Genomic DNA, 57,671 nt, shown 5'->3' with positions numbered 1-57,671 from the left:
GTTCGTTTGCGAACGTGTAGCCGTAGAAGGGGCTGCCCGGTCCATCGACCCGTGCACCCGGATAGCGGTTGTACCACCAGGTGCCACCGATGTCGCTCGCGCCGTCGTACACGCGCACCGACAAGCCCGCCTCCCGCAGATGGTGCAGGGCGTACATCCCGCTCACACCCGCTCCGATGACGATGACGTCGTAGTTCTCGATCGATCCGCCCGTTCGCCGAGGCAGGCCTTCGCTCGTCATTCGTGTCTCCTCGCCATGAGGCATGGATGTCAGCGCAAGGCGCTGCTCCGCGGCCGAAGCTCTGCGACCGTACCCCCTCGTCGGCACGGGCGAGACGGCGACCGCGATCGCTGAGAGCTAAGAGATGGCGCTACGTCGAGCGAACCAGATGTCGCCGTGCACCGTGAACGATCTCTGGATGCTGCGCCCGCGGACCGAGTCGAACCCCACGACGACCCGGATCTCCCACACCCCCGGAGAACGCTCACGGACCGAACCGGTACCCCGGCTCGAACGTGTCCTCGGTCGGTCGGCATCCCCATATGTCGTGGTCATCCCTACAGCTACAGGGATTCCTATAGGGATGGCGCCTGATGCTCGCTCGAACTGGGTGTGGCGCGCTCGGAGGGACTCGAACCCCCAACCTTCTGATCCGTAGAGCCTTCATAGGGCTATCCGGGCCTATGCGGGTGTATAGGCTTCAACAGTCTGACCAGGGGAAATGCCCGGTCTCGCGTCGGGTGTCCCGGCCCTTCGCGGGTTGCTGAACCGGCGAGGGTTGCTACCTCTGCTGCTACCTGGCCTGACTCTCTGCCTCAACCAATGTGGATGCTGATGGAGATCGCGGCGCCCCGAAAAGGAGCTGCTCAGCGGGTCGACGGGGACGTTGGACGGCAAGAAGTGGCTCGCCAGCTCGATCCGGGGCCAGGTCACGCCTCGCTCTCCCCGGTCAGTAGTCTTGTCCCACTCAGGTCGGAGTTCTGGACCTCCACCCTGCGCGGGGTGATCTTCGACTGGCTCCGGCCCGGGCGCGGTGCCCTGCGTTCAGCTGCCTGGGGCATTCGACCGCACGCGGATGCGAAGGCCCGAATCAGTTCGGACTCAAGCTGCTCCGGTTCAGTGTCGGCATCGGTAAGTTGCTAGATCCTCCGCCGGCCTTGGTGTCTGACGTTCGGGTTCGCTAAGCGGCTCGGAGGGCTCGCTTCACGGCTGGGTGGCCCAGTCAGGCCAGTCCTTGTGAATCTCCGCGTCATCCCAGTCGGGGAGATCCGCGTTCCAGGGGTGATCGACTGGCAGTCCCACCCGGTCATCTTGGGCCCACGTTCGGAATCGAGGTGGGAGCATCACATCAACTTCGGTGGTCGGCATCTCTAGGAGGTCCCACCGGTGTTCGTAGCGAGCGAAGATCCAAGCCTCGGAGCGGCTTCCGGTGATCGATGTGTTGCGCTGACCCTTGGGAACCGTGGGATTGGTTAGCCATTCCATGTGGCGGATCCACACCCCAGCGGCGACATGGTCACGGGGAACAACGAAGGCTCGAGGGGCATCCCAAGCCACGTCGGCGAGTGCAACGAGCACGTACCACTCGTTGTCCGAACGGGCTGGAACACATCCTTTCGCTCCGGTCATGAACTTCGGGTTTTTGGAGTGGCTGGCGGTCTTGACTTGAACTTCGACCAGGCGCCCGGTCGCCGTGTGGACGGCGAGTATGTCCGTCCGCTCGAGTCCGTCCCGGGTCAGCGCTCCGGCCCATCCAAGTCGTGCGAGCGCGCCACACACCCAGTGCTCTCCTGCCGACTTCACCAGCTTGGAGTCCGTCATCGCCCGATGTTGGCATGCCGGATCCAGGGGACAGTGTTCCGAGTTGGGAGCGGTCGCCGGGGAGGCGTAGGCGCACGTGGTGCGCGCTAGAGCTTGGTTGCGGCAGCTGCTCCGCTGACGAGCTTTGCCCACCGGCGCTGTTTCCTGCCCCATGCCGTCAGAGGCGAGGAAACCAAAGACTCACGGTCTAGAATTCTGCTGTGGCAAAGCGTGGTGATGGCGAAGGAACCGTGTTCAAGATGGGGGACGGGCGCTGGAGGGCTCAGAGTCCCTACTACGAGACGGCGGACGGGAGACGGCGGCGCAAGACGTTCCACGGCCGGACGCGGGCCGAGGCGCAGGCCAAGCTGGCGGCCTTCCTCAAGGCTCAGGCCGATGGCGCCGGGCAGTACGACCCCGACGTCACGGTGGCGCAACTGGCCGAGCCCTATCTGCGACATCGGGTACACAACGCCCGCCTGGCCCCCAAGACGAAGGCGGGCTACGAGGACATCCTGGGTCGCTACGTTCTGCCGTTGTGGGGCCCCCGGAAGCTGGCGTCACTGAAGGCGCGTGACGTCGAGGCCGGACTGATCACCATGGCCGAGAGGGGTCTCGCCAAGGACACGATCCGCCTCGCTAAGGGTTCTCTCGGCCGGCTGTGTGCGTTTGCTGTCGATCAGGAGATCATTCCGCGCAACCCCGTCGAGAGGGCTCACATGCCCGACGCCAAACCTCGGCGTACCCGTCGGGCCATGACGGCTGCTGAGGTGGAGACGCTCCTCGACCATGTACGGGGGACCCGGCTGTATGCCCCCATCATCTTCGGGGCGACGACCGGGGTGCGGCCGGGCGAGCTGTTGGCTCTTCGTTGGGCCGACGTCGTGCTCGATGGGGATCGACCGTCGTTCAGGATCCTGAAGTCGAAGACCGACGCTGGCCGCCGCCAGGTGGGTCTCATCCCCCGAACCGTCGAGGCACTTCGGCAGCATCGAACAGAGCAGGACCTGCGGAGGGGATACCTCGACGAGGCTTGGCAGGACCTCGATCTCGTTTTCCCATCGGAGATCGGCACCCCGTGGTGTCAGGACAACCACCGACGGCTGTTCACCAAGGCGTGTCGAGAGGCTGGCATCGGCCAATGGTCGCCCCACGAGTTGCGGCACACCTGCGCCACGCTGCTCATGGAGGGTGACGTCTCTCTGCAGTTCGTCGCCCAGGTACTGGGCCATTCCAGCGTTGCGATCACCTACGACGTCTACGGCCACCTCCAGTTGCCACCCGTCCAGGTCTTCGAGGCGATGAACAAGCAACTAGGAGGTCGGACATGAACAAGATCGCCTCGCCCGTCTTCGGAGAGCTGCCGTCGCTGCTGACGGTCAAGGAGGTGGCGGAACTCCTCCGAGTCACCGAGGTCACGGTCTACCGGCAGCTCACCGCCGGGAAGCTGGAGAGGATCAAGGTGGGGGGCAGGACATTGATCCGCGCCAAGGACTTAGACGCTCTCGTGGCCGGCGAGGCCAGCGATGGTCGAGGCCATACCTAGGGGGCATGTCGCTGGTCTGCACTCAGGACTGGCCACCGGGCTTCTTCTTCCTCCCGCGCGTGACCGTGCCGGAGAGCAGGTTCTCCAGACGCAAGAGAGCGCGCTTCATCTCCGCGGTGGTGATGCCAGAGAGCTGCCCGAGGTCGTCGAGCTCGATGCCCATGGGGTCCTCTGGCTCCGGTGCGCTGCTGTCCACCACAGCGCGAAGTGACTCGGTGAGGCGCAGAGCTCTCTTCTTGGCGCTCTCGACTCGGTCTTGTTCAGCGGGATCCGCGAGCCACTTCGCTGGCCAGTAGTCGGTGCCTACCTTGAGTCTGCTCCTGACGACGGCTTTGGCCTTGACGCCGAGCGGTCGCTGGCCGTCGGCGAGGTCTCCGTCGCTGCGGTGAAGAGAGAAGACCTCAGCTACGGCGCCGACCGTGTCCGGGGGGAGCCCTCCCGTCGGATCGGCATCCTTGTCAGTACTGCGCATGTCGATGAAGAGCACCTCCTCGACCGGGGTCTCGGTGAGGACCCAAACGGCCAGGGGTTCCCTCGTCTCTTCGCGAACCTCCGGACAGGTGACGACGACTCCAGCGACATGCTCGCCTGCCGCAGCGGCTTCTCGCGGCTTCTCGCGCACGCACTCGTTTCTTGCGTTGTAGCCGAGGGTCGCGAGAGGAAGTGCGATCACAGCGGTGCCCTCGGGCCGGAGCCACTCGATGCTGCGGGACAGCCATCGGCTGGCGAGCCACATCCCCGTTCCTGGTTCGGCGACGACACGGTCGAAGGCTCCGGCGAGGCCGTCGCCGTCACCGAGGGAGTCACCTGCGGGGCCCGGGGTTCCGAGGTCGTGTGGCAGGCCCCGCATTGTGAGTCGTGCACGGCAGATGGTCCAGGCCTGGACGTCGAGGTCACGGCCGACCAGTTCGATCGTCTGCTTGCCCTTGTGCATGGTGCGTTGGGCTGCGGCGATGAGGGTGTTGCCCTGTCCGCACGCAGGGTCGAGGAGGCGCATGCCGGGTTGGATGTCGGCGATCTCGACGAGGAGCTGGGTGAGTTGCTCAGGGGAGGACCTGGATACCTTCAGCGAGGCACCCGACAGCTGGGTGAACGACTGGTCGATCGTCTCTGCGAATGGTTCCCGAGGATCTTGTGGACCGTTCGCCAGGAAACTCCAGACCCCCCAGATCTCTCGGACGACACCGCCGCTCTCGGTGGTGGAGGACAGTCCCTCGACCGCTGCCTGGTCCGGGTCGTCGCGAAGCACCGCTGCGGCCGGGCCGGGATAGCGCCCGGTGAGGAGCGGCTCGACGAACCGGGGCTCGTAGGCCAACGCGGCGTCGGCGCTGACGGGCCGATCCGAGTCCTGGCGAGCGGCCCGGTAGGCGCGTTTGAGGTCGTCTAGCAGTGCGCTGGGCCGATCGGTGCCGACCGTCTCGTCGAAGGTGCGGAGGGCATCGGCGATGGCCCGTTCGCTTCGTACCAGTGCGGTTCCTGCCACGAGTAAACGCGTGGCATCGACGCCGTGGCGACGAGCGCAGAGCTCGACGCTGCGTTCGAGCGCCCACTCATGCATGTAGCGGGCGATGGCCTGGGGGTCCTCGGGCGAGCGGACCTGGTCGAAGACGGGGCGACCGGTGGAGTCGTCGGGTTTGGAGCGAGTTTCCCGGCTCCTGCGCTCGTCTTCGGCCTGCATCTCCGAGCGCAACCACCCCGCCAGGTCGGTCAGCCGGTACAGGGGACTCGACGAGGCCGCATTGGTGGGCTGAGGAAAGTCCCTCGATCGGCGACTTCGGGCCAACAGCAATTTCGGATCCCCCGACACCAGCCGACAGAACGTGGGAAGCGACACACTCTCATCGCCGTAGTGGCGAACGAGGTCGTCGAGTTCGATGCCGGCCATTGCCTCACCCTATGTGCGCGTTCATCGAGCGTCACGCTCTCCGAAATCCCTCTGGCACGTCTGGCGCCGCCAGAACGTGCACCGGTCCAACCCTCCTGCCAACAAGGTCGGCGGGAGGTACAAGCTCGGCACGTTCCCGCACGCGGTGAGTGCCGCCCGTCGATACGACAGCGGCGGCACTTGTACTGCACGGGAGGAGGGCCGAGCCCACTCCCCTTGGACCGAAGGGTGGGGGCACCCGGGTCTGGGGGCGAGGTCAGTTTCGGGGTGTCATCCCGGGGTAGTCAGGGGCGGGCTCCCAGTTGGGCGACACCTTCTGGATCTCTTCGATCTGCTCCTGGCGGGTGAGGTACCCACCGTCGTCTCCTACTCCGAGGGTGAGCCAGGTGCTCACCACAAGGCCGAGCAATCCCCCGACCAACAGGAGCCCTCCGGCCAGCACGAACACCCAGGTGGGGAGTGAGTACTTCAGCCGCACGTTGGCCGGGGCCCTGTGCCAGTTCACCAGGCGGGCGGTGATGATGATGAAGCAGGCCGAGAGGGCCAGCTTCCAGGCGATCCAGGGGAGGCTGGCGGGCCACCAGAGCAGGAAGAGCATCCCCACGGGGAACACAGTGAACCCGTAGAGGAAGAGGGCCGTGGTGAAGTTGACGCCCTTCTTGGCGGCCCACTGGGTGTCGGCGCCTGCGGAGGCTTCCTTCTTGGCGATGCCGTAGCCCACGGCACCCATGACCGCTCCCATCGCCGCCTGGCTCTTGGCGCTGGGGAGGAGCCCTGCTGGTGCTTCTCCACTTGGGTTCCTGCTCATCTCGGCTCTCCTTTGGGTCTGTGGTCTCTCTGTGCTCCCTGACAGACGTGGGCCTCTAGGAGCGCTCCTCCTGTGACGAGGTGTGGTGCTCCGCGCCCTTCATCGCCCCGTAGGCGGCAGCGGCCTCGGAGATGAACGGCGTCACGAACAGCGCCGCCTTGTCTTTGGCGGGGGCGTCGGAGAGGACAGCGAGGGCGACGGCCGAGGCGGTTGAAGCCGCCAGGATGGCGTCGGCGTACGGGTTCTCCCTCTGCGGCAGCACCTCGGTTGGCTTGAACAGTCCGTCGATGAGTTCAGCGATCTTCCTCATGACTCCACGTTAACTCCGGCGGTCAGATCCAGCAAGAAATTTCTGGAGTGCAACGCAATCGAATCCTTGACAAGATACTTGTGCGCACGGATGATGCGGGTGCGGAGTTTCCGTGGAGTCACTCTCAAAGGAGCCGGCGATGGGTGCATGGGATTCGGGGCAGGATCCGGCGGCGGCAGCCGAAGGCGTGGTGCGGGAGATCGCGTTGCGCGAGCAGGCGATCGCCATTCGTCGTCGGCGGTTGCTGCTGGCGCTGTACGACCTGGGGGTGCTGGATCTGGTCGGCCGGGACTGGGTGCAGGTGGTCGACGACGGTGTGGTGTTTGCCACGCTGAGCGACACCCAGGTCGACCGGCTGGTGTGCCGGTTGGAGGACATCGCCGAGGGCCGCCCGGATCCGCTGCCGTGCCCGGGTCCGGGGCAGATGGGCCTCGACTTCAACCCGGTGCCTGGCCCGGTGCAGCTCGGGGTGTCCACCGGCGTGCATCCGGGGGTGTTCCGATGACCGATCTCGACATCCGCGTGGAACGCGAAGAACTACACACCGTGGCCAGCCTGGCCGCCGCCGTGGTGCCCAACGAGATCGACGGTGACGGAGTATTCGTCACCGTCGCAGACGGGCGCCGGGCCTGGTGGGGCGAGTCCGGTGACGTGACCTGGTGCTACCTCGGCGGCCCCGGCGGTGAGTGCGACGACCCGGTGTTGGTCCCGGCTCGCCTGTTGTGGTCCTGCGCCGAGCTGTGCGCGGAGTCCGCCACCGACGAGTGCCGCATTTCTGCGGTGGCCGACGGGGCGGCCCTGGTTGGCGCCGGCGAGGGCTTCACGGTCCTCGTCGACGCCCAGAACGCCTCAGAGGGCGTCTTTCCCACGTTCCCCACCGACTTCGAGGCCACCGTCACGGTGGACAGGCGCCAGTTGGCCCGAATCCTGCGACGGGCGCTCAACGTCCCCGTCGGACTCGACCCGGCGACGGCCCGCCCCGCAGTGGCGATCGTGGTCGAACCGGGCTCGCTGGCCTGCACGGTGGACTGGGGCGACACTCGCACCCTGCGGGCCACGTTCAACGTGCCCGTCAACACCGACGACGCGGTCGCTTTCGAGGTCGCCGCTGAGGAACTCCACGATCTGTTGTCCGCCGTCGACGGCGACGACGACGTCCTTCTCGGGGTGCGGCCTGGGGCGCAGGGGCCGCTGACGGTGGCCGTTGGCGACCTCACCGCCTGGGTCCCGGTCCGGCCGACGGCCGTGCAGCGTTTCCGCGACGGGCTCGGGCAGTGCCTCGCCGACGCCACCCGTTCACGTTGCTACGTGCTCGACGAGGGGATCTTCGTGGTCGAGCTCGACGGGCGCGAGGTGCGCGTCGAGTTGCACGACGACGGACTGCCGGTCCTGCGGGCCACCACATTGGTGGTCCGCGACGTGGCCGCGACCAAAGAGCTGCTCGCGCAGTTGAACGACACCAACGCCGGGCTCTGCGGAATCCGGTTGTGGTGGAGCGACGGTGACGTGATCGCCGGGGTCGACATCCCGCAGTCCCAGCTCGACGAGCTCGCCGAGACGCTGTGGCGGTTCCGCACTCAGCTGACGGGCTTCGAAGTGTTCCTCTCGGCTCTCGGGGAGGTGGCGTGATGGTCATCAACGCTGCCATCGATCGTCTCTGGGGTGCCGGTGACATCGACGCCGTGTTCGGTCATCACGACCGCACCGTGGTGCCGTGGCCCACCGCCCCCCGCAAGAAGCACGACCCCCGAGTCGACCCGGATCTGGTGCACCGGGTGCTCGCCGGGCCGCCCACCCTCGCCGACATCGACCCCCGGGATCTCTACGCCTCCCAGCCATGGGTGGTGCGCCAACACGTCGCCTACTACCTGACCGGCCGCTGGGAACGCACCGGCACCACCTCGGCCGACGTGTGGTCGGCGTTCAACCGCTACCCGGTCGTGCACATCGACGCCCAGGGCCGCCACATCCTCTTCGGTGGCCACCACCGTTCCATGGCCGCTCTGCTCGAAGGCCGACCGCTGCGGGCCCGGGTCCGCCGCCTCAGTCCCGACCAGCCCCTCGCCGTATTGCCTCACCTGCTCGTCGGCTCGACCACACCGTTCCTGGCGTTGCACACCGCCGACCACCGCACCGCGGCCGCCGCCGTCAGCGCTGGCAGCACCGTGCTCGTCCCCACCGTGACAACAGCCCGCCGCGTACTGCGAGCCCTCGAACTGGCCCCCGCCCTGGTCGCCGACCGGCTCCGCCACATCGCCCCATCGCCGAAGGTGGCGGCATGAACAGCCCCGCGGAGCAGACCCCGAGCTGTGAGTCGTTCCGGGCCGGCCATCGGGTCCACTGGGTCCAGGGCATGAGGACATTCCGTGACCCCGACGCCCGATGGCTCCCCGCCCGGATCCTCGGGATCGACCACGACGGCTGGTTCGACCTGGAGATCGACGGCGAGGTGACCAGGTGGTGGACCCACGACCCGCAACGCCTCGCCGACCAAGCAGCGAAACACAATGGTCAGTGCGAGGCCCAAGCCCGCTACAGCATCATCCGGTGCTTCGGGCCCTACATCAGCGTCGCCCGCACCCCGACCCCCTGTGTGTTCGAACCGCCCACCGGTGACCCCATGACGGATCTGGAGACCCACGGAGGCTTCAGCATCTCGGGCGCGGATCTCGCCCGCTCCTCGACGACCACCACGCAGCCACCAGCCGAACACGACGCCGAGGAGGCCCCATGAGCGATGACCACGTCCCGATGCCTTCTCCCACATCGGCGCCCGAGGGCATCACCCCTGGTTTCACGATCCGGATCGTGTGGGCCGACGAGGACCTCGACCCGCTCGACGTCACAGCCGGCGAGCTCGACGCCGTGGCCCATCGCATCCGACAAGAGGACCTGGTCGTCGAGGAACTGCTCACCGACCATCGCGTTCCCGGCGAGGTCCTCACCGCCATCGCTGTGTTCGCCAGCGCCGATGCCGAGGACTGGGTCACCCTCAACGGCTGCCCCCTCGACGCGAGACCGGCGATCGGTGGGGCCTGGGCCTATGTGCCGGAGAACCCCGACGACCTCGACGCCGTGGAGGTCGCCTCTGCATCGGCGGCGTGGCTTCCGGGCGGACCGTGCGAGTTCAGCCAACGCGAGACGATCTACCGGGTCGACGGCTACTACTGGGTGCGCACCCGCGGTGACATGGACAACGGCACGACCGTCATCGGTGACCTCGGATCCGAACAAGCCAGCGTCGCGGCCGCCGTCGAAGCCTCGGCCTACTTCAGCTTCGACGACGACGGCCGCATCGGCAGTTCGCTCGACGACATCCCCGACCCCTATGACGACGATCTCCCGTGGGAAACCGGCGCAGGGCGGTTACCGACCGCCCTCATGGTCGATGCCGCCGTGAACGTCTATGACCAGCAACGACTCGCCGACGCGGTGGAACGCCTGATCCCCGAAGAGTCTGGGTTTCGGCGCCGGACCACGAGCCTGGCGGCCGATGACGCGATCGCCGGTCCTGAGGGTGAGATGTGGCCCACCACCAGTCCAGCAGCGATGCTCGAACTGGCGGTTCGCTTCCTCCCCCAGGTGGCCGGGATCGACGTGTCGACGTGGCAGCCCGTCGTTCGCCTACAGGAGGTCGAGGGCTGGGTGGGTGTCCATGACATCCGCATGACCATCGACGGCCTCGAACCCGAAACGGTCACCGCCCTGTCCGTCGGCGACGACCCGGCCAGCTCGCCACTCGCCACCCACCTGGCGGCCCTCGACGGCGTCGGCCTGCTCCGGATCACCAGCCACTCGGTATGACGAACCGGGGCCGTTCCCTGCTCCACTACTCAGGGGTGAACCGGCGAGCTGCGCACCTGAGAGCGCTACCCCCGCCCCATGTGAACGGGCAACTAAAGGGTGGGGGGTGCGCTGGGGGGAGGTTCGGTGATCGCCCAGGGTGAGCCCATATGCCCGGTGGCGACGAAGCCTCCGCATCTTCGTGGTGCTTGCAGCTGCGGTGAAGTACTCGGAAGCCTTGCCGCTGCTACCTGCGTTGCTACCTGTGGACCGGACCGGTGCGGACCGGCGGGATGTGCAGTGCGTTGACCTGGTGGTTTGTCGCCGCTACCGGTGGGCGTGGCGCTCGAACCTTCTGACTTGCCATCAGATGCCGGCCTGGGTCGGTGGGCTCGCAGGCGCCAACGACGACCGAAGAGGAAGTGTCGGTCACGGTCCGGTGGCGCCCGAATCGGTAGCTTTGTGTTGCGGCAACTAGGGGGAAGCGTGAGGAAGGCGGAGCATTGAACACGGCGGTGTGCCACAGCTGCGGGGCAGTGCTCGACGGGCAGTTCTGCGGGGAGTGCGGAGCGGACAACACCAGCGTCCGGCGCTCTGCTTTGCCGGCAGCGCCGGCCCCCCCTGTCGCCGGGACTCCGGTGGCCGGAACTGACGACGTCGGTTCTGCGCCTAGAGCAGCGGTTCAGGCGCCGGACGCCCAGCCCGTCGTCGCACCACCCACGGAGGACCTCGCCGACGTCGGGGGCGTGTTCGCGTTCGGCTGGGCTTCGCTGGTCCGCCGCTTGAACGATTGGGTCGTCACCATCCTCCTGGCGGCGCTGTTGGTCGGCGCTCTGGTAGCGGCGTCGTCGGTCTACAACGCGGCGATTACCCGCACGGAGGGATCCGGCTTCTTCGATGTGGAGGTCAAGGACCGTATACCGGTGATCGAGGTGCTCCTCATCGTTGCGGCAGTCGTGATCGGCATCTGGATCCGGTACGCGTTCGTGCGCACGGCGCTGTTCGTCGCACGAGGAGAGGACGCTTCTGTGGTCCGGGTGTGGAACCCGACACGGATCGGTCCTTTCGCCGTCCTCGACATCGTGTTGAGCGCCGTCTGGATCGGAAGCTGGCTGCTTCCCTTCGCCGGTCCGCTGCTGTGGGTTGCCGTCACCCTCTACGCCCCGTTCTTGGTCATGGACCGCCGAGGCTCCGGGATCACGTCGCTGTGGACGTCGATGACGTTGACCAGCCGGCACCGGTGGTTCATCCCGCAACTGGTCCTGACGACGATCGGAGCGTTCATTCTCGCCGGGGCGTTCGGTGCGGCAACCCTGGTGTGGAACCTCGGAGGAGGATCGCTCAGCGAGGACCTCCGCAACTTGGCCAGCAATAGTGCGGTCGTCGCTGCTCTGGCGTTCTTGGCTGTAGCCGCTGCGGTCATCATGACCGCAGCGGCAGGTGCCTACCGCTCGATCGCCGACGCCAGTTCGAGCCGTTCGTGACCACACGAACCTGTCCGGCCTGCGGCACCGACGTCGACCGGCGGTTCTGCCCGCAGTGCGGCACCGAGGTGCAACCCGACGCTGCGGCCACCTCAGCAGGCACGTCCCAGCCGCCACGACGCCGGCTTCTTTTCATCGCTCTGGGCGCCGTGGTACTCGTCGCTGCGGTTGTCGCCGTCGCTGTCGTCGTGGCGGCCGGTTCGGACGGCCGCCAGGACTCCGTCGCTGCTCCCACCCCGGAGGCACCCACGACGGGGCCGCCAACGGCCTCGACGGCACCCTCGACCGCCACCGACGATCTCATGGCCGAGGCGATCGCCGCTTGGCCGGCAACGGCCGCTGGTCTCAGCGGTCCCATCGTCGAAGGGGAGATCTTCACCGCCGACGGTGTACCGACCCAAGTCACCGGCGAAGGCCAGACACAGACCCCCGACGGGTTGCCCGGCGAGGGACTCATCACCATATGGACTTACACCGAAGGCGAGTGGCAGCAGGCGGTTTCGTATGCCTCGCAGAACCGGACCACCAAGATCCGCAGCCTCGACGTCACGGGTGACGAAATTCCGGATGTCATCGTCGAAGGGGTCGTCAACGAGTTCAGGTCGTTCGTGTTCTCCAACCACCCCGGGTCGTGGCAACTCATCCCCTTCGCTGACGAACCGGGCTTCATGGTGTCCATCGGTCCAGCAGAGGCAGGCAACGGGCTCGTTCTGAGCTATCGCGGCTGCGATCCCGACTGTGCGAGCGGCGGGCGGATCGAGGAGACGTGGACCTACGACCCGCCCAGCGCCACCTTCGTTGCGCCCTCGACCTCGGCATCCCCCTCGGAGGCGGGGGGCGAGGTGCCCCGGGTTGAGGGTGACGTCGTGGACCGCGATGGCTATCGGTGGCACTACGAGGTCTACCTCGACGAGCCGAAAGTCTACGGATTCACCCCACCGGGCTGCCCCACAACCCACCCCGGACCAGGGCGGGTCAACTACCCCTTTGCCCTTCTCTGGACCAACACCGGCGACCGGGTCGGCAGCCCACCTGGCTTGATCATTTCGACGAACATCTCCCCCGACGGCAGCACGGTGTACCCGGTCACCGACGACTGGCCGTCGATGGGCTATGCGCGTCTTGGCAGCGTGGAGACCTCGGCAAGGGGCTACTGCGTGGTCATTGACGGGGTGCCCGTCGGCGGCGACGAAGTGCGGCCCGGCATGCAGACGGGATTCCTGGGTGGCCTGGTCAACGCCCCCGAACAGCTCCCGCCCGGTGTGCAGCTCATCTTCGAGTTCGGCATGCGCGACGCACCCACATTCACCGTCCCACTCAGCTAGCAGAGACCCTCGACATGGTGATGTTCTCGAACCGATCCGGGTCGTGGCACTTCGTCCCCTTCGTCGAACCGGGCTTCATGGTGTTTCAGGGTTCAGCAGAGGCAGGCAACGGGGCTCGTACTGAGCAACTGCGGTCACGAGCCTCAATGCGCGACCGGCGGTCGCATCGAGGGACCTGGACCAACCACCCGCCCTCCGGCACCTTTGTGGCCCCGAACTGAGAAAGGTCTCACGTGAACGAACCTCGGAACTGCCCGAACTGCCAGTCGCGAGTCACCAGCCGCTTCTGCCCGAACTGCGGAACGGACACCAACCTGGGCCAGAAGACCGAGCCACTGACCCAAGAGGCTGCAGGCCCTGAGACCGGACCAAGTGGATCGACTCGAAAGGCGCTCTTGGTGGGCGCGCTCGGGACCTTGGCGGTGGTGGTGGTGGTGGTCGCAGCGGTGCTTGTCACCCGGGACGGCGACCGCGCAGCAGAGCAAAACCTCGCGACCGTCGAACGAGAGAGCACCACGACCGATCCTTCGACAACGACCAGCACCAGCACCACGCTCGCATCGACGACCACAACCACCGTGGCACCAACCACGTCGCTGCCGCCCGCACCCGAGATCCTTGGGTCACCAGGCGAATGGGGCATGGACTACCCAAGTCCGCTGACATGCGCCGACGTCGGTGCCTTCATGGAGACGCTCAACACCGAAGGATTCGCCGACGCGTCCGCAGCCGTAACCGGCCAAGGTATTTGGCTGGCCATCGACCGCCCATCGCTCTCCGCCGACGTCTGGTTGCCGTACGGGCCGAACCGGTCGCTCGTCTACATCAGAGGCGGGATGGTGATCAGCCGGGGGGAACCGTCGAGTGACAAGTTCCCGGCACTCAGCGGCTTCGACGACTACGCAACCGCTGATGTTGTCGCCGGTGACGTCACTTCATGCCAGGTCGGGAGGGTTGTTGGCTGACCTGCTCTTCCGCAGTGGCCGCTTGGGGAAGTCCGGCGGCGACCCGCCGAAATGTCGATGGAACCCGACAACACTGAACCGCCATGGCATCTCGTCAACCGCTTCTCGGCCACCTCGCCTCCCACGCCGCTCTGGCCAGCCAAGGTGAACGTCTCTGCACCGTCGGTCTCGCCCACGTTCTCGGTGACCCGCTTGTTCAGGAGCGGTTCGCCCGATGGATTGTCGACGAGGGGGATGTCCCCCCGCTCGGCGCCCTGACCTGGCGTGCCGAGGCGTTTCACGCGTCTGCAGGATTCGTGGATGTCGAAGGCCGACGTGACCGGACCCCCGTCGTGATGATCGAGGGGAAGCTTTCGGCGCCCTTCGGGGACGGCCAGCTCGCCGCCTACGCCCGAGTACTCGCCGCTGTCGGCGATCACGACCGGGCTCTTCTCGCCCTCGTCCCGCACCGGTCGGCACCGGCCGCCAGGGAGATTCTCGCCGCTGCGGTGCCCGACCCGCCGGCGAAGATGGCCGTCAGCGTCGTCACGTGGGAGTCGTTGTTTGCGGCCCTAGACGGCGAGGGGCGCACCGCCGACGTCGATCAGCTGCAGGCCTTGTACGAGGCACTCCGTGGTAAGTACCTCCAACCGCTGAGCGGCGCCGAGCTCGCCGAGTGGAGACAAATTCGGGTGACACTCGAAGCAATCGCCGACCAGGTGACGTTGCAGCTGCGCCCCGGACAGCGTCCGAACCCGTCGGGGCGTGAGGACGGCGAGGATGACGAGGTCGGCTTCTGGTACCGATACATCTCTAGAGACACCCCCGAAAAGGGCGTGTCTCTCGCAGTTGTCGTGCGACCGACAGCCGGTTCCAGGTCCGCCCCTATGTGGGTCAGATACTCGACGCGCACCCCGTCCTACCCGTCGATCGTCGCCAACTTGGAGGCGTCAGATTGCTACGGACCCCAACTCGCCCGCTGGGCTGGTGCCCTCTGGGTGCCGCTCGAGGTACCGGCCGAGACAGAGGCGGCCGAGATGATCTCCACTGTGGCCGAGCAGGTCGCCGCCATCGATGCCGCCGCACAAGGCATCTGAGGCTTTCGCGATGGTCAGTCATAAGCACCGGGTCGTCTCCCGGAGGGCCGTCAGGCCCGCAGCCTCGCAGCAGGTGTGACACAGCAGCGGCGCCCGGGCTCAGCGGCTCTGATGGCGGGGTCGTTCTCGGGCCGGCTGGCCTTCTCCGACGCACCCGTCGAAGGCGGGGGGCTCGTAGCGCCTCTATGGCCTGCGGCGTCCGGACGGTGGCAGGGCTGGGTCGCCGCCTGCTGCTACCCGGGAGGCGCCGGCCATTAGAGCAGCCCAGGGCTCCTGGGAGCGCTTGGTGATCGTTGCCAGCGACGGCGCACCATCCAGGCCCTTCGCCCATCCCCCGTAGGCATGCATCGTAGGTCGGTGACCCTCACGTTCACACGCGGCCACGAACTGCCTGAGGACTCTCCCTATGTCCTCGTCGGTTAAACGGCGCTCGCGGCGGGGTGTCGTCGCCGGACTACCACCTGCCGCCACCCGGGCAGTACCCCACGACCCGAACCGCACTACCAGCAGCTCGGAGGACGGGGGCCGGCTGGCTCGCCACCGGTCGTAGGCGACCATCGACACTTCCGTCCCCAGCTCAGCAATGGCCTCACGGAGCCGGTCAAGGAGTTCGCCTCGGCCCAGGCGACCTCGATAGTGACGCCCGAGCAACTGATCATGGCGTCGCTCCCACACGGCAAGATCACCCCACACCGATCTGAACCAGTTCGTGGACCTCAGCGTCTCGGGTGCTGTGAGCCCACGCAGGCGGACGTCCTCTTCGGTGATCTGACCGGCGACGAGCTGTTGGACCCTCTGGTAGCTCACACCGAGATGAACACCGATGCGGGATAGCGGCAAGCCGGTTCGGTAGAGGCGCACGGCGCGGCGCCGAGGTTCATCAGCGCTCGCTCGCGGACGGCCATGCTCCGGTCCCGAAGAGATCACGCAGCCATCATCGGTCAGGAAGAGCAGATCGGCCCGTCGCAGCGTTTTGGCCCACAACCTTTTGCCCGGGACAGGACCACTTGGCCAGCTGTGGTCGGAGGGTCCGACAGGAGGGTGCCTTCAGCGCCGGCGGTGCTGTACGCGATGGCGGGTGAAAGTAATTTATGGACCATCACGATCGCAATTTCATGCATCAGCGGTACAGTACGTCTCCCCGGCGGGAAGGGAACCGCGTCCGTGGATGTGGCGGATCTCCTTCTTGATCGTCGCCCAGGCCGGGTGGACCACTCGTAGTAGCTCGACCTCGGGACATTCACGAGCTCGCACAGCCGCTTCACCGGGAACTCACCCGCATGCTCGGAGACGAACCTGCGGCTCAACTGTTCGTCTCCCGAGCGAAATAGACGGCTGCCTTCCGCAGGGTCTCGCGGTCCATCCGCAGGTCCTTGTTCTCCTTGCGCAGCCGCTCGAGCTCGGCCCGCTCATCTGGGTCGAGCGCACCAGGTTCTTCTTCGGCCTCGACCGCATTCACCGACGCGGCCAACGACCTGTCGCTGATGCCAAGCGAGCTACCTCGACCCGAGGCCGGTCCGAGGTGCGGTACAGCTCGACCGCTTCACGTCGGAACTCCTCGGGGTACTTCGCTGGACGACCCATCCGGGTCTCCTTCCCTGGGACAACTCCCAGGACCAGGTGTCCAGAAAACCGGGTCAACTCCACCGAGCTGTTCTCATCCGGCCAGGCCCCCTAGTACCGCTGCTTGATCCAGCCGTTCTCGCACCTAGGGGTGGGTCGCGAACGCAATAGCGGCGTGAGCACGGCACCCAAATATCCACCCCGCGCTTAACCCCACAATTGCGGAGCGAGCGGCTCACCGCCGTGTGCACATCGACTGATATCGCAGCCCTTACCCTGGGACTTCAAGCTGGCCTTCGCGGCAGATTATGGTTGTCATCGACTGTCCGAGCGCATCTCTGTACCTCTCGGCATCACGCGGTGGAATCGGCGCGACGTAGCAGGTGACGGTGTCTCCGAGTTCGAATCCACCGGCGGCACCGAGCCCACGCACCAGCTTGACGACGAGCGCCGGGATAGGCCCCGTCGAGACGGTGTCGTAACGCGAGTCAGCTTCGCGTTCGGCGATGTCGAGCGCGTCATCGATCAGCACGCGACCGTCGAACCACGCACGAATCTCCTGCCCGGCTTTGAGGGCCCGTGCCAGCTCGTCCGTGCCATCCGACTTGCCGGCCACAAAGAGGTACTCGCCGGGTCCGTCGTGGTGAGAGATGCGCAGTTCGGCCGCCGCTCGCACCGCCGGCTGGTAGAGCTCTCCAAGCTCGTCCACCAATCCCATGGCCGCTGTCCACCAGTCATCGGTCGCACCTGCGAAGTATGAACTCGTGTACTCCATGCGCGATCTCCTTTGTCCGATCCCTCTTGCGATGCCGCGCTGAGGAGAATACGTGGTTAAGGGGGCTCGTCTGTCAATGGCCAGTGGGACCTGCCCGTTGGCGGACAGTGGTTCTGCCCGGTGGTGGCCAATAGAGCTGCCCGGGTCATCGGGCGAGGGGCTTCACCCCCTTGCCGGTGGTGGCATGGGTGAGGCGGATCGAGAGTCGCCGGTGGTCATGACGACGTGGGCGTGGTGAAAGAGCCGGTCGACGGTGGCGTTGGCGATGGTTTTGGGCATGAGCTCGTCGAACCCGGCGGGGTGCAGGTTGGATAACAGGGCGATGACGCGCCGTTCGTAGGCGGCGTCGACGACGCGGTAGAGCGCTTCGGCGGTTTCGGTCGTGACGGGCAGCAGGCCGATGTCGTCGATGTAGATGAGGTCGGCGCGCATGATCTTGCGGATGACTCGGTCGGTGGTGTCGTCGGCGCGGTGGCGGCGGAACAGCGCGCCGAACGACTCGAGGGAGAACCATGCGACGTGGGCGCCGGCGTCGACGGCTGCGTGGCCGAGCGCTTCGACGAGGTGGGACCTGCCGGTGCCCGAGGGGCCGCACACGACGAGGTTCTCGTGGTTCCCGATCCACTCGAGCGTCGCCTGGGATCTGGTCCGTGACATCCGGCTGCTCGACGAACGTCTCACCACGATCGCCGAGCGGATGACCGCTGCTCTTGAGGAGCACCAGAGCTCCCTGGTCGAGGTCGATGGCATCGGTCCGGTTCTCGGGGTGCGCATCATCGGCCGTACCGGCCGGCCGTCGCGGTTTCGCAGCGCGGACGCGTTCGCCAGCTATGCCGGCGTGGCCCCGATCGAAGTGACCAGCGGCGAACGCGTTACCCGTCGGCTCTCTCGCAGCGGAGACCGCCAACTCAACTCCGCGCTCCACCTCGTGGCCGTGACCCAGGTGAGGACGCGCACGAGCGTCGGTCGCCCGTTCTTCGACCGCAAGATCGCCGAGGGCAAGACGCGCAACGAGGCAATGCGATGTCTGAAGCGGCGCCTCGCCGCCCACGTGTGGCGACGATGCACGCCGACGAACGCGCTCGACGATCAGGACCGAGAGAACCGGCGATCGCTGCTTGACAGCAACACAGAGGCACCCCGGATTCTTGGGGACTCGTCGCTGCGTTAGTGGCGGTTGTCCCGACGTCCGTCGTGGCGAAGAACCGCGAGGGCAAGTGAGTACGTTGGAGCACATGGGGTTGCGGCGCCAGGATCGGGAGCTTGCAGCTCACAGCCTGCGGCGGATCCTCGACGCTGTCGGTGATCGGCAGCTGTGACCGCCGACACGCCACAGGAGAAGCGGCTGGTGCGGCGGATCGAGGGAGCGCTCGCCGCCCTTGACGCATCGCTCGGGAAGAACGTCAGTCGGGGGCCGTAGTCGGACGGCGCACCGGGTCGTCGTCGATGGGAAGTGGCCCGTCGTCCGACGCGTCGGGCCCTTCCGCTTGCTGGATGTGCCGTTGGATTGCCTCTGAGAGGACCTTGGCGGCCTCCCCGGATGCATCTTCTCCGTGAGATGGACGGACTAGTGCGAGCGGGCGCCTAGCCATGGTCAGCACCTCCCCATGTGTCTGAACGTTGGTGTGTCGGCGGCAGATTCGTCTTGCCTCTAGTGAGAGGCAACGCCGAGGCTCGGAGTTGGTAGTCCTCTAGGTCGGCGTGGTCGTACATCTGGATTACTTCGGGCCGCATCTCGACCATGGAGTAGATCGGTGATCGCGTCGGGCTCGACTGCCGCCTGCCAACGACCATCAAAGCGCACTTGCACGGAGTCGCGGCCGAACATCAGGAGAGTGAAGACCTCATCTTCGTTGTCGACCAGCGCATATGTCGCCGGCATTCGCTGTAGGGCCCCGTCGAGGAGTTCACGGTGAGGGGCAGCGGCCCCGAGTAGGCGAGCAGTGGGCCGTCGCCTTCCTCGATCGAGCGCAGACTCACCAAGCTCGTGGTTCCTCTCACAACGCCATCGAGGCGACCAGCGTTAACCATCGGACTGTCGAGAGGGATGCGTCGCATGAAGTAGCCGTCCGATACAAGGAGCATCGGCGACTCGTCGAGGTAGCTCGGCTCGAACTCGGCGAACTGGAACACCCGGGAGTCCGGGTCCTCCCCAGCTCGCACGATCGTGACGACTGGGTATTCGAACCTCACGGCCTCTCTTTCGGGGCGGCTCATCACGAGGGGGCCCTTCGTTCCTGTTCCTCGTTCCGAAGGCAGATCTTGCGGACCGTTGCTGGGTACCACCGCCTACCGCCTTGGGCTGTGGGAACGCCCCGATCGTTCAGCGCCTCAGCGATCGCTCGATAGCTGAGGCCCTGCGAGCGGAGGCTGAGAATTTCAGCGGTGACCTCGGGCGCGAGGGTCACGGGCCGCCCGAGCTTTACGCCCTCCGAGCGCCTCACGGCCAGAGCGCCCTTTGTGCGCTGGCCGATCAGCTTCCGCTCGAACTGGGCGAAGTTCGCCATGATGTTGATGATCAGGTCGCCAGACTGCGTCGACGTATCGACTCCAATATCAAGAGGCCCTATAAGTCTTTGGATGAAATGTTCGCCCCTTTTGATGAAAGACATACGTCTCATCCGAGAGATCTGAAAGCGCAGCTAGACCTTGAATACTCGTTCCGCCCAGGCTGATGCCTACGACTGATCGGATGTAGACGCCCTGTTTGCGGAGCGATTGCAGGGGCCCCATTAAGGCTCTCGGTCCAGACCGCTTCACCCAGGCCGAGACTATGTCTAGCTCGGCAAAGCTGTCGGTCTCCAGGGAGAGTATGTAGTCCCGCAGATCGAAGCCCGTCGGATACGGCTGATGGACGAATTCGAACCCCGCGGCTGGAGCCTGCCATCTGTGCCCCGACTAGCGGGGGATACTCCACCGGCGGCCAAGGCCGCTGCGCCTTAAACAGGGCCAGGCGAAGGTAGCGGATCGGTGTCGATGGCCCTCGGGGAATGACTTGGACTCGGACACGAACTCACCGGGCTGGTCTTGTACGAGCTTGTCGAGTGCGGTGAGGTGCTCGTCCCAGAGATCGGCCAGGCCGTCGGGTGGTCGGGTCGGGCACCTGAATACCTGACCCCGGAGGGGATTCACGTGCGAAGGGCCTGCACCTACTTCGGAAAATTGTGGCGCGTATGGCCCCTGCTGTTGGACGCCGGCCACCTCGTCGGGCGGCGGCCGGCGAAACTCGATCGCTTTGGCGGAGATGAGCACGGGCTCACGCGGCCGCCTCCGTGCCGACCTCGACGCTGTCGACGAGCCGATCGAGCGCTAGTCGCCAAGCGGGATATGCGGGTTCGAGACTCTCGAGCGTTCGCTCATTCTCATCGTGAGCGACGACCCATCCCGACTCCGCCAGGGCGTTGTAGAACGCAACGCCGCCGGGCCACTTCAGCCGGTAGAAACTGAGGTCGACCGCTCCCATCCAGGAGACGAATGCGCCGTCGATGCCATCTGCGAGCACCGGTGCCTGGATCTCCATCTGGTCGACCAATCGCCGGTCGCTGCGCCCATCGACGATGACCTCGACGTTGCTTGCGGCAACGTCCCCGGCCAGGCAGCCCGTAGCGTGGGCGACGGCTCTTCTTGCTTCGATCTCGAAGTGCGGCGCGCAGGCCGCCTCCCAGAGGCGCGCGCCGATTTCCACGGCGTTGATCGGCTCGATCGTCGAGGGGCGCTTGTTGGTGAGGACCGCTGCGGACTCGAGGTGCGGTGCGGTCATTTGCCAGCACGGACTGCAGACTGCGCTCCGAACAACGTCCCGAAGCCGTTGGTAGAGGGGACTGGTGACGGTTGGGATGCTCGTCCACACGTCGGTAATACTTGCGGCGACCACCGGCTCGAACTGCTGGGCGTCGAATCGTTCTACGACGAGGGCCTGGTGCTCGTCGTCGAGCCTGTCGAGGTAGCCATCGATTTCGTTGTGGCCCCACAGGAGCTCCCAGAGCCGTAGTCGCTCCTCGATCAGGTCGGGGCCGTGATCCTCGTCCTTGGTGGCGATCCACCAGCAGACCCAGTTAAGGATGATGAGGTTGGGAACGACGATGCCGGGACCAGCGCCGTCTCGGAACCCGGGTTGTTCGAGCACAGTGAGGTTCCTGCGGACGAAGTTCCGAACGAGACGACGGTTTCTGGCCGCTGGGGACTGTCGCCTGACTTCCACCTGGTCCTCGTCGCCGTCATCCTCCTCGTCGGGGTCTGCGCCCTCGACTCCGGAGGCGACGTCGTGTGCTCCCTCTTCGTCGTCTGCGTCAGTCGGCTCTCGGTCATCCGAGTCGCCGACTTCTGCATCCTCTTCGTCGAGGAGCTTGCGAACGAGCTGTGACAACGCAGCGAGGTAATCGGCGAGGGCTGTTCCCGGAATCCCGAAGCCGGCAAGCCCTCCGTAGGCCTGGTATCGGGGATGGCGCTTGACGGCGGACCAGTCGATGTTCTCCCAGGCGATTGGCTCAGCCTGGTCTGCGTCTGACGATGGACGCCTGTCCTTCCCCCATCGGGCGACATTGTCTCCAACGAGGATCTCCTCCAATGCGGCCAAGGCTCGATCGAGATCGGGATCGTCGAGTTCGAGCAGCGCTGCGTGGCGTAGTCGGTCGGTGTCGACGCGGCGGTGGTCCTGCTCTCGAAGCCGGTCTACCTGGTATGGCACGGCGTGGGTCGGGGCGCCGTCGCCGATCCGCACGGTGACAACAGCGACGCTATTGATGGCTGCGATGTCCTCCTCCTCGAACAGGCGAGCGGTGAAGGCCCACCGGTCACCGCCTGTTGGCGAGACGGAGAGGTCGACCGATGCTGACCGCCCGTTGATCTCTACGACTACGTCCTCAGCGGCTACACATGGCGTCGCCATCGTCCAGGTGAGCGTGTCCCTGTCGAAGATGAGGTTGTGGACGGTTGGAGTGGCGCCTTCTTCTTGGCTGTTGTCTTCGGTGTCGTCGCGGATTTCGAGGTCGAGGTCGCCGGGATCGAGTGGGCCGCTCACGGTGACCACGTCGGCGGCGAGCAGGTGGTCGAAAGCCGATGGTGGCCCGGTGAGCAGTGATGCGATCTCGGTGTTGGCGCCTGGTTGATCGATCCAGAGAGCGACCTGGGAGCAGTTCGCCGAGCCGACGAGGCAGATGGACCGCGTCGCGGTCTTGGCCAGAAAGATCTTGGCGTGGAGGTAGGTGAGTTCGTGGTCTCCCTCGGCCGTGATGCTGTGCACTGAGCCTGACCTTCTGTCCATGACTCGTCGTAGCTGTGTCGGGTCGACCGAGCAGCGCCCGGGTTGTACGAGCACCCGCAGGCGTGAAGGGTGGAGCTCCGAGACCAGACGTTCGAGGGCGGAACAACGTTCGTCGTGGAAGGGAGCGACGACTGTGAGCTCTTCGACCGGTTCGCCAGCGATCGCTTCGACGAACTGCGTTCCGATAGGAACGTCGAGGTTGTGTCGAACCGGGCCAGCCGGGTTCGGCGGCGCATGCCACCAGTCGTAAGCGGACCAATACACCCCAACGCGATCGGCGATTACGCGATCGACTAGGGCCCGCTCGACGAGCGCATCCGTGAGTGAGCGGACCGCCGTGAACGCATCCAAGTCATCAGGCTGGTCTGGGGTCCACCGGTAGGGGACGAAGCACTCGCCTGCGCCTGCGTAGCCCTGGAGACTGAGGTTCCCCGAGCCGACGAGTAGGAGGCCGGCTTCGGGTCCTGCGAGAAGGATCGCCTTGGCGTGTGCGGCGTGGCGCAGGCGGATCGGTCCGGCCACCCAGGAGCGATTGAGGTGCCGAAGGGCTCCCGCGGTGGCCAGACCGCTCAGATGGTGGTCGAGCTGAGTTCCATCAGCGAGCACGATCTGGTTTCGGAAGCTACCGAAGTGTCGCCGAAGGACGCGCTCGTAGAACTCGAGGTCGGCCCCGAACGTCAGGATCAGCGCTTGTTCGTACGGGCCGGGAGCGAAGAGCTCCGGAATGCCGAGTCGGGGCGACGGGGAAGCAGCCGAGCGCCGTGCCATCTGGCTACACGTTCTCGCTCGGGAAAGCGGGCAGGTCTCCGTTGGTCACGAACCGGCGACCTGTTCGGGTGAGGCCGTGGTTCGACTCCTTCAGAGGCCGAGTCCAGCCGAGCTCGGCGGCGCAGGTCGATAGCGCCCTGAATCGGGAGTCATTCATCTCGACGGCCACGGGCTCATCGACGAACTGCACCCGCCCGGCGTCGAGCCGTAGGCGGAACGTGTCGTCGGGGAGCTTTCCGAGAGCGACCCGATGGTGCTGGCGGATCACGTAGTGCTCGAGAATCCACCGAGACGCCTCGCCGATCGTTGCACCGTCTCGGTCGAGCCGGCGCAGATCTTCAACGAGCTTGACGACGCTCAGCCGGCGCACACCGCCAGCGGTGACGAGCGGCCAGTCAGGCGCGTAGCGCAACGCGTGCTCCCTCGGCCAGAGTCTTAGGGCGCAGGACGTCATTAGCACGACGATTCCGGCGGTGATGTCGTCTCCGACGAGGTCGAGGTCCCAGATGTGGTCGAGCACGCGGTCTTCGGAGCCGGGCGCGGTGAGCGCCCAAGGCTCGTCGAGGTCGTGGGAGATCTCGCCGATCGTGTTCACCCAATTGATGAGCGCTCCTAGGTCGCTTGATGTGTTCAGCTCAGGGTCGTCGACGCCCAGGGCCGTCGCAAGCGCACCGAAGTCGGCGCAATCGACGCTGGCGAGGATGTCGCCGAGCGGGATCGAGGTTCGATCGCCGCCAGCGTCAAGCCCGCGACGGCAGATGAGCCGGAGCCAACGGTTGCAGGCCCACCCTTGGAACTCGCGGAGCTGATAGAGCCGCCAACGCCGCAGTGTGGTGATCAGCTCATCGTTTCCGGGTGCGTATGTACGCCCGTGATCGTCGTTCCAGTAGTAGATCAGCTGACGGAAGTCCCACCCCTCGACAGGGTCCGGTGCAGTTTCCGCAGACATGTCGCAGACGAGGCGCAGCGAGCTGCGTCGACGGGTTGCTTCGTCGATCTTTCCTCCATGGAGGAAGGCACCTTGTACGTGGGGATGGTCGGGCCCGTCGACCAAGCGACAGAGGCAGATCTTCTCCGAGTACTCCGCAACGACATCTGCCGGCACTGGTTCATCGGCGGTATCGAAGTACTGCTGGTAGTACGCCGTCGGTTCCACCCACGCCCGCAGCGCTTGGGCGACGGCTCGGCCGGCGTCGTTGGGCGCATCACAGTGGAACTGCGCGGTGTCACGGTCGAGGATCGTGAGCCCGACCTGGGAGATCGCACTCGCGTAGATCGGATAGCCGCCGCGCGCGTTCTTCAGGTACGGCGCCGTCGGGTCGAACTCTGACGCCGCGTCTACGACCTCGGCGCCGACTCGACGCTTGCCAGCCACCTCTGGGATGTCGAGGCTGTGCTGCGGGCATGAAAGCACCGCGGCGACGAAGATCCGCTCGCGCGGTTTGAGGAAGCGCCCCCAAGCGGCGTGAGTTCTGGGCAGCTCCCGATCCCAGAACTCCGTCAGTAGCCAGCAGTACACGGACCAGTACCGAGGATGCACCGTCAACACGTTGATCCCGGGGGACAGAGCAGGCAGTATCCGATCCTGAGAGACCGATGCGAGCCCGAGATGGTCCATGCCGGTGCTCGGCTGGTACATGGGCAAGGTCCACGCTGGCTGTCCCCACCGGCGCGTCGACTTAGTTGCCATGACCTCTGCCTGCGGTCCGCAGGTTCGCGGCGATGTCATAGTGCCGAGGGGGCTGTGTCTCACCGCTGCTGCAGTCGAGCACCTCGATCAGGTCGGGGCGGATGCGCAACATGGAAAGCTGCCCGTACCCGATATCGACCGAGGCTTCGGTGTCGATGTCTGGGACTGTCACGCTCGCCTCTGGCGGCCATGCGTCGTCCAGGCCTCGCCCGGCTGCAGGAACGACGAGCCGTCCCTCCTTGCGGAGCTGACGGAGCAGCTGGGGGTGTCGGCGGTCGTTCTCGTCGGTCCCTCCGGCGGTGTTCGAGTCAGCCACCGTCGGCACACTCAGAGCTTGTCGCCGAGCGGCAATTCACCGAGTTGTTCGATGAGGCCAGCGGGCCCGTTGGGAGTGATCGCCATCCAGCACAGCAGGTGGATGTCGTCTTCGTTGACCGGCGGGAGAGGCTGCGGTCGGGTGCTGGGGGTGAAGCCCAGTTGATCGGCAAGCTCAGCGAGTGCGGCAACCTGGTCCTTGGGACTTCCTTCGTTCAACACCTTGCGCACCGGGCGAAGAAGTCGTTCCGGGTAGGGCGCCCGAAGCCGCTCGACGAGTGCGTCAGCTTCTTCGACGGTGAGAACACCTTCGTAGTCGTCCTCAACGACGGCAATGGCTCGGTCCATGACCGCCGGGATCTTGGGGTCAAGGTTCTTGGTGTCGGTGGCGAACTCCCAAGATTCGAGAATGTGGTCCCGGGCGGTATCCCACGCCTTGAACGTTGCTTCGTACATCTCAGGGCTAAGCGTACGGGTCGTGTTTGCCTCGTCGTCAGGACGTGCTTCGAGCAAGGACCGCAGCTGATTGCCGTCCACGACGTACCCGTCGGGTCCGAGCGTGACGTACGCGAATCGGGCCTCGGGGTGGTCGCCGACCTGAGCGCAGAACACCCACGCTGGCTGGGTGCCGGCTCGAACGAAGCCTGAGCCCGCCCCCCAGGGCAGGTCGTGCAGCCGTTCCTTGGTGCCCGGTCGTTCAAGTTCACGACGGAGGAACTGGCGGAACTCTTCACCGAGGACTGTGCCGCCGCCGGTAGTGAACAGGCTGTTGTCGCCGGCGCGGAGCTTGTCGAGAACGTCCTTAGTGTCGTCCGTGTAGGAGACGTCTACGTCGTCGTACCCAGGTAGGGGCGCTGTGCCGCCGAAGGTGACCATCGCCTGGCGGAGCTTGCGGTGAAGACGGGCCTCGAGCTCCAGCAGCTTGTCCAGTTGTTTGTCCGGGTACACGCAGCGGAGAAACACCTCCTCGTGCAGGCTGCCCAGGCGGTCGATGCGGCCGTGACGTTGCACGAGGCGCATCGGGTTCCACGGCAGGTCGTAGTTGATGATGTGGCGCGCCTGTTGGAGGTTCACGCCTTCGGCGAGGACATCGGTCGCGATGACGATGTCGAAGAGGTCATTGTCGGCGCCGGCAGGCGGGTCGGTGGTCTTCGGCGCGAAGCCGAACATCGCCTTGCTCGAGTCGGCATCGTTGCCGTACACGGCCACGATGCGGTCCTTGTAGGCAGCGAGGCGGGGGTCTGACTGGGTGGCGATGACGAGGTGGTCATGCACCCACTTCACGGTGTCGGCGAAGTAGCTGAAGATCAGAACCTTGCGCTGGTCGCGCTCCTGGTCTTCGCCGACACTCTCCTTGGCGGCTTGGGCGGCGATGATCGCGAGTTCCTCAACGATGGCGTCGAGTTTCGGATCGTCCTTGGCGGCGACCTTCTCGGCTTCTGCGGCGAAGCTGCGGAGCAGGTCGCGGTCTCGCTCGAGATCTCGTTTGAGGGCCTCGGCGTCGTAGTTCTCGGCGGGTTCGAGTTCGAAGCCATCCTTGTCGGTAATGAGCTCCTCGAAAGCCTCGATGTCATCGGCGTCGGTCTTCATCCACTCGGTGAGAGCGCGCCCGGTGGGCACCTTGCCGGCGAGGAGGAGCTCGATCATGCCGTCGTGGCTGTCGGCCATCTTGCGCGCCGTCTTGGCGAACGCGAGCGCCGAGGACTCGAAGCGCTTGAGCAACGCTGATCGGAGCAAACCACCGAGCTGGATCTCGAACTGCTCACCCTTGCGAAACTTGATGTTCTCGAGCCTGTAAAGCGACGGCATGTAGCGAGCCATCGCCAAGACTCCGTCAGGGCAGGGCGCCCCGTAGGTGTACGCCTCGATGGCCTTCGCGAAGCGTTCGAGCAGCCCGGGGTAGGCCTCCTCCAGGTCGTAGTCGACCTGGATAGGGCGTGGGGTTGGGAAGTTGACGGTCTGCCACTGGCCGTTGATGATCAGCCTGTCGTTCGGGTGGTACTTCCGCACAAACGACCGGGTGCGGCGGACGACTGAGTAGTCGAGGATCTCGAATAGGTCGTCGGCGGAGAGTTCCTCAGGGTCCTTGGCCATCGCATCGTCGAAACGAGCCTTCATCGAGGTGATGCCCCGGTCTGCGAAAGCCGCGTCATCGAGGACGAAGAACCGGAGCAGGTGGTACACGTCCATCAGACTGTTGTTCACCGGCGTCGCCGTCAGCAGGACAATCTTCTTGCGCGGAGTACCGGCGAGCAGCCTTCGGAGTGCCTCTGAGCGCTGGGCGGCAGGGTTCCGGAGGTTGTGTGCCTCGTCGACGACAACGAGTGAGTAGTCGTCGACATCGAGCTTGAGGTGGGCCTGGAGGCGGGCGCGTTCATCCTCGGTGTGCAGAGCAGATTCGCTGGCAAGTTGCTCGTACGACAGCACCTCGACGTTCAGGTTGTTCTCGAACAAGAACCGCTTCCACGGCCCGTCGCGCAGCACCGCAGGGGCGATGACCAGGGCACGCTGGCGGTTGTCACGAACGAACCGCATCAAGATCTCACCCGCAACGAACGTCTTCCCGAGGCCGACGTCATCGGCCACGATCACGCCGTGGCGTTCCTCGAGATAGCGCATCGCCCGTACGACACCCGCGACCTGGAACGGGGCAAGCATCAGCTCGGAAGCCCGGCGGCGCTCTTCTTCTGCCAGGTCAGCGCCGTACACGGCGTAGAGCATTCGCAGGTAGATCGTCCAGGGGTGGTGTTCGAGGAAGCGGGCCTCGTAGATGCGCGCCAGGTCGTAGTCCTCGGCCGCGTCCCACATCTCATCGAACCAGTTGGTGACCAGTTCGACGGCGTCGTCGTAGCGGCCAAGGTTGAGCTCGGCGTTCGTCGACAGCCCGGCGTACGTGAAGTTGGACGACCCCACCATCGCCATGTCCTTGCCTGTGGGGATGATGAACGCCTTGCCGTGCAGGAAACGGTCGGTGAGCCGGCGCACCTCAACATGGTCGGATTTCAACCACTTGACGAGTCGCTTGGCGTTGGCGTCGGCGTCGATGCTGAAGCCGAGCAGATTGCGCTCCTCAATGATCCACCCCTCGGCTTCCGACAGGGCGTCGGCGAGTCGAAGACGCTCCGCCCTGGCACGATTGGACGGCTCTGCAAGAGACCGGACCCGACGCTCCGGCAGCTCAGGCTCTACGCCGAGGAGGAGCCGCACCTTCGCTGCGTTGTCGAGCTGGTCAGCGAGGAGTGAGTAGCCACCGGGGTTGAAGTAGGCGGTCGAAATGCGCACCTCTGGTGCGTTGACCATCTCCGATTCCCAGTAGGCGAGCCGAGCGTTGATCGCCTCTGCAACGCCCTCCCCGGGACGATTCGTCGCGATGACGGGTTTCGGGTCGGTGGTCATGCCAGGTCCTCCAACAACTGTGACCTCAGATCCTCAGGGCAGCCAGTGTCGCTGAAGTCCTCAAGGACTGATGCGAGATCTGTGGTCGAGAGCCCGAAGCCAAGGAGAACCTCCTTCTCGATCGCAACAACGAGTTCGTCCCTGTCAGTGATGCGAATTACACCCTCGAGTTTGCGACCCCCCGCGAGCGTCTTGGTTCCACCCATGCTCAGCAATGCGGCGACCCACCTCGCCACTCTCTCAATCGACTCTTCGTCCCACTCGGGCAGCGGGAGGTTCTCAATGGTCTGCTTCGTCACGTGCCGGTCGACGAAGCGCCGCGCCCACCAGTCACAGGTGTAGCTGTTCATCAGCCCGAGAAGCGCAAGGATGTGCGACGTCGAGGTTGACGGATCGACCATCACTCCATGGACGTAACCCTTGGAGAACAGGAAGCCTTCGTCCGGAAGGGCAGTGGCAAGTACTGTGCGGCTGTTGTCGTTCATGCTCGGGTAGCGGTAGATGATCACTGGATGATCCGCTCCAACGTGAACGCGACCTCGCTTGTCCACCACGACACCTAGATGCAGCGGGGCGAGTTCTGCGGGGCTGACGATGAAGCGCCGGAACTCATCCTCCATGGCGATGCGGTACTGATCGACATGACGCGTCATCAGGACTCGCCAACTCGCCTTTGAGCCGGCATCGGTGATGAAGGCTCGGTGTGGGCCGGACCCGCTGAAGTCCCACCGGGAGGAGTCAGCACGACCGGTGATCCAGCCGCTCGGCTCCCCGAGCCTGCGGGCCTTGCGAAGCTGATCGAAAATGGGCCGGTCCTCTCCGCTGGAGAACCATGGAATAACGCTCTTGTCCGTGAGCGACTCAATCTCGTCCCGGCCGACGCTGATTCCCGGCGTCGCACCGGCGTTTCGCAGTGACTCTTCGCTAGTGATGGACGGCCAGATGAGCACCTCGCCGCTGCCCGGGGTGCGGGAGCAAAGGACCATCATGAGTCGCTGATCGACGTCGTCGAAAAGGAACCCTCGCTTGTTTCGAGCCTGAAGTAGCGAAAGTTCCGCGCCATCCATCATTGCCCGCCTCAGGTCAGTCCACCCTGCGAGAACCAACGATGTCCGCGGCAGCACGTATCCGAGGCTTCCGTGTTGCCCGAGGAGCCGCAGCGCCCGCTCAACGAACAACTTGGCGTAATCGTGGTGTCCATGCTGCCCCCGACCTTGCCAGAGGAAGGCGTTGTCGATGAGTCCTTGCAGTTGCTCTCGGGACTCGCGTTCGCGCACTTCCGCCATGGCCTCGGCGGGTCGCTCAGAGCGGAGACGTTCCATCATCCGCTTCTGCTGCGGCTCCGAGAGGGACCTGAGCCCAGGAGCTCGAACTACCCAGAACTGCTGCGGCTCAAACCGAACCTTGTCCCACGGCGGGTTGCCCAAGATGCAGTCGAAGCCTGGACGCTCACGGAGGAACACCTCGGGGAAGGCCGTCGGGTAGTGAAGCGGGTTGAGCTCAGACAGAGCATCGGCAACTGCGACATCAGCGTGCAGTTGTGCGACGGAGTCCTGGTCCGTGCTGAAAAGGCTGATGCCAGCAAGATCGGCTCGGTTCAACACAAGGAGGTCGAACAGGCGCTCGGCGTCCGCGATCGCGTTCTTGGCCTCCTCGTGTGCCGAGCGTGCTGCCTTCACATCGGCAACCGTCGCATCAGTGACAGTACCGAGCCGTTCGAGGGCGGGGCGGGCCTTGCCGATCATGTCCTCGAGCGACGCGGCGACGAACGAGTTCTGGTCGACGGCACCCGCAGCTTCGTCGAGTGTCCCGATGCCGGTGAGGGAGTTGCCCGCGACGAGGTTGTGGTCGAGGAACGACAACGGAAGGCCCGGCACGAAGGTGTGAATCCAGATCGCGAGCCGCGCTAGCTCGACCGACACCAGGTTTAGGTCGACGCCGTAGACGCAGCGTCGGGCGATCTGACGACGCAGCAGCGCTGCATTCTCGATAAGCGCATCGTCCGCGCAGTGGCGGAGCTCGTTGAGCGCGGCCTCACGCAGTGTCTCGAGTTCCCGGGTCACCCCAGGGATGGGGTGCTCATCCAAGAACTCGGAGAACCGCGCCTCGAGCCGGTCAACCGCGGCCACCAGGAAGTGCCCTGAGCCCATCGAGATGTCGACGCAGCGGAAGTCGAAGAACCGGCGTGCTGCCGCTGCGTCGTCGCCCCGGTCGAGGTCTGCGACGACACGGCCGAAATGATCGGCGATGGCGGGTTCGAGCGCGTGGTCGAGCAGGTGCTCGACAGCGAACGGTTTAGTGAAGTACGAGCCGCTCGACTTTCGGGCGCCTGAGGCATTGTGAAAGTAGACCTCGCCTGCTGCAACGACGACTTTGTCCTTCTTCCGGGAGGGAAGGTAGAGGCCCTTCTTGTCGGTGGTGAGGTCAGTTTCGGCGACGGCGAGCTCGCTTTCGAGCAGCCCCTCGTAGATGGAGCCGAACTCCCGCACCGACAGCGACCGGAAGTCAACCGGCCCCTCAACACCGTCCGGGTCGATGTCGACGAGCAGGCGTGCCAGCGCTGGGCCGAAATCAAGGTCGCTGAGTTCGAGCTTGTCGAGTGCCGCACCGGTGGCGCCGGCGGTTGAGAAGAGGCCACCGTTGTAGGCCGGGATGCCCCAGTCGGTCTTGCCCTTGTCGACGGCTCGCCACAGGTTGACGACGCGTCTCCAGAACACTGCGGAGTCGGGCGAGAACTCCTGCTCGCCCTGGACGTAGGGGATGAGTTCCCGGGCAATCGTCTTCAGCGAGGCGTTCGTGTACGGGATGTTGCGTTCGTACGGGAGAAGGCCCTTGTCCTCGGCGTATGCGACGAACAGCATCCGGAACAGGACCACCATGGTGCGGTGGTAGGCCTCGGTGAGCCAACCGTCTTCAGTGTCTTCGGCGAGCTGACGGCCGAGTGCGGTCGCGAGGTCTGGGACGACCTCGTTGTAGACACGCTCCCGGAGTCGGGACCCGAGATCATTTGCGAACCGCTCCGATGCGGCGAGGATCTCGTCGACGGTGCCCCCGTCAGTGAGCGCCTCAGAGCTGAACAGCAGCCATAGAAAGGCCGAGCGGTCCTCGGGCAGCATGTCGAGGTTGATTTCGACGTAGGTGGTGGTGCGACCTCGCCGACCCACGCCGAGGTCAGGGCTCACCGGATGCAGACGAATGCTGCGCTTACGGGTGAGCACAACCCACCGAACCCGATGCCGGCGTGCGACGGCGAGTGCATGGGTGACAGGGGAGATGGCCCCGTACTGGGCGCTCGGCTCGTCGAATGAGCCCGCACCCTCGAGGAACAGCGCCGAGGCAGTCGGGGCGCCATCGATGGTGAGCAACACCGCATTGGGCTCACTCGACTCGTCGATGTGAAAGCCGAGTGCCTTTACGAGGTCACGGCCGGCGGTGTCGCGGGCCTTCGTGGCCTTCTCGGACGCGGGCGGCCAGTCGGGGCGTTCTGGCACGTAGTTGAGCAGCGCGTGCCGGGCGAAGAGTCCGTCGTTCTTGAGGCCAGGCATCTCGGTGGCGCGCTCGTCCATCCATCGCGCCACCAGACGATTCGCTGAGTGCGGCGTCTCTTCGCTGAGGATGATCTGACAAAACTTCCGGGCCTCGACGACGGGCACCTTCTGCACGACCAGCGGACGAGGACGCGCACCCTTGGGTGCGTTAGCCGGCAACTTCCGGCGGCCACCCACCAGGTCGACCACCTCGGAGCCCTTGGAGACGTAGCGGACCGCAAGCACCAGAACCAGTGTCTGCGCCATCGACTGCCAGAGCCTCTCCAGGTCGCCCCGGGCTGGAGGGCGCTCAGCATCGACGACGCGCACGACGATGTCGCGGCCCTTGTTTGGATCAACACCCAGGTAGAACTCCACAGGCTTGAGATAGGCGGGGGACCCGTCGGGAAGATCCTTCCACCGGCGAGGATCGACGTCCTCCAAGAACTCACTCATTCATGCCCACCTTCAACGTCACCTCGACAAGTCCCCGCCCAAAGATCCGCCGCGAAGGCTTTCGGTCGGGGACATCCTGACAGATGGGTGAGACGACTGATCGAGGACGTGGGCCGTCGCCTTTGCGTTCCGGGAGCAGAGTCAGACGGCGAGCAGGATGTGGTGGCGAGTCTGGTTGCGCTCGTCGGGAGTGATCAGACCCGTCTTTGCTAGCGACTCGACGACCTCCAGCCGCCGGGCGATTTCGGTGACCGTGCCGTCGAAGACGGCCGCCGGTGCCAGGTCGATGTCTGACACCTCAGTGCCGGGATTCATGGGGCGCACGGCGTCGACATCGACTGACGGCACGAAGCGGTACCCGTCGTCGACGATGGGCTTCTCATCGTTCGGCGGTGCTGACCGATCCGTATTGGCCGCGTCCGGGTCCGCCTCGTCGGCCACCTGGTCGGCGGCCACCACCGCAACGAGGCGTTGGGCACGCCTCCTGGGCCGGCGCCGCCCCGGCTGGCACGGAGTGGGTGCCGCCTCGGTCTCGTTCTCGCTTTGGGCGAGGGCCCGCAACTGCTCGAGCGCCGCCTTTTCGATCTGGCGGATGCGTTCACGGGTGAGGCCCATCGACCGCCCGATCGCATCGAGTGTCTCCGCCTCACCAGTGTCGAGACCGAAGCGGCGCCGCAGGATCGTCTGCTCTCGTTCGTTCAACCTCGCCAAGAACCAGTCGGCAGCGGCCCGGTCATCGACGGCGATGGTCGGATCGATCTGCAGATGCTCGCCGGTCTCAAGGGTTCGGAGGTACCCGTCGTCGACATCGGGCAGATGCACCGGCACCGGCCGGCAGGCCAAGGCCCGCAACTGACGGCAGGCTTCCAGATCGATGCCGAGCCGCTCGGCGAGCTCGGGGTCGGTGGGCGCCCGATGGAAGAACCGTTCGAACGCCCGCTCCTCGGCGATGGCGTTGCGAACTGAATCGGCGCGATGGACTGGGAGTCGGATGAGGCGGGCCGTGTTGTCGATCGCCCGGTTGATGGACTGGCGGATCCAGGGCATCGCATAGGTGGAGAACCGGAAGCCCCGGCTGGGGTCAAAGGCCTCGACGGCCTTGCGGAGCCCGAAGTAGCCCTCCTGGAACAGGTCGTCGATCTCGAGGGTGTTACCGGCTCGGCTGCGGTACTTCGCAGCGGTGGAGTGGACCAGCCGCACGTTGTGCAGGACCAGTTGGTCTCGAGCCCGTTCCCCGCGGGCGACGACCGCCCGGAGCTGGCGCCGGTCACCCGGGTTGAGGACGTCCCCGCCAGCGTTGAGCGCCTCCCTGGCTTGCACGCCCTCGCGAACCCCGACGGCCAGCTGGCGCTCCTGCCTGGCGCTGAGCAGATCGATTGGGCACATTTTGAGAACCCGCTTGGTCCCCCCGCCGCTCCAGCCCGGCTCGTCGGGCTCCTCGCCAGGGGTGACGGCGACGCCGGTGTGGCGCAGAGCCCGGACCAGCCCGGGGACGTCGGTGGTCGCCAAACCGACCTCGTCGGCGATGTCGTCGACCATGTGGCGGTCGAGCCCCTCTGTTCCGCACCAGTCAAGGCAGAGCACAACGGCCCGGCTGAACCGATCGGTTTCGGTAGGAGCGCCGGCATCGTCGGTGTTGTCGCGCCATGCGGTGCGCGTGGGGTCGAATGCCGTCTCGGTGGCAGGTCTCATGTCCATGTGAACCAGAACGTCACCGGCTTGACATCGTGTGCGCGCCCGCGTGGCTCACCCGTGGGGTCTGTCAAGGGTTGAGTTCGGGAAACCCACCACAGGCCGACGGGTCAGTGCACCCGTGACCCAGGGTCACGGGTGCGACGACCCGACCGGCGTCTCGCAGGGCTGAGTCGTCATCGGCGACGAGCACGATGAGGTCGTCAACGGTGTCGAGGTCGCTTGCCGCCGAGCCCAGGCTGTAGGTGCGGTCTCGGTACTGCGAGAAGATCTCGGCTGGGCCATGGTGAGGTCAACGCAGCGAAATGGCTATCGACGCGCGCGCTTAGTTGCTGACGCAGCGGTAGAGGGGGATCACACGGGTGAGGAAGTAGGCCAACGCCGGGACGTCCCCGGGCTCGTCGGGGTCGTAGACCACGCAGCTCTCGCCTCGCGTCCTCCCCGTGTCGCCGATGGCGACCGCCTGGGAGTCGACCGCCTTCGCTCCGGCGGACATCAAGACAGCGGCGACATCGCAACCGGCACCTGCGTCCAGTTCGGAGAGTGACGCCTTGAACACATTGGACCAATCCGGGCCCCTGTCGGGGGTGAGTCGGGCCTGACGGAGCCTCAGGTACACAGCGTTCGGATCGGGGCCTTCCTGTTCACTTGCTCGCAACCCTTGAGCAAGCCGGGTCAATCGACTCGGGACGTGAAGTGTGTCGAGTCCCTGGATCCAGGCTTCGCCGGCATCGTCGGAGCAGGCGTACGCGAAGTCGACGTAGCCGCCGTCGGGGAGCACTGCTCGGTAGACGCTTGCGACCGCCTCCTCGAAGGGACTCGCACCGGCGGTCTGCCCCGGCCCGATGAGCCGCTCACCGACACGGTGCAACTCCACCCCCTCGATGGCCAGGACCAGGTCGACAGGCCGGGCGGCGGCGTCACGGGCTGTCTCGAGGCGATCTCGTAGGCGATCCCAGTCCGCAGGGCACAGGTCGAGAGCCGCGTCGAAGTCCTTGTCCCGCCACAATCGGTCGATTCGGCTGAGCAGCTCGGCTGCGCCGGGTTCGACTTCGATGCCCAGCCCGCCGCCGACGCCGGCGGCCACGAGCGCCTCGCTGAACTCGCTGGCGGTGCGAAAGCGTTGGTGCTGACGGGGGGCGCAAGCCTGGCGGATCACGCTGGCGATCTCGGGAGGCAGGGACTCGTCGACGGCCAGCACACGCCGTCCGGCGCCATCGGTTCGGAACGGCTGCTTGCCGGTGAGCAACTCGTGGAGCATCACCCCCACGGCGTAGAGGTCAGCATCGACCGCCACCTCACCGGCGGGGAGGTCTTCGGGCCGGTAGGGGGAGGCGACCACGCCGACGAGGGCACCGGGCCGGGCGGCCAGATCGAAGTCGAACAGGATCGGACGCCGGCCGCCGACGAGGCGCACGTTCTCGGGGCGAATGTCGTTGTGGACCACGCCCTTCTCGCTTGAGTCGCGCAGGGACCGGAACGTGGCCATGTCGGTCTCGCTGCGCTCGAGAGAGGTGAGCTGGCGACGGGCGTTGGGGTCGGGGTGCATCACGTCGAGAGCGCCGAGCAGCTCGAGCACCGTGCTGAGGACCCGGTCGGTGGAGCGGACCAGGCCGGCGTCGATCGCCTCGCGGAGGCTTGGTCCATCGAGATAGGTGGTGACGAGGTAGGGGCCCTCGGCGGCGACGCCGGCGCCGATGGCGCGCACGATGCACTCATGGTTGAGGCCCCGCAGGACTCGGTACTCGTTCCAGGTCTCGGGGTCCTCCTCATCGAAGCCTTCGAGGAGCTTGACCACGACGTCGCCGCCCTCGTCCCGTGCGAGGAAGGTGTGGGCCGGTTCGTCGGTGAGCGGCCCGGCGAGGGTGTAGAGGTCCCACACCGAAGGCAGGACCTCCGCCGGGCCGGCCGGCGCCGGCGCCGCCCCGACCAGTGCCTCTCGGGCCTGGGCGCAGGAAAGCGTGCCGGCGCGTAGCTCGGCAGCGAGATCGGCCAAGGACTTCGTTGTCGAGGCCTCGGCCAACTGGTCGAACAGGTCGGCGAGGGCCCCCCCGTCGGCCATGACGACGCCGGGGTCGTCGCTGATCGCGTGACCCAACCGCAGGGCGCCGTGCCCGTCGGCGAGCACCTGGGCCGTCGCTGATGACACGGAGCCGTGGCCCATGCCCTTGGCGTGGACGTGGGCCAACGCATCGGCGATGTCAGCGGCGAGGCGCTCGGCCTCCTCAGCGTCGAGTACGTCGTCGGCGGCGGCGAGATGGAGGCTGAGCGGCGTCGCGTCCGGTGCCGGCCAGATCGTGACGACCGAACCGTCGTCGAGGTCGAAACACGCCAACGGCCCAATCACACCAGCGTGCGGACCGATCTGTTGAGCGGCTCTGAAGACGTCGGCCTCCCCGGCACGCCAACCCTCGGCAACAGCACCGACCATCCCGGCCGGCAACTCGGCACGTTCGAGGGTGAACTGCTGGCCGGTCAACTCAAGAGTGGCGATCCACATCGAGTACCCGGGCTCGGCGAAGAGGCACTCGTCGAGGCGGTAACCGGGCACGACGAGCTGAGCGCCTCCGGCGGCCCGACCTGCGCCGATGATGGCCTCGACAACCTCGTCGACCCGGCCGGCGAGGCGGCCGCGACGCTGTGGTGCGATCAAGGGGGAAGGTGGCGCCAGGAGCTCGACGGCGCGGTTCAACAGCACGACCCGGTTGATCATGAGCAGGTCCACATCGAGAACTTCCGGTTCCCGAGCCAACACGACAAGCGGTTCGACCCACCCGTCCTGTCTGAACCCGGGGACCTTGTCGTTCAGCTTGGTACGAAGACGCTTGGCCTTGTGGTTGGTCAGGTGCCACGGATGCGTGCGGGTCTTGCCGCCCACGAAGAATGCGTTCTCCTCGACCACCACCGGTGGGAACAGATACTTGACCTCGACGATGAACACACCGTCGGGGCTGACGACGATCACGTCACACTCGTCCACACGGGTCGGGTGCACGACCTCCCAGTTGGCGATCAGACGGACGTCGTCACCGAGTGCCCTTTCGAGGACATCGATCGTGAGTTCCTCGCCGTGGTTCACCGGCTCCCCGCCGGCAGCGGCCACCTGTGCCATGCCTACAACTCCTCTGTCCAGCTCAAAGCGACGGTACGTAAGGGTGGTGACAGCGTCGCTATCAGTGGCCACCCTTGATGGCCCAACCCCGCACGGCGAGGACCTCGGCCCACCAGGTCTCGTAGGCGCGAGCCTCTTCCTGTGACCGCAGAACCGGCTGCTGGTCGTAGAGATCCGCTCGGAGCCCAACGGCGTGGTTGCGAGGCCACTTGCTGGCTCTGATACCTGCCCGGTGCTGGGCCAAGCGCTCGTCGGGTGTCAGCGCGCTCTGCCCCACGTAGAGCCAGGGCAGCGGCGACGATCGAGGGCCCGCCGTATCAGCCAGCTCGATCACGTAGCACCAGTAGGCGCGTTCGCTCAGGCGTTTGCGGTCGGCGTCTCGGCGCGCCATGAGATAGGTGCGGCGTCGCTTCACCACCGACTTCTGCGCCGGTGTGGCGTTGCGACCGAACAGCACGCTCTGCTCGTTTGGGCACACCAACGCCACTGCTCGGTATCGACCGCCTCGCTTGGCGGTGCGCTCGCAGCCGAAGAGCTCGAGGTGTTCGCCGCACCGGCAGTCGAGCCCGACGCCGTCTTCGTGGACCCATCCCGGCTCCTTGCCCTCGGACCACTTCCCGGTGTTGACCTCGATCCCGAGCAGATCGGCTACCGCCTGGGCGAGGTCGACGTCGGACTCGAGAGCCGGTTCCCACGTCTCGGAGGTGAGGGGACGTGTCTCGACCCACGACGACGCGCACCCATGGACGCGAAGCTCGGTTGCCGTCAGCTCGAAGACGGCCAGCTGGCCGAACTCGCGTCCCAGTTCCCTGGCACCTTTGCGGCCGAGGCCACTGACCGCCCAGGACGCCTCGGACCATCGACCGTCGGCAGAGGTACCGACGGCGCGGCGCGGCTGAGCGCCACCAGCCACGAGCGCGTCGCGCAGTTCCGCACTGCGACGGGCGTTCTCGGCGTTGGACGCCCGCTTGGAGTTCGGGTTGGCGGCGGTGATCACGAACAGCGGTGCGCCGAACGCTGCGACTGCGTCGACCGCACTCAGCCAGTTGCCGTCCGACGCCTGGACCCGCACGAGAGTGCGCAGGAACTGGTTCCGCAGCGTCTGCCACGGGGCGGCGGTGGTGGGCTTGTCCAGACCCTCAGACAGCTTCACGTTTCAGCTTCCTTCGACAGCCGGCAGAACTGTGAGCGGGCTGGGCGAAACATCAGTGGCGAGACGATCCGTCACCGGCTGGCTACTACCGACGAGCCTCGCCGAATGACGCCGGCGAGGTGACGGGAGAGAACCCTTGAGGTGTCTGCGAGGCAGCCGGGCACCTCGTCCGCACGGTTCCGTGGCCCGGCCGTGTTCCCGTCGAGCAAGCTCGATACCCCCTCGGTTGGAGCTCTTCTGTCTCGGCGACGACGTGGACGACCTGGCGAGGCTGGTTGAAGCACTCTGTCCTACGCATGGTGGGCCGTCCGGAGTCTTCACGTGTGAGTCCTGTCCCGGCTTCCGTTCGATCGCCTGCGGGGCTCGAGTCATCTCCACACCAGTTGTCAGCCTGCCAGATCAGGTCGGTTCCGTGTTCGAACGTGCGGAGTCGACTCACCAGCGGTGGGGCCCGAGGCCAGTGGGGCTAGGGCTGCGATCGTCTGGCGGTGTAGCCCGACGACGTCGGCGGAACTGAGGCGAGGGCCGGTGTAGCCCCCGGCGAGCACTCCCGCCACGGCGATGTCGTTGAGCCGGCACCATGCCGCCACAAGAGCGTCCCGCTCGGCGAGCATCTGGGTGGTGACCCCGCCAAGCCCACCGGTGCTGCACCGCTCGTGGGGGTCGACCCCTGCGTTGTAGAGGACCAGATCGGGGCGGTCGCCGTCTTCGATCCATGCCAGTGCCCGCTCGACGGCGCCGAGATAGCGCCCGGCGGCGGTCACCCGCTCGAGGTAGGTGCGGTGGGCGACGCCGGTGTCGTACGCGTCGTACGCGCTGGTCGCCACGTCGGCCTGTCCTACGCCGTCGACGTCGCGAAGGATTGACCAGGTCCCGCCGCCGCAGTGGGCGTCAAGGTCCACAACCACAACGCACCGCCCAGCCAGGGCGTGGCGGCGAGCAACGAGGGCCAGAGCGTTGAACGTGCAGTACCCCGAACCACCACCAACGCGGGCATGGTGCAGGCCGGCGGAGAGGGCGAACGCGGCGCCGTCGACGAGGGCGTCCTCGGCGGCGGCGACCACAGCCCCGGTGCTGGCACACACTGAGTCCCAAAGCGCCTCGCTCCACTTCAGACCCGAACTCACTGCCAGGTCGTGAGGCTGGCCAGTACGCACCGCCTCGACGTAGTCGGCGTCGTGGATCTCGGTCAGGTCCGCCTCGCTCACGAACGGGGCCTCGACCAGTTCGATGCCCCAGAGGGGATTGGTGCGCAAGGACTCGGCGATCTCACCGGCCTTGCGGATGGTGTCGAAGCCGTCAGCGACGTCCGCAGCGGTGTCGTGGGTGAAAACCTTCAATGTGCGTCCCTCCTCGGGCCTGCCACCGACGGGCGGGTGACAGCACCCGAACGCCGCCGAGCAAGCGGCGTGTGCGCGGCGACCGCCGGTGTCGCATCGGCTCGACCACCGTCTCGAAGGGTGATGAACGGCTCACGAGGCCCCGTCGAGTTCCTCTCTCAAGGCGCGCACACCGCCCGCCCCCGGCGGCGTTCATCAGCCGGGCCGGCACCGCACCGTCCCAGATGAGAAAGGACAGGAACCGAGGATGAACAACCGGAGCCCCAAGCAGTTCCCCAGCCGCCGCAGCGTCGATGCCGCCGCCTGGCACCGCCGCCCGGGCGAGGTGTGTGAGTGGCTGGTGGTGTGCGGCGACCTACACCACGACCTCGAGCGCGCTGTCGCCCAACTGGCGGACTGGGACGGTCTCGGGGTGACCCGCATCGTCGATGTGCGCGAGGAGTGGAGCGATGAGGAGCTCGTGGCAAGCGTCGCGCCCCACATCGCCTACCACCATCTGGGCACCCATGACGCCGGCGATCGCCAACCCGACAAGTGGTGGGACGCCGGGCTGGCCGTGCTGGCCGAACGCCGTCACGGCGACCGGCTGCTGGTGCACTGCCACATGGGCGTGAATCGCGGCCCCTCGATGGCGTTCCGTCTGCTGCTCGCCGATGGCTGGCGCGTCACCGAAGCCCTCGACGCCATCCGGGCGGTGCGCCCAATCGCCGCCATCCTCTATGCCGACTCGGCTCTGGTCCACCACGTCGAGTCCACCGGAATGGACTCGGATCGTGCGGGCGCAGCGTTCGAGGAGCTCGGCGACTGGTTCCGTGACAAACCCATTGACGTCGCTGGGGTGATCAGCCGGATCCGGCGCGCCGCATGACCATGTCGGCGATGACAAGAGCCTGGCGGCACCAGGGAACGGAGAGCTCCGTTGGTTCACCGCACCAACAGCGCAGAGCGGCGGCAGCCATGATGAGTGGCAGCGGGACACGGCGGGTGCCCGGCATTGGACCGATGGAGAAGCGAGCACAGTGACTGACGACATTCTCACTCCCTCCCGGATCAGCGCCTGGCTCGAGTGTTCGCACGCAGTGACGCTCGAGCGCCGAGTCGACAACGGCGAGATGACCCGCCCTGCGAGCGGTGTCGGCGCCTTCGCCCGCCTCGTAGCCGACAAAGGTCTCGCCCATGAAACCGCCTGCCTCGAGCACTACCGCTCAGTGGCAACGTCGTTGCTCGAAATACCTGGGCGGCGCCGCGGCGAGAGTTTCGAGAGGTGGATGGCCCGCCTCGGCGACCCGTTCGTCGGCGGCCACGAAGTCACCTACCAGGTACCGCTCGCCCACGGCGGTGTACGTGGCATTGCGGACTTCGTGGTGCGCATCGAGGACACCGACGGGGTTCGCTTCGAGCCGGTGGACGCCAAGCTGACGCGGACCACCGCAGCGCCGGCCCACGTGCTGCAGCTGTGCTTCTACGCCGAGGCGATCGAGGCTCACACCGGGGTGGCCCCCAGGTACGTGCACCTCTGGCTCGGTTCTGGGCGTATCGAGTCGCTCCCCGTCGCCGACTACGCCCCCTATTGGCGGCGCATGCGCGGCCACCTGGCCCGGCTGCTCGCCGACTCCGAGCCTGCCGACACGGCGGCGGAGCCATGCTCGCACTGCGAGTTCTGTGACTTCGCCGGCGTATGCGACGCCGAGTGGCGGGCGGCCGACTCGCTGATCTACGTCGCCGGGATCTCCCGCCGCGATCGCGAGGACCTGGCCGCCGGCGCAGTGACCACGATGTCGCAGCTCGCTGCCCTCGACCCTCCTGCGACGCCGGACCAGACGCTCACCAGACTGGTCGGACAGGCCCGGCTCCAGGTCGCCGCCCGCAACCTGTCGGAAGGCGAGCCACCCCCGTTCGCCGTGCTTCGTGACGACCCCGATGCCCCGGGCGGGTGGGGTCACGGCTTTGAGACCCTGCCGGCACCCAACCCCGGCGACGTGATCGTGGACTTCGAGGGTCACCCACTCTGGCGACCCGACATCGGGTTGTTCTTCTTGTTCGGTGTACTCGCCCGCGATTCAAACGGCGAGTGGGCATACCAGGCCCGGTGGGCCCACGACTTCGAGGGCGAACGCGAGCTCACCGCCTGGCTCGTGGAGTTCCTCACCGAGCGGCGCGCCGCTCACCCGGGCATGCACATCTACCACTACAACCACACCGAGCGAAGCGCCCTCGAACGGCTCACTGCGACCCACGGCGTGGGCGAGGCGGCCCTTGGGCGGCTGATCGAGACCGGTGCCTTCGTCGACCTCTTGCCGACCGTGCGCAACGGCGTCCAGATCGGCGTCGAGTCCTACAGCCTCAAACATGTCGAGCGGGTCACCGGGTACATCAGGGGCCACGGGATCGACCAGGGCGCCGGCGCCGTCGTCGAATACGACGCCTATCTGAACTCGGGTGAACCGGCGGCGCTGGAGCGCATCGCCGCCTACAACCGCGACGACGTGCTCGCCACCCTGGCTGTGCGCGACTGGCTGGTGGCCCAGCGCCGCCCAGACATGCAGTGGCGGGTCGCCGAGTTTGAACTGGCCGACGCCGTGCCGGCTCTCTACGACCGCATAGACCAGCTGCATCGCTTCGGACCCGACACCCCCGAGCACCTCGTAGGGGACCTGCTCGGCTACTGGCGGCGCGAGTGGCTCGCCCATCTCGCCCGCAGCCTCGCTCGCCTCGAGCAGCCCCCGGCCGCGCTGCACGATGACCCCGAGGCGCTGAGCGGGCTCGTCGCCTTGGATCGCGTCGCCCGGCTGGGAGCGAACGGAAAGGCCCTCGACGGAGTGGCCATGGCGTTCACCATGGACCCCCAGCCAGCAACCGACTTTCGGCGCGGCACCAAGGTGCTCTGGAGCGCACCCGACGGAGCACCGATGTTCTCAGCGGTTGACGCCATCGCCGCCGACCGGGGTTCGCTGGAACTCAAGTGGAGTCACGAGCATGACAGCAGCGAGGCGCCGCCGGTGAGCGTCGTGCGCAACGACTGGACCAACCCGAGCCCCAAGCCCGACGCCCTCGCCCACTTCGCCGACGACCTGCTCGGCAACGGGACTGTTCCCAACCGGGCGGCGCTGGCGCTGCTTCGCCGTGAGCGGCCCCGGTTCGTGGCTGGCGGCGGCCCGCCTGGCGGGGAGTTCGACGACGACGTCGACGAGATCTGCCGCTGGGTGCTGGAGCTCGACGGCACCTGCGTGGCCGTGCAAGGCCCCCCGGGCACCGGCAAGACCTACCGGGGAGCGCACCTCGTTCACGCCCTCGTCGATGCCGGCCGGCGTGTTGGCATCACCGCTTTCAGCCACGCCGCCATCGCCAACCTCATGGCCGAGATCGTCGAGGTCTTCGCCGCTCACGGCGATTCGGATCGGCTGGCGGCACTGGTGAAGGTTCCGACCAAGCCGGAACACAGCCCGCCCGGCATCACCTACGTCACCGACAACCGGCGCTGCGGCCGTGACGAGTTCAACATCGTGGCCGGCACCACCTGGCTCTTCGCGAACGACATCATGGCCGACGCTCCCGTGGACGTCCTCGTCGTCGACGAGGCCGGCCAGCTGGCCCTCGCCGATGCCCTCGCCGCCACCCGATCAGCCCGGAACCTCGTGCTGTTGGGTGATCCCTTGCAGCTGCCACAGGTCGCGCAGGCCAGCCACCCTGGCGGCGCCGGGCGCAGCGTGCTCGACCACGTCCTCGGTGACCACGTCACGGTCCCTGCCGACCTCGGCGTGTTCCTTCATGAGACCCGCCGCATGCACCCTGATGTGTGCGCGTTCATCTCCGACACCATCTACCAGGGCCGCCTCGTGAGCCACCCCGACTGCTCCCGGCAAACGACGGCAGCAGGAACCGGGCTGCGGTGGCTGCGCGCCGATCACCACGGATGCTCCACCGCCTCGGCCGCGGAGGCCGAGATCGTGCGCAGTGAGATTGCCCGTCTGATGGGCACACCGTGGACCGACGCCACCGGTACCGAGCGGGCCCTCAGCCCGGACGACGTCATGGTGGTAGCCCCCTACAACGACCAGGTCCGACTGTTGAAGTCGACTCTCGCTTCGGACCCGATGACGGCCGGGGTTCCCGTCGGGACGGTCGACAGGTTCCAGGGCCAACAGGCTGCCGTGGTGTTCTTCACCATGACCGCCTCCTCGGCCCGTGACATCCCCCGAGGGGCGGACTTCTTGTTCTCCCGCAACCGGCTCAATGTCGCGATCAGTCGGGCTCGTTGTCTCGCGTATCTGGTCTGCACCGAGGAGTTGCTCGACGCTCGGGCGGCGAACGTCGAGCAGATGCGCCTCATCGCCACCCTGTGCTCGTTCGTCGAGCAGGCAAGCACCGACCCCCGCTGATGTCCGAGGCGATCGATCTGTGAGACGACGTCGAGGAGTTCGGGACCCGAGCTTGCTCGGGGCACACCCGACGGAGCACGCCATCCAGAGCCGCCCCGCTGCGCACTCGGCTGCGCCCCAAGGCTCAGCTGATCCACAGGGCCGTAGACGCGAACACCGTCGCCCGCGCCGCCCTGCTCGGCGCCGTTGAGTTCATCGACACCCCTCACCGAGGGCCGCAACGTGCGGGTGCACCGCCACGGGGGACCACGTCCCTCAGGTGCGGTGCTCAAGGCCTGGGCCATGCGCTGTCAAGGCTTCCACGAGCGCACCGCCCCAGGGCCGGGGTGATCGAACGCTGGCCGCACTGCGACGACTGCTCCACGTGTTCCAGTCGTTGCCGTATGACGGGCATCTGAGCGAGCGCGTAGGGCTCCTCGGCGCCAGGCATTCCTCGGCTGGCCGCGCCAACGTCGCTGTGCACGGCGACTCGAACAGCCCCAGCAGGCCCTCTTCGGCGACCTCAAGCAGCGCCTGGAGCACCCGTTCTGCTGTGAGGGCTGACCGCTGCGGAGAGGTCCTGGGGGTTGCCGAGCGGTCAGCCACCATGCGTTGAGCGGCCGAAGGACCACCACGCCGGCAAATGAGCCGTTCGACCTAGTCACATCCCTGGGCGCGTCCCTCTTGTCGAGACAGGAGGTGGCCCAGCACCGGAAGACGTCGGCTCGGAGTGTCACGTCGCCCGACGATCCGGCCTATCCGGGGTGAACGCCGCCGTCCACCCCGACCAGGCGAACGACGGGCTGTCACATCTCTGGCGCCCAGGTCCTTGTCGAGGTGAACACGCCAACCACCCCACGAGGAGCGCCCTATGAAGACCACCAGTACTCTCCGGTTCGGGTCTCGACCCACGCCCGCCGAGCGCCGGGCCCGGGCTCACCAGCGGGCCGAGACCGCCAGCCGCGAGGCCTTTGAGGGCGACATCTCCCGGCTCGCCTACCGTCGCCTCGCGCTGAGCGGCGTCGCCGAGCACCGCCGCGACGACATCGTGCAGGACTTGCTCGTGCAGTTCCTCCGCGATCCTGAACGGAACACAGCCCGGTACGTCACTGCCAAGCGGTTCGTGGCCGCCAGCCTCGCCCATCGAGTGATCGACGACGCCCGCACCGATTGCCGCCGCGCCGGGCTCGGTTGGGGCCGCCGGGCCGATGGCAGCGTGGGGTCGATGCGCTCCTCGTTGCCGCTCACGGTCGGCGGCACAGACGGAGCCAGCGAGCGCGAACGGGTCGAGCCCCACCAGGCCCTGCGAGCCGCCGCTCTCGCCGAGGAGGAGGTGAACCGCTCACTCGACGCCGAGCTGGTTCGCCAGGCTCTCGGACGCCTCGACGAACTGGACCGCAAGGCCGTGTGGCTCGTCGTGGCGGAGGGCCGAACCGTGGCCGAGGCGGCCGTCGAGTTCGGGTTCCGGCGCGAGTGGCTCAGCCGCCGACTCGGCCCCGCCCGGGCCCGGCTGCGCGAGGCACTGGTCGAGTGCGGCTACGTGCCGGCCGCCTGACCGACCGCACCATGCGCTCGAGTCGACCACCTCGATTCCGCGACGCACCTTTGGTCAGCCTGTTCAGCCGGCGTGGCTGAGCGCCTCGGTGACCCTCTCGGCGAGAAACGCTGAACCGGCCCCGGCGACGCGCCGGTCGATCTCGTCGGCGTAGCGACGGGCGACGGCGGCGCGAGTCGTGTCGCCGAGTGCCTGCCACAGTTCGGCGCAACGCCACCACCGATCACGGGCCTGTTCGTGGCGCCCGAAGCGCTCGGCCTCACAGGCGTCGCGCCCGACGGTGATCGCCTGACTCACCGCTTCAACTCCGCCCCCCGGAGCCACAACTCGGGGATACCGGGTCGTCTCGACAACGAGGTCGGCGAGCTCGAGCTCGGCGGGCACGAGCGCCTCGGCCCTGTCGTGATCGGCTTCAGCCAAGAGCGGCACGACGGCCAGCGGCGCAAGGTTCTCGGCACGCAAGACCCGCAACCAGGTGCCGAGCTCCTGCTCGGGCGCCCGCACGGTGAGCAGCCCATCGTCGAGCTCAAGGTGCCACCCCGGACTTCGGGGCTCGACACGGCGAGAAGGCTCGACCAACGCCTGAATCTCCGCCGGCTCGGACACGGCCTGCGCCGCCGCCGCGGCGGCCGACAGCTGCGCATCGCTGCGGCGGCGGTCATCTTCTGCCCGCAGCACGTTCTCGACGCGCCGCAGCGCCGCTCGGACGTCGCGCGAGGCGGTCTTCTGGGCGACCATAACCAACGCTCGGAGCCGATCAGCGACATCAGCGTCGACGAGCGCCAGCTCACCGAGATCAGCGGCAAGGTCGTCGAGGCCACGGGCACCGTGCACCAGAGCCCGCTCAGCCACAGCATCGAGCACCGGCAGGTCCTGGCGTACGGCGGTCTCGCCGGCCAACTCCCCGAACTCGACGAAGGCGATGGCACCAGCCAACGCCTCATCGGCGGTTTCGGCCAGAGCGCCGACGCTCACCACCCGGCCGAAGGCCTCGCCAGCGTCGTTGCCGGGAAGGCGGCTCGCGAACCGCGGCTCCGAACGCTCATCACGGCGCCGGGCCGAATCCCAGTCATCGGTATCGGTGGATCGCTGAGGCATGAGCCGCCGGGTGCGCCCTTCGGGCAACTCGGCGAAGCGCAACAGCAACTCCGAACGCTCGGCCCCCACGAGGGCATCGAGCACCTCACCGGCGCGATCGCGGTCGGCGGCGGGCTCGACGCGGATGCTGCTGAGTTGATTCGACTCAGCAGTGTCGACCGCAACGAACACGGACGGCGCCAACTCAATCTCGGCATATCCCGCGGGGCCCCAGGCATGGCCGATGACCAGCAGCGTGCCATCGAGGTCGGTGCGGGTGACGAGGCCCTCAGACCACACCGGTTCAGCCACGCCGCCCCCCTCGACGCGTCGAGCCCACCCCACGGGTCTGTGCCGACCGGGCAACGTTCGACGCGAGGGGTTCCGCCAGTGCCTTGCGGCGAGCCACGAGGTCGGGATGCTGCACCATGCACGCCCCCTCGAACAGCGCCAACACCCGCTTGCCGGCACGTTGGCGGCGTCGCCGCACCGCGTCGGGGCTCACCTCGCCAGCGCAGTGGTCGAAGTAGCCGTCGCGGCGTCCAGCGAACCACAACGCCGGCCACAGCGCGGCCTGTTCCTCGGTGGCGCCAGTCTTGGGGACCGGCACCCCTGTGGGTAGCGGCGCAGCGTCGAGGCGCACGGTGAGGAACGTCAACGCTGCGCCGAGCACCCACCCGTCGTTGGGGCCTTCCGGCGCTAACGGCTCCATCGCCGCACGGAGAGCGTCACCGGTAGTGCCCAGGCGCTCGCTGCGCTCGACAAGTTCCGCGGTGCGGGCGAGATAGTGGTTGGTCAGATCCTCGTCATCGGGATCGTCCCACAGCGACACACGCTTCGGACGACCGAGGTCGAGAAGCTTGGGAACCATGCGCCGCATGGTGAGCGTGGCATAAGCAGCCACGTTGAGACTCGGCCAAGGCTCGTTGCGGCGCCGGCCGGCACCAAGCATCGCCTCCCTAGCCTCCGCCACCAGCGCCTCCACCATCAATGGCGCCCCTGCTAAGTCGTGCGGACGAAGCACCAGCCGGGCGACGTGGGACGGGCCCCGGTCGGCATCGGGCTCGCCGAACCAGGCCTCGATCGCTGAGATCTGCTCTGCGCAGGGGTGCCGTGAGGCGGTCTCCGCCGACATGTTGCATGGATCATGGCAGACGTCGGTGACATCCAGCGGTGCTTAGCCGGCCCGACGACTCCTCATGTCGCGTCGAAGAGGGCGTGACGGACCCGAGTTCATCGGGGCGCTTCGCCGGGGCCCACCCGGAGCGGGAGCAGCGTTCCAACCCAAGCAGCTTCGTTCAGGGTGATTACCAGAGCTCGCGCACATCGCATGACCCATCTGTCGTTAGTTCCCACATGAACGACAACCTGAGCCCTTCCGATGCCGACCCCGTCAACGCCGAGGACACCCCGACAGCGCACCTCTACGTGCTGATCGACCGGTCGGGGTCGATGTCGACCATGGTCCGCGACGTCATCGGCGGCTTCAACCGACTCCTCAGCGAGCAGAAGGCCGAGGGACCCGACGCTCGCATGACCCTCGTGCTGTTCGACAGCCAGGACCCCGAGGAAGTCGTGGCCGATGCAGTGCCCATCAGCGAGGTCGTACCCCTCGACGAGCGCACGTTCGCGCCCCGGGGCGGCACCCCACTGCTCGACGCCACCGGTCGTATCCTTGTGCGTGCAGCGGTGCGCGCCGAGCACCTCCGCACCCTCGACCAACCCGCCGAACGCATCCTCGTGGTGACCATCACTGACGGCGAGGAGAACCAGTCCCGGGAGTACACCCTCGACACCGTGGGCCGACTCGTCGGCCAGCGTATGGAAGAGGGCTGGACGTTCGCCTTCCTCGGCGCCGGCCTCGATGCCTACGGCGAGGCACGCGGCATCGGATACGACGCCAGATCGGTGCAGGCGTTCGCCCCGGATGGTGCCGGTGCAGAGGCGGCGTTCGAGTCGATGTCGAAGTCCACGTCGGCACTGCGTCGCAAGAATCGCGCCAAGCAGGCCATTGACACCGGGGACTTCTTCGAGGGGGACAAGCCGGCCGAAGTCGAGCGCAAGCGCCAGGAGCGCCGCCGCCGGTCATCCTGACGAAGGCAGGCCCGGGTGGTGGGTGTGGCGGCCCACCGCCCGGCACCCGTAGCCGATCGCGGCGGCCGGGTTCGGAGCAGCCACCCCGCTGCGCAAGAGGTGACAGGCCATGGATTTCCGGTTAGGGGCGTGCTCGTTCTCACGGCGGTAGCGAGATGAAGCGTCATTGCTTGCAGCGGCATCAGCCGGACAGGACCAGGGACGACCGCCGGCATCAACACTCCGATATGCTCTCCGCAGCTCAAGAGTGGGTGCGCATGTAGGTACTTGGCCTGCACCCCAGCAACCGTCCACTAGCGGTGCTCCGAGGTAAGAGCTGGCCGGGCAACCGGCAAAGGTGGCACCGCCGTAGGTGCCCACGAGCATCTTCTGAGGACACCCATGGCCACGTCAGCGTCCCCTCTCGACGACCCCCGAGAGCTACCCAGCCCGCCCCCACAGGAAGGGCGGTTCCCGCTCACTGCCCACAAGCCCGGCGAGAACCTCCTCGACCGCCTGGAGGCCCTCCTCGCCCAGCTGCAGGCCGACGGGGCGTGGGTGGCGATCATCGCCCCCGAAGGGCGACCCGAGGTGTTCGTGCAGTGCATCGTCACCGAGGTCGGCGTGCACCTCGAAGCGGTCTCCAACACCTACCTCACCGGCACACCCTGGGCGCTGACCCCTGCGCAGCACGAGAACCTCGTACGCCTTGGGTGGACGCCCCCCAACCTGGCCGAGGACCCCTCCCTACGTCCCCCCGACTGGGACGACGCCCCCGACATCGCCCGGCACTGGTGGCAAGACATTGGAGGGGCTGACGCCATCACACGCTCGGCCCACCTCCTGCTCACCACCCTCATCGAGGTCTACCGCCCCGGTGAGGTGCCACTCGAGGTCGAGACCTTCCCGGCTGCCTGCCAGGTGTGGGCCTGGGAGGACGGCGTCCTGGAAGCTCTCGACACCTAACTCAAGGTCATCCGACCCCGCCCCAGAACCAGGTGACCACCTGTGATGGGTCGTTGGGAGGCCCAACGGGTCAAACGTTGGGGTCGAGCCCGACGGTCAAGTGCGGAAGATCGCCGGCAAAGAATTCCTTCGGAAGCTCCGACTGAACGACCTGGTCGGTGATGGCCGCTTCGGAAGGTGCGCTAACGACGGCCTTGCACGTGCCCCAGCAGCCCACAACGACTCCACCCCACTCGCCGAAAGCGTCGAACTCCTCTGGAGACGGATCCCGCATCCGGTCGACCAGCGTGGAGGCACGGGGCTCTGGACCGGACGGGCCGGACAGGTCGGTGCCAACTGGGTCCGTGGTCTCACCCAGGACATCGAACCCGTTCATGACCCAGTCAGTCTCCGCAGCGTATGGAAAGAACTCGTCCACCCCGTACTGGTCCACGTCGTCAGTACCCAATCCCGCCAGGAAGATGTTGAGGTAGAAGGAGCATTCCACGACAAAATTCGGCATCTATGAATCCCCATTTTTCCGGGCAGGTGTGAGCTCAACGAAACGCAGGGGCCCAACCCCTCATCTGCTTCGGCCCCTGTAGCTTGTCACCGAGGGGGGGCGCCTGTAGATCCGCCCAATGTCAAACATGCTGCCGCTGCCCCGCATCTGAGTGCACCCCGGGGTGAGCTACCAGCGGGTCCAACAACTCCCCGCCGATCACCGAGCAGGAAATCCGCCGGCGGGGCTCACCATACCCACCAGGTCTTGATGTCCACGACCCCCTTGTTGCTGTCCCCCGTAGGTGACTTGCGTAGGAGTGACGTGGCAGCCAGAGGTAACGACCGTCGAGGATCGTTTGGACAGCGATCGCCACTGGATGCCGACGTGTCGCTCCCTGCGCCCTGGTGCCGGGGTCTGAAGTTGATCCCTCCGCGTGGAATACCTGGTCACAGCGCTTCTGGGACGAACTTCGTGCCGCAAAATCCGTCGCCGATATCAAGCCGATGGGGCCAGGTGCCGCGCTTTCCGGCGTTGTCCTACCGGTCTGAAGATACTTCAGACCCTCTACACATTCACCGTGGCGACCCCTCCAGTCGGGCCCGGGCCGCGATCGGATCGAGCGGACACCAGCACTGGGGGTTGTACCAGCAGGGGTCGACCTCAACGTCATAGACATCGAACCAATGGAGGAGCACTTCGGCGGCCTCCCGCCCGTCGGTCAGACCGACGAGATCGACCAACACGGCGGCGAACCTCGGACCGTGGGCTCCGTCCACCATGGCGTCCCACGTGCCCGCAGTAAGGAAGTGAGCCAGTTCGTGAAGAACGACCCAGGGGTGGATGAAGCCGTCAGCGTCGAGATGAATAGTCCCATCTGTCCCTCGGTGGAGGCCGGCGAGTTCACTGTCACAGGGGAGGTCGAACACCAGGGTGAGGCGAGGGTTCGACCGAGGAGGCCAAGAGGGAGGAGAAGGCAAGGGCGGTCCGCTCCAGAGGTCCAGTGCCCAATGGGCGAGTTGCTCGGCGACTGCCGAGGTGAGGTTGGCGATGTGGGGATGATGATCGAGGTTGAGGTCCAGGTCCCATCCGGCCTGGCGATGAGCTTCTTCGGCCCACCAGATGTCCCACATGTCCATCTCAGCTTCTTGCTCGGCGGCGTAGAGAGCATCCTGCTGATAGTCGCCTCTTGGTGGACGGCCGTGGAAGGCAACGATGGCAGCCGGGTGGTGGCTGGCTGGGCGGTGGGTCCCACTACTCGGCCGGGTGCGTGGCGCATGGCTGGCGCCGTGCCTAGGGCTGAGCGGGGACTCCGCCTCAGCGAGTTGCTCACTGCCGGCCGGTGTCGGGCCATCGTCTGAGTGCTGCATGCTCGTCATGGCGCCAGACCACCCAGCTGGTGGAGCTCATCGGTCGACGCCAGACCGAGCTGGTTCCAGATCTTGCGGTGCTGTCGCACCCGGGCGTCTGGATAGCCGGGATCGAGCCCGCACTCCTTCAGGAGTCGTGCGCCGATTGCCTCAGCGAGGTGTCGGGTCTTCACTCCTTCTTCTAGTAGGTCATTGAGTCCCAGGATGGGCGTGGTACCGGGGTAGAACGGTGTCATGAGATCATCAAAGGCGGCGCGCAGTCTTGCTTCTGACAGGTTCCCTAGGGTGTCGAGGCCGTGCTTCTTCAGTGGGCGCCGTTTGAGGCTGGCCTCGAAGCGCACCGTCGGCTCAGATAGTCCTGCTTGTGCCGACTTGTCATAGATGCGCACTTCGCCGACCGTCTTGGCCTTGTGGTAAATGGTCTCGCCACGTCTGCTACCGGGGGCATAGTGCACGGAATGCCATTGTGGCCGTGGCTTCACAGCTCTGGCCGCCACGAAGAACATCCTCATGTCTGCGATGGGTGAGAAGTCGACGGCGAGGTCGAGACGCTGGATGCGTACATCCTCCTGGGGGACCGCCACGGCGCTGACATCCATCATCTCGTGAAACGCCTCTTCGAGGAACGGCTGTGCGGCATCAAGGCCGAGCAGTGGGCCATCTTGCGAAGGGTTGAAAGTGGCGGTGATGCTTCCCCCGGTGGCGTCACCTCGGAAGAACGCCGAGATCCTTATGGTCTGACCTCCCGAGAGCTCCTTGGTAAGCAACCAGCTGCCACCTGTCGCGACGCTTTGGTGCATCGTGAACTTGTCGCACTCGTATGGCGTGATATTCACGGTCGTGATCGGAGCGCAGAGTTCAACCTTGTCGATGCCGATTTCGAGAGATGGATCCTGGAGAAGTCGCTGCGCGTCGGAGAAGGTGACGGGCGAGATGGCCTGTGTGGTCTTGTCCGCAGGTTCTCGATCATCTGCGTTGTTGTCTTCTCTATGTGGCTTGTTATCCAGACACATGTGTTCATTTCTGTCATCTTCGCCGAAAAATATGGGCGCCTCTGATGTTCTCGTGACGTCTGACGATGAAGTTGCCGGGGTTGGGTGAAAAGTCATACGCATAAGCATCACCGGGTATCACGGGGCGTCACAACCTCCCGCAGTCGTCCACACGGGCCCAATTCCTTGCGCTGGCGTTGCTATCAGAATCGCTATATCGACCACGTCCGGGACACGCCCCCCGGAATAGCAGGGAGTTCCACCCGCCATACTTCGGCATATGGCGCCGATGGCAACCGCGAAAAATTGTTGAGAATTATTGGGGAGGGCCTGCTGCGGGCACATCTCGCTCCTTCCAAGCAGTGAGATCGCACGGGTCGAGCCTTGACGGCCCCATTCCTCCCGCCGGTCAGCGCCGGTGGGCTTCCGGTATCTGGTACCCGCTAGGTTCCGCGTCATTGAGCAAGCCGAGCTGTTCGCTCAAGAGGTCGCGGCGTGAGAGCGCCCACCGCAACCCCAGCCCGCCAATTTCCGTCAGGAGCGGTTCATGTCCACCGTCGAGGTTGATGGACTCGTCCAGAAGGTCACCGGAGTCGCGATCGGTCACCGCACCGACCGTCCTTCGTGTTGCGAGGGTTACGACGGTATGGATGGGAAGCTGAGAATCCGGGAGCACCTCCTCGATGAGTGCGACATCATCACCGGTGAGATCGAGGAGTTCGAGGGCACCCTCCTCGATGTTCTCCAATGCGCCGTCGCCGAGGGCGGGTACTTCGCCAACATCGACATACATGGCCTGACCGCATCTGAGGCCGCGGCGCTGCTCAGTGACCCCAGATACATCGAAGCCGCCACCGACATCGCGTCGATGGACGGCGACCTCAACATCAACGGCGCCGCCTACGAACTTCGCGATGGGGTCTTCGTCGAGTACGACGGCTGACGTCGGGGAGCCCGTTCCGCGACGGCGTCAGTGGCTGCCCCGGCTGGCGTTGCTACCCGTGTTGCTACCTGGAGAGCAGTAGAGCCGGGCTCTGGGCCCGGGTCAGTTCGCCTACCTGCACTTTTGCTAGCGCGCTCGGAGGGACTCGAACCCCCAACCTTCTGATCCGTAGTCAGATGCTCTATCCAATTGAGCTACGAGCGCTGGTGAGACCCGGTGACTCTATCGGTCCTCACCGCCCGGAGGAAAACCGGACCCAGCGGCTGAACCGGGCTCGGGGGTCGCTCGTGGTGATGGCCGTGGGCCTCGGCGAGCTGAGACGGCTCGGGACGGCGGTGACGCAAGGCGCTCGACGGTGGCGGCCCGAATCGACACGGCATCGGCGGTACCGTATGGGCTACGGTACCGAGCGTCGTGGGGCGAGGGGGCCTCGCGCCGAACTCCAGGGGGACGACCGATGGCCGACACGCAAGAGCTCGAGCGCGACTGGATCCTCGAGGAGGCCGGGCGCCGCACCGGCGGTCTGACCGACCTCGGACCCAACGGCGACATCTACCTCGAGGGGCTCGACCGCACCCTCGACTCGCTGCGCACCGAGGCCGACCTCAACGAGCTCGGCCACATGATCGCCAGGGAGCGCATGCTGCTCCACACCGCCAACCGCCTCGGCTACGTCGACGACCGCAAGACCGATCCGGCCATCGCCACCCAGCAGATCGTCAAGCCCGTCTTCATCATCGGCATGCCCCGCACCGGCACCACGATCCTGCACGACATCCTCGCCTCCGACCCGGCCAACCGGGCCCCGCTCACGTGGGAGACCATGTTCCCGTCGCCTCCTCCGCGGGCCGAGACCTTCACCACCGACCCGCGCATCGCCGCCTGCGCCGCCACCTTCCCGGCCCAGGACGAGCAGATCCCCGAGTTCAAGGCCATCCATCCCATGGGCGCCGAGCTCTCCCAGGAGTGCGTGACGATGATGGGCGAGGCCATGATCACGCCGCTGTTCCACAACCAGTTCCGCGTGCCCAGCTACGAGGACTGGGTCGACACCGACGCCCCCTGGTCCAGCGTGTACGAGTTCCACCTGACCCAGCTGCAACACCTCCAGGCCCACAACGCCGGCGACCGGTGGGTGCTCAAGACCGGTGCCCACCTCTGGGGCCTCGATCACCTCCTCGAGACCTATCCCGACGCCCGCATCGTGTTCACCCACCGCGACCCGGTGAAGTCCATGACCTCCTACGCCAGCCTCACCACCCTCGTGCGCGGGGTGGGCAGCGACTCCGTGGACCCTGCCGAGGTGGCGGCCGACTGGACGCCCCGGTTGCGCAACGTGCTGATGAACGGCATCCACGTCCGTCAGGCCAAGGAGTACCCCGACGCCGTCTTCTACGACGTGTTGTTCACCGACTTCGTGAAGGACCAGTTCGCCGTCGTCGAGAGCATCTACGACGCGTTCGACCTGCCCATGAGCGACGAGGGCGCCCGGGCCATGAAGGCCTTCATCGACGACAACCCGCCCGGCAAGCACGGGGTGCACAGCTACCGGCCCGAGGACTACGGCATCGTGCCCGACCAGATCCGGGCCGACTTCGCCGAGTACGTCCACCACTTCGGGCTCCCGCCCGAGGAGAAGCCGGGCGTCGACACCATGCCCGGCTGACCGGGACGGGTTCGGCCCGACCCCGTCAGGACGTGGTGATGACCACCCGGCCGATGGTGGCCCGGTTGGCCATGGCATCGATGGCGCGCGGCAGCTCCTCGAAGGGGACCACCTCACCCACGACGGCCTTGACCCGCCCGGCGCGGTAGCGCTCGAGGACCTCGTCCTGGATGCGGACCCCGAGGCTGCTCGGGGCCACGTTCCAGCCCATGGCCCCCTTGAGGAAGCCGACCATCTCGTCGGACTGGTAGTTGAGCATCACCCCGCAGAGCTTGGCGTTGGACAACGCGACGGTGCGGGGCACGACGAAGGGCTCGTCGGCCACCTCCTTGTTGGAGGCGAAGCCCATCATCACGTAGCGGCCGTTGTAGGCCAGGCTCTTGAACGACGCGTCCCACACCGCCTGGCCGACGTTGTCGAACACCACGTCGACGCCCCGGCCCTCGGTCTCGGCCAGCACCACCTCGGCGATGTCGGTGGTGGTGTAGTCGATGGTCACGTCGGCGCCGAGCTCGCGGCACAGGGCGAGCTTGGCTTCCGAGCCGGCGGTGGCGATCACCCGGGCGCCGGCGTCCTTGGCCAGCTGCACCGCGGCCGACCCAGAGCCACCGGCGGCGGCGTGGATGAGGACTGTCTCTCCCGCGGTGAGCTCGGCCCGGTCGAACAGGCCGATCCAGGCCAGGTGGAACGGGAAGAAGAGGGCGGCGGCGTCGGGCATGGGCACGTCGGCCGGCATGTCGAAGGCCGCCACCGCCGGGCAGAGGGCCAGCTCGGCGTACCCGCCGATGGCCATCTTGGTGGTGGCCGCCACCCGGCGGCCCACGAACGACTCGGCCCCCTCGCCGGCCGCCTCCACCACGCCCGTCACCTCCATGCCCGGGCTGTAGGGCAGCTCGGGGCGCACCATCATGTTGCCGCCGTTGATGCGCTCCAGGTCGTTGAGGTTGAGGGGGATGCCCTCGACCCGCACCAGCAGCTCCCCCGGATCCGGGGTGGGCACGGCGACCTCGTCGAGGCGCAGCACGTCGAGCGGATCGCCGTAGGTGTGGACCTGCCAGGCCCGCATCGTCTCGTTCCCCATGTGTTCCCCCTTGACGGGCGCCCGGACGTCGAGCGCGTCGGTGTGGCGGTCCCCGCTACCGGGCCACCTCGGCGGCTGCGGCGCGGACGCCGTCGATCAGCCGGTCGATCGAGTACTCGAACAGGTCGGCCAGCTCCGGGCTGACGAAGTGGTCGAGCACGTCGTCGTACTCGGCGCGGTCGTCGGCCGACAACGCCGCCAACGACCCGTAGATGGCGGCGGCCTCGTGGTCGGGCGTCTCGAGGTCGGCGGGTCGGGCCAGCTCGAGCACCACGGCGCCGAGCACGGTCTGGGGCACCCACCGCAGCGCAGCCGCCAGGGGCGCGCCCTCCAGCCCGGCGCGGCGCAGCACCCGGGCCAACACGGCCACGGCCTCGAGCAGGGCGGGCTGGAACGAGCCCTGGCTGGTCATCTCCAACATCAGCTGGGGGTAGGCCTGGACGTGCTCGCGCAACGAACGGCACCAGGTGCGCAGCTGGATCTCCCAGCGGGCCCGGGGCGGCACGCTGGCGTCCCACTCGCCGAGGGCCTGACGGGCCGCCAGCGCCACCAGCTCCTCCCGGTTGCGCACGTGGGTGTAGAGCGACATGGGCCGGGTGCCGAGCACCGACGCCACCCGCTCCATGGTGATGGGGGTTGATGGCTCGTCGCGGACCAGGCGCAAGGTGGCGTCGACGATGTGCTGCTGCGACAGCGTGCCCCGCGAGACCCGCCGTCGCGTGGAGGCGCCGGAGGGGGCGCGGCGGGCAGTGGGCGTCACGGCTCCTCGTTTACCAGATGCCGTACCGTACGGCAATCGCCATGGCGGCGAGCATCGAACCGCGTTCGACGCCGCGGGCCCGCCCGTCCCGGTGGTGCGCCGGGGTCGGACGGGCCCGGAGGGTCGCGGACCTCAGAAGCTGAAGTCGGTCACGGGCGAGTCCGTGCCGTCGGCCAGGGTGCCCGAGCTGCCACCGACGCGAACGCCGTTCACGAACACGTCGAGGGTGTAGGCGGCCGAGCCGGTCGTGCCGCCCAGGTTGCGAGCCCAGGCGGAGTAGGCCCCGGCGGGAGCCCCGCCTGTCGGCCAGAACACG

General features: G+C 66.6%; 45 protein-coding genes, 1 tRNA gene, 2 pseudogenes and 1 riboswitch (2 of these 49 only partly in view). Of the genes and pseudogenes, 20 read left to right on the top strand and 28 right to left on the bottom strand.

Annotated features, from left to right (window positions below; all coding sequences use genetic code 11):
* Together LUW87_RS10305 and LUW87_RS10300 are read right to left on the bottom strand one after the other, a co-directional pair.
* Positions 1 to 241: the start of a flavin-containing monooxygenase gene (locus LUW87_RS10305; protein WP_232671086.1), read on the bottom strand. The gene continues 1,418 nt to the left of window position 1, outside the view; the window shows 241 of its 1,659 coding nt (coding positions 1–241); its start codon is at positions 239 to 241; the stop codon falls past the left edge of the window.
* A gap of 963 nt (positions 242 to 1,204) precedes the next feature.
* The gene (locus LUW87_RS10300) at positions 1,205 to 1,822 is read right to left on the bottom strand and encodes a hypothetical protein (protein ID WP_232671085.1); all 618 of its coding nucleotides are present in this window, start codon (positions 1,820 to 1,822) and stop codon (positions 1,205 to 1,207) included.
* 200 nt (positions 1,823 to 2,022) lie between these two features.
* Between LUW87_RS10300 and LUW87_RS19240 the strand changes: the two genes are divergently transcribed.
* Complete coding sequence (locus tag LUW87_RS19240; RefSeq protein WP_232671084.1) at positions 2,023 to 3,132, top strand: site-specific integrase; 1,110 nt, start codon at positions 2,023 to 2,025, stop codon at positions 3,130 to 3,132.
* Positions 3,129 to 3,347 (top strand): helix-turn-helix domain-containing protein, encoded by a 219-nt coding sequence (locus LUW87_RS10290; protein ID WP_232671083.1) that lies wholly within the window; start codon positions 3,129 to 3,131, stop codon positions 3,345 to 3,347. Before LUW87_RS19240 ends, LUW87_RS10290 begins: the two co-directional genes overlap by 4 nt.
* 22 nt (positions 3,348 to 3,369) lie before the next feature.
* On the opposite strand, the gene LUW87_RS10285 is transcribed toward LUW87_RS10290, so the two are convergent.
* The 3 genes from LUW87_RS10285 to LUW87_RS10275 form a co-directional block, all read right to left on the bottom strand.
* Positions 3,370 to 5,232: an N-6 DNA methylase gene (locus LUW87_RS10285; protein ID WP_232671082.1), complete on the bottom strand. Its 1,863-nt coding sequence runs from the start codon at positions 5,230 to 5,232 to the stop codon at positions 3,370 to 3,372.
* A 256-nt stretch (positions 5,233 to 5,488) separates the two neighbouring features.
* Positions 5,489 to 6,040: a hypothetical protein gene (locus LUW87_RS10280; protein WP_232671081.1), complete on the bottom strand. Its 552-nt coding sequence runs from the start codon at positions 6,038 to 6,040 to the stop codon at positions 5,489 to 5,491.
* Positions 6,041 to 6,095: 55 nt separating this feature from the next.
* Entirely contained in the window at positions 6,096 to 6,350 is a 255-nt protein-coding gene (locus LUW87_RS10275; protein WP_232671080.1) for a hypothetical protein, read from the bottom strand.
* 139 nt (positions 6,351 to 6,489) lie between these two features.
* Between LUW87_RS10275 and LUW87_RS10270 the strand changes: the two genes are divergently transcribed.
* The 9 genes from LUW87_RS10270 to LUW87_RS10230 all read left to right on the top strand — a co-directional run bounded on the left by LUW87_RS10270 (position 6,490) and on the right by LUW87_RS10230 (position 14,983).
* Positions 6,490 to 6,855 (top strand): hypothetical protein, encoded by a 366-nt coding sequence (locus LUW87_RS10270; RefSeq protein WP_232671079.1) that lies wholly within the window; start codon positions 6,490 to 6,492, stop codon positions 6,853 to 6,855.
* A complete protein-coding gene (locus tag LUW87_RS10265; protein WP_232671078.1) occupies positions 6,852 to 7,979 on the top strand; it encodes a hypothetical protein in 1,128 nt (375 codons plus the stop codon). Before LUW87_RS10270 ends, LUW87_RS10265 begins: the two co-directional genes overlap by 4 nt.
* The gene (locus LUW87_RS10260) at positions 7,979 to 8,632 is read left to right on the top strand and encodes a hypothetical protein (RefSeq protein ID WP_232671077.1); all 654 of its coding nucleotides are present in this window, start codon (positions 7,979 to 7,981) and stop codon (positions 8,630 to 8,632) included. Before LUW87_RS10265 ends, LUW87_RS10260 begins: the two co-directional genes overlap by 1 nt.
* Positions 8,629 to 9,084 (top strand): hypothetical protein, encoded by a 456-nt coding sequence (locus tag LUW87_RS10255; protein ID WP_232671076.1) that lies wholly within the window; start codon positions 8,629 to 8,631, stop codon positions 9,082 to 9,084. The genes LUW87_RS10260 and LUW87_RS10255 overlap by 4 nt, the downstream gene beginning before the upstream one ends.
* Positions 9,081 to 10,154, top strand: a complete 1,074-nt coding sequence (locus tag LUW87_RS10250; protein ID WP_232671075.1) for a hypothetical protein — start codon at positions 9,081 to 9,083, stop codon at positions 10,152 to 10,154. Before LUW87_RS10255 ends, LUW87_RS10250 begins: the two co-directional genes overlap by 4 nt.
* A 725-nt stretch (positions 10,155 to 10,879) precedes the next feature.
* Positions 10,880 to 11,617 carry a hypothetical protein gene (locus LUW87_RS10245; RefSeq protein WP_232671074.1) on the top strand — a complete coding sequence of 246 codons (738 nt, stop codon included), beginning with the start codon at positions 10,880 to 10,882 and terminating at the stop codon, positions 11,615 to 11,617.
* On the top strand, positions 11,614 to 12,942 hold the full coding sequence (locus LUW87_RS10240; protein ID WP_232671073.1) for a zinc ribbon domain-containing protein: 1,329 nt from the start codon (positions 11,614 to 11,616) through the stop codon (positions 12,940 to 12,942). The genes LUW87_RS10245 and LUW87_RS10240 overlap by 4 nt, the downstream gene beginning before the upstream one ends.
* Before the next feature lie 398 nt (positions 12,943 to 13,340).
* Complete coding sequence (locus tag LUW87_RS10235) at positions 13,341 to 13,907, top strand: hypothetical protein (protein WP_232671072.1); 567 nt, start codon at positions 13,341 to 13,343, stop codon at positions 13,905 to 13,907.
* A gap of 83 nt (positions 13,908 to 13,990) precedes the next feature.
* Complete coding sequence (locus LUW87_RS10230; RefSeq protein ID WP_232671071.1) at positions 13,991 to 14,983, top strand: hypothetical protein; 993 nt, start codon at positions 13,991 to 13,993, stop codon at positions 14,981 to 14,983.
* Between the two features lie 1,303 nt (positions 14,984 to 16,286).
* Here LUW87_RS10230 and LUW87_RS10225 read toward each other — a convergent pair.
* The 3 genes and pseudogenes from LUW87_RS10225 to LUW87_RS10215 all read right to left on the bottom strand — a co-directional run.
* A complete protein-coding gene (locus LUW87_RS10225; RefSeq protein ID WP_232671070.1) occupies positions 16,287 to 16,454 on the bottom strand; it encodes a hypothetical protein in 168 nt (55 codons plus the stop codon).
* Positions 16,455 to 16,817: 363 nt separating this feature from the next.
* Positions 16,818 to 17,321 (bottom strand): hypothetical protein, encoded by a 504-nt coding sequence (locus tag LUW87_RS10220; protein ID WP_232671069.1) that lies wholly within the window; start codon positions 17,319 to 17,321, stop codon positions 16,818 to 16,820.
* Positions 17,322 to 17,466: 145 nt separating this feature from the next.
* Positions 17,467 to 17,954 (bottom strand): annotated as a pseudogene (locus LUW87_RS10215) (ATP-binding protein); the annotation flags it as partial.
* A gap of 64 nt (positions 17,955 to 18,018) precedes the next feature.
* On the opposite strand from LUW87_RS10215, the gene LUW87_RS10210 reads away from it, so the two are divergent.
* Positions 18,019 to 18,492 carry a transposase gene (locus LUW87_RS10210; protein WP_232671068.1) on the top strand — a complete coding sequence of 158 codons (474 nt, stop codon included), beginning with the start codon at positions 18,019 to 18,021 and terminating at the stop codon, positions 18,490 to 18,492.
* A gap of 656 nt (positions 18,493 to 19,148) precedes the next feature.
* Here LUW87_RS10210 and LUW87_RS10205 read toward each other — a convergent pair.
* The 12 genes and pseudogenes from LUW87_RS10205 to LUW87_RS10150 all read right to left on the bottom strand — a co-directional run bounded on the left by LUW87_RS10205 (position 19,149) and on the right by LUW87_RS10150 (position 40,033).
* A complete protein-coding gene (locus LUW87_RS10205) occupies positions 19,149 to 19,538 on the bottom strand; it encodes a hypothetical protein (RefSeq protein WP_232671067.1) in 390 nt (129 codons plus the stop codon).
* Complete coding sequence (locus tag LUW87_RS10200) at positions 19,538 to 19,933, bottom strand: recombinase family protein (protein WP_232671066.1); 396 nt, start codon at positions 19,931 to 19,933, stop codon at positions 19,538 to 19,540. The genes LUW87_RS10205 and LUW87_RS10200 overlap by 1 nt, the downstream gene beginning before the upstream one ends.
* Positions 19,934 to 20,577: 644 nt before the next feature.
* Positions 20,578 to 23,352, bottom strand: a complete 2,775-nt coding sequence (locus LUW87_RS10195) for a phospholipase D family protein (protein WP_232671065.1) — start codon at positions 23,350 to 23,352, stop codon at positions 20,578 to 20,580.
* Between the two features lie 4 nt (positions 23,353 to 23,356).
* The gene (locus LUW87_RS10190) at positions 23,357 to 24,991 is read right to left on the bottom strand and encodes a cytochrome P450 (RefSeq protein WP_232671064.1); all 1,635 of its coding nucleotides are present in this window, start codon (positions 24,989 to 24,991) and stop codon (positions 23,357 to 23,359) included.
* A 40-nt stretch (positions 24,992 to 25,031) separates the two neighbouring features.
* Positions 25,032 to 25,358 (bottom strand): DUF3293 domain-containing protein, encoded by a 327-nt coding sequence (locus LUW87_RS10185; protein ID WP_232671063.1) that lies wholly within the window; start codon positions 25,356 to 25,358, stop codon positions 25,032 to 25,034.
* An 11-nt stretch (positions 25,359 to 25,369) separates the two neighbouring features.
* On the bottom strand, positions 25,370 to 28,753 hold the full coding sequence (locus tag LUW87_RS10180) for an SNF2-related protein (RefSeq protein WP_232671062.1): 3,384 nt from the start codon (positions 28,751 to 28,753) through the stop codon (positions 25,370 to 25,372).
* The gene (locus tag LUW87_RS10175; RefSeq protein ID WP_232671061.1) at positions 28,750 to 32,736 is read right to left on the bottom strand and encodes an Eco57I restriction-modification methylase domain-containing protein; all 3,987 of its coding nucleotides are present in this window, start codon (positions 32,734 to 32,736) and stop codon (positions 28,750 to 28,752) included. Before LUW87_RS10175 ends, LUW87_RS10180 begins: the two co-directional genes overlap by 4 nt.
* A gap of 141 nt (positions 32,737 to 32,877) precedes the next feature.
* On the bottom strand, positions 32,878 to 34,434 hold the full coding sequence (locus LUW87_RS10170) for a sigma-70 family RNA polymerase sigma factor (protein ID WP_232671060.1): 1,557 nt from the start codon (positions 34,432 to 34,434) through the stop codon (positions 32,878 to 32,880).
* 319 nt (positions 34,435 to 34,753) lie between these two features.
* Complete coding sequence (locus tag LUW87_RS10165) at positions 34,754 to 36,763, bottom strand: serine/threonine protein kinase (protein ID WP_232671059.1); 2,010 nt, start codon at positions 36,761 to 36,763, stop codon at positions 34,754 to 34,756.
* A 474-nt stretch (positions 36,764 to 37,237) separates the two neighbouring features.
* Positions 37,238 to 37,540: pseudogene (locus LUW87_RS19435) on the bottom strand (nuclease-related domain-containing protein); the annotation flags it as partial.
* 61 nt (positions 37,541 to 37,601) lie between these two features.
* Complete coding sequence (locus LUW87_RS10155) at positions 37,602 to 38,693, bottom strand: DUF3293 domain-containing protein (RefSeq protein ID WP_232671057.1); 1,092 nt, start codon at positions 38,691 to 38,693, stop codon at positions 37,602 to 37,604.
* Between the two features lie 386 nt (positions 38,694 to 39,079).
* A complete protein-coding gene (locus LUW87_RS10150; protein ID WP_232671056.1) occupies positions 39,080 to 40,033 on the bottom strand; it encodes an arginase family protein in 954 nt (317 codons plus the stop codon).
* 247 nt (positions 40,034 to 40,280) lie between these two features.
* Here LUW87_RS10150 and LUW87_RS10145 point away from each other — a divergent pair, with 247 nt between their 5' ends.
* From LUW87_RS10145 to LUW87_RS10135, 3 genes are all read left to right on the top strand, one after another.
* Complete coding sequence (locus LUW87_RS10145) at positions 40,281 to 40,901, top strand: protein-tyrosine phosphatase family protein (protein WP_232671055.1); 621 nt, start codon at positions 40,281 to 40,283, stop codon at positions 40,899 to 40,901.
* A 151-nt stretch (positions 40,902 to 41,052) separates the two neighbouring features.
* Entirely contained in the window at positions 41,053 to 44,412 is a 3,360-nt protein-coding gene (locus LUW87_RS10140; protein WP_346742456.1) for a TM0106 family RecB-like putative nuclease, read from the top strand.
* Between the two features lie 850 nt (positions 44,413 to 45,262).
* On the top strand, positions 45,263 to 45,946 hold the full coding sequence (locus tag LUW87_RS10135) for an RNA polymerase sigma factor (RefSeq protein ID WP_232671054.1): 684 nt from the start codon (positions 45,263 to 45,265) through the stop codon (positions 45,944 to 45,946).
* Between the two features lie 63 nt (positions 45,947 to 46,009).
* Here LUW87_RS10135 and LUW87_RS10130 read toward each other — a convergent pair whose 3' ends face one another.
* Together LUW87_RS10130 and LUW87_RS10125 are read right to left on the bottom strand one after the other, a co-directional pair.
* On the bottom strand, positions 46,010 to 47,335 hold the full coding sequence (locus tag LUW87_RS10130; protein WP_232671053.1) for a hypothetical protein: 1,326 nt from the start codon (positions 47,333 to 47,335) through the stop codon (positions 46,010 to 46,012).
* Entirely contained in the window at positions 47,328 to 48,158 is an 831-nt protein-coding gene (locus LUW87_RS10125) for a hypothetical protein (protein ID WP_232671052.1), read from the bottom strand. Before LUW87_RS10125 ends, LUW87_RS10130 begins: the two co-directional genes overlap by 8 nt.
* Positions 48,159 to 48,379: 221 nt before the next feature.
* Here LUW87_RS10125 and LUW87_RS10120 point away from each other — a divergent pair, with 221 nt between their 5' ends.
* Both LUW87_RS10120 and LUW87_RS10115 read left to right on the top strand, forming a co-directional pair.
* Positions 48,380 to 49,117 (top strand): vWA domain-containing protein, encoded by a 738-nt coding sequence (locus tag LUW87_RS10120; protein ID WP_232671051.1) that lies wholly within the window; start codon positions 48,380 to 48,382, stop codon positions 49,115 to 49,117.
* A 239-nt stretch (positions 49,118 to 49,356) separates the two neighbouring features.
* Positions 49,357 to 49,461, top strand: a riboswitch (SAM riboswitch).
* A gap of 37 nt (positions 49,462 to 49,498) precedes the next feature.
* Positions 49,499 to 50,062, top strand: coding sequence for a TY-Chap domain-containing protein (locus tag LUW87_RS10115; protein ID WP_232671050.1), 564 nt, complete (start codon positions 49,499 to 49,501; stop codon positions 50,060 to 50,062).
* Positions 50,063 to 50,132: 70 nt separating this feature from the next.
* On the opposite strand, the gene LUW87_RS10110 is transcribed toward LUW87_RS10115, so the two are convergent.
* Positions 50,133 to 50,564: a hypothetical protein gene (locus LUW87_RS10110; RefSeq protein WP_232671049.1), complete on the bottom strand. Its 432-nt coding sequence runs from the start codon at positions 50,562 to 50,564 to the stop codon at positions 50,133 to 50,135.
* Between the two features lie 665 nt (positions 50,565 to 51,229).
* Here LUW87_RS10110 and LUW87_RS10105 point away from each other — a divergent pair.
* Entirely contained in the window at positions 51,230 to 51,904 is a 675-nt protein-coding gene (locus tag LUW87_RS10105) for a hypothetical protein (protein WP_232671048.1), read from the top strand.
* A 14-nt stretch (positions 51,905 to 51,918) separates the two neighbouring features.
* On the opposite strand, the gene LUW87_RS10100 is transcribed toward LUW87_RS10105, so the two are convergent.
* Entirely contained in the window at positions 51,919 to 52,926 is a 1,008-nt protein-coding gene (locus LUW87_RS10100) for a hypothetical protein (RefSeq protein WP_232671047.1), read from the bottom strand.
* A gap of 526 nt (positions 52,927 to 53,452) precedes the next feature.
* Here LUW87_RS10100 and LUW87_RS10095 point away from each other — a divergent pair.
* Positions 53,453 to 53,848, top strand: coding sequence for a hypothetical protein (locus LUW87_RS10095; RefSeq protein ID WP_232671046.1), 396 nt, complete (start codon positions 53,453 to 53,455; stop codon positions 53,846 to 53,848).
* 130 nt (positions 53,849 to 53,978) lie between these two features.
* Here the strand turns inward: LUW87_RS10095 and LUW87_RS10090 are convergent.
* Positions 53,979 to 54,052: transfer RNA gene (locus LUW87_RS10090), tRNA-Arg, on the bottom strand.
* Positions 54,053 to 54,305: 253 nt separating this feature from the next.
* On the opposite strand from LUW87_RS10090, the gene LUW87_RS10085 reads away from it, so the two are divergent.
* On the top strand, positions 54,306 to 55,514 hold the full coding sequence (locus LUW87_RS10085; protein WP_232671045.1) for a sulfotransferase family protein: 1,209 nt from the start codon (positions 54,306 to 54,308) through the stop codon (positions 55,512 to 55,514).
* 25 nt (positions 55,515 to 55,539) lie between these two features.
* Here LUW87_RS10085 and LUW87_RS10080 read toward each other — a convergent pair whose 3' ends face one another.
* From LUW87_RS10080 to LUW87_RS10070, 3 genes are all read right to left on the bottom strand, one after another.
* On the bottom strand, positions 55,540 to 56,595 hold the full coding sequence (locus LUW87_RS10080) for a quinone oxidoreductase family protein (RefSeq protein WP_283251051.1): 1,056 nt from the start codon (positions 56,593 to 56,595) through the stop codon (positions 55,540 to 55,542).
* A 55-nt stretch (positions 56,596 to 56,650) separates the two neighbouring features.
* Positions 56,651 to 57,355 carry a TetR/AcrR family transcriptional regulator gene (locus LUW87_RS10075; protein ID WP_346742451.1) on the bottom strand — a complete coding sequence of 235 codons (705 nt, stop codon included), beginning with the start codon at positions 57,353 to 57,355 and terminating at the stop codon, positions 56,651 to 56,653.
* 132 nt (positions 57,356 to 57,487) lie between these two features.
* Positions 57,488 to 57,671 carry the final stretch of a DUF6777 domain-containing protein gene (locus LUW87_RS10070; RefSeq protein ID WP_232671044.1) on the bottom strand. It continues 1,061 nt past the right edge of the window, so only the last 184 of its 1,245 coding nucleotides appear in the window; its start codon lies off the right edge, out of view; it ends in the stop codon at positions 57,488 to 57,490.

This window comes from Rhabdothermincola salaria (assembly GCF_021246445.1).
GTDB lineage: Bacteria > Actinomycetota > Acidimicrobiia > Acidimicrobiales > Acidimicrobilacustridaceae > Rhabdothermincola_A > Rhabdothermincola_A salaria.
The sequence above is the reverse complement of the archived record's forward strand: the minus strand, read 5'-3'. Positions and strand labels throughout refer to the sequence as shown.

What these genes read in the sequence shown, in the direction of transcription:
- LUW87_RS10300 (WP_232671085.1), bottom strand. Translation starts at nt 1,822, where the DNA reads ATGACGGACTCCAAGCTGGTGAAGTCGGCAGGAGAGCACTGGGTGTGT.
- LUW87_RS10290 (WP_232671083.1), top strand. Translation starts at nt 3,129, where the DNA reads ATGAACAAGATCGCCTCGCCCGTCTTCGGAGAGCTGCCGTCGCTGCTG.
- LUW87_RS10285 (WP_232671082.1), bottom strand. Translation starts at nt 5,232, where the DNA reads ATGGCCGGCATCGAACTCGACGACCTCGTTCGCCACTACGGCGATGAG.
- LUW87_RS10280 (WP_232671081.1), bottom strand. Translation starts at nt 6,040, where the DNA reads ATGAGCAGGAACCCAAGTGGAGAAGCACCAGCAGGGCTCCTCCCCAGC.
- LUW87_RS10275 (WP_232671080.1), bottom strand. Translation starts at nt 6,350, where the DNA reads ATGAGGAAGATCGCTGAACTCATCGACGGACTGTTCAAGCCAACCGAG.
- LUW87_RS10270 (WP_232671079.1), top strand. Translation starts at nt 6,490, where the DNA reads ATGGGTGCATGGGATTCGGGGCAGGATCCGGCGGCGGCAGCCGAAGGC.
- LUW87_RS10265 (WP_232671078.1), top strand. Translation starts at nt 6,852, where the DNA reads ATGACCGATCTCGACATCCGCGTGGAACGCGAAGAACTACACACCGTG.
- LUW87_RS10260 (WP_232671077.1), top strand. Translation starts at nt 7,979, where the DNA reads ATGGTCATCAACGCTGCCATCGATCGTCTCTGGGGTGCCGGTGACATC.
- LUW87_RS10255 (WP_232671076.1), top strand. Translation starts at nt 8,629, where the DNA reads ATGAACAGCCCCGCGGAGCAGACCCCGAGCTGTGAGTCGTTCCGGGCC.
- LUW87_RS10250 (WP_232671075.1), top strand. Translation starts at nt 9,081, where the DNA reads ATGAGCGATGACCACGTCCCGATGCCTTCTCCCACATCGGCGCCCGAG.
- LUW87_RS10230 (WP_232671071.1), top strand. Translation starts at nt 13,991, where the DNA reads ATGGCATCTCGTCAACCGCTTCTCGGCCACCTCGCCTCCCACGCCGCT.
- LUW87_RS10220 (WP_232671069.1), bottom strand. Translation starts at nt 17,321, where the DNA reads ATGGAGTACACGAGTTCATACTTCGCAGGTGCGACCGATGACTGGTGG.
- LUW87_RS10210 (WP_232671068.1), top strand. Translation starts at nt 18,019, where the DNA reads ATGACCGCTGCTCTTGAGGAGCACCAGAGCTCCCTGGTCGAGGTCGAT.
- LUW87_RS10205 (WP_232671067.1), bottom strand. Translation starts at nt 19,538, where the DNA reads ATGAGCCGCCCCGAAAGAGAGGCCGTGAGGTTCGAATACCCAGTCGTC.
- LUW87_RS10200 (WP_232671066.1), bottom strand. Translation starts at nt 19,933, where the DNA reads ATGTCTTTCATCAAAAGGGGCGAACATTTCATCCAAAGACTTATAGGG.
- LUW87_RS10195 (WP_232671065.1), bottom strand. Translation starts at nt 23,352, where the DNA reads ATGGCACGGCGCTCGGCTGCTTCCCCGTCGCCCCGACTCGGCATTCCG.
- LUW87_RS10190 (WP_232671064.1), bottom strand. Translation starts at nt 24,991, where the DNA reads ATGTACCAGCCGAGCACCGGCATGGACCATCTCGGGCTCGCATCGGTC.
- LUW87_RS10180 (WP_232671062.1), bottom strand. Translation starts at nt 28,753, where the DNA reads ATGACCACCGACCCGAAACCCGTCATCGCGACGAATCGTCCCGGGGAG.
- LUW87_RS10175 (WP_232671061.1), bottom strand. Translation starts at nt 32,736, where the DNA reads ATGAGTGAGTTCTTGGAGGACGTCGATCCTCGCCGGTGGAAGGATCTT.
- LUW87_RS10170 (WP_232671060.1), bottom strand. Translation starts at nt 34,434, where the DNA reads ATGGACATGAGACCTGCCACCGAGACGGCATTCGACCCCACGCGCACC.
- LUW87_RS10145 (WP_232671055.1), top strand. Translation starts at nt 40,281, where the DNA reads ATGAACAACCGGAGCCCCAAGCAGTTCCCCAGCCGCCGCAGCGTCGAT.
- LUW87_RS10135 (WP_232671054.1), top strand. Translation starts at nt 45,263, where the DNA reads ATGAAGACCACCAGTACTCTCCGGTTCGGGTCTCGACCCACGCCCGCC.
- LUW87_RS10125 (WP_232671052.1), bottom strand. Translation starts at nt 48,158, where the DNA reads ATGTCGGCGGAGACCGCCTCACGGCACCCCTGCGCAGAGCAGATCTCA.
- LUW87_RS10120 (WP_232671051.1), top strand. Translation starts at nt 48,380, where the DNA reads ATGAACGACAACCTGAGCCCTTCCGATGCCGACCCCGTCAACGCCGAG.
- LUW87_RS10115 (WP_232671050.1), top strand. Translation starts at nt 49,499, where the DNA reads ATGGCCACGTCAGCGTCCCCTCTCGACGACCCCCGAGAGCTACCCAGC.
- LUW87_RS10110 (WP_232671049.1), bottom strand. Translation starts at nt 50,564, where the DNA reads ATGCCGAATTTTGTCGTGGAATGCTCCTTCTACCTCAACATCTTCCTG.
- LUW87_RS10105 (WP_232671048.1), top strand. Translation starts at nt 51,230, where the DNA reads ATGGAGGAGCACTTCGGCGGCCTCCCGCCCGTCGGTCAGACCGACGAG.
- LUW87_RS10100 (WP_232671047.1), bottom strand. Translation starts at nt 52,926, where the DNA reads ATGTGTCTGGATAACAAGCCACATAGAGAAGACAACAACGCAGATGAT.
- LUW87_RS10095 (WP_232671046.1), top strand. Translation starts at nt 53,453, where the DNA reads ATGTCCACCGTCGAGGTTGATGGACTCGTCCAGAAGGTCACCGGAGTC.
- LUW87_RS10085 (WP_232671045.1), top strand. Translation starts at nt 54,306, where the DNA reads ATGGCCGACACGCAAGAGCTCGAGCGCGACTGGATCCTCGAGGAGGCC.
- LUW87_RS10080 (WP_283251051.1), bottom strand. Translation starts at nt 56,595, where the DNA reads ATGGGGAACGAGACGATGCGGGCCTGGCAGGTCCACACCTACGGCGAT.